Source organism: Mucilaginibacter sp. CAU 1740 (assembly GCF_039839285.1).
In the GTDB taxonomy this organism is placed as follows: domain Bacteria; phylum Bacteroidota; class Bacteroidia; order Sphingobacteriales; family Sphingobacteriaceae; genus Mucilaginibacter.
This window is the reverse complement of record NZ_JBDOQS010000003.1, coordinates 230686-288356: the sequence shown is the minus strand read 5'-3', so window position 1 is coordinate 288356 and position 57671 is coordinate 230686. Positions and strand designations below refer to the sequence as shown.

Sequence of the window (57671 nt, the reverse complement as noted above, 5' to 3'; positions counted from 1 at the left end):
AACACAGATCAGCATTAATGAGCACACCATTCCTATAGGTGCAACTTATGCTCAATGCATGCAAATGCTATAGTATTTTTCCTGCCCCATGTTTACGTATCATTATTGATATGTTACGATAATTAATTTCTTCCTAACATAAAATTTACTTGCTTGTAGGATATTCGCCGCGGATAAATATGGCAGCGGGATATGCCGGTTATCCTCAAATCTCCATGGTACAGAAGCATGGCTTACTCAGCCTTTGCCGTACCTAATTAAAAACATTAAGCAATTAAACAGAATTTGTAAGATGAATTCAAGAAGAGACTTTTTAAAAAAGGCAGCTTTATTATCCGGCAGCGCCGCGGCAATAAACATGTTGCCACCCGTAATACAAAAAGCCCTGGCTGTTAATCCCGAGCCGGGCAGTACTTTTTATGATGCCGAGCATATTGTGTTCCTGATGCAGGAAAACCGATCGTTCGATCACCAGTTAGGTACGCTTAAAGGTGTGCGTGGTTATAACGATCCACGCGCCATCAACCTTCCCGATAAAAATAAAGTCTGGCTGCAAACCAACGATAAAGGCGATACTTACGGCCCTTTCCATTTAGATGTAAAGGATACCAAAATTGCCTGGATGGGCTCATTGCCGCACGGCTGGAGCGACCAAACCGATGCCATGAACAATGGTAAATACGATAAATGGCTTGATGTAAAAAAAGCACGCAATAAAAATTTTGCCGATATGCCCCTAACCATGGGCTATTGCAATCGTGCCGATTTTCCGTTCTACTACTCCCTTGCCGATGCCTTTACGGTGTGCGACCAAAACTTTTGCTCGAGCATAACCGGTACCCATCCTAACCGTTATTACTGGATGACCGGCACCGTGCGTGAGGCCAACAAACCCGAAGGTGTTGCCCACCTATGGAACATCGACAACTATAATTACCCCGTACTGAACTGGACTACCTTTCCCGAGCGTTTGGAAGAACACGGCGTAAGCTGGAAAGTTTATCAAAACGAACTGACCATGGGCCTTGATTTTGGTAACGAGGAAGAAGCCTGGTTGGGTAACTTCGGTACCAACGTATTGGAGTATTTTGAGCAATACAACGTACGCATGCACGAGGGCGGCATTGCCGGTTTGCAATCGAAAAAAGAGAATACCCTGAAACAGATTGCCGAAATGGAAAAGCAGCCGCAAGAGGGCAGGGTAGTTACCCGCCTTGCTGCCGCCAAAAAACTGTTGGCTAATATTGAGCTGGCGCAAGCTAAATACACTAAAGAGAATTTTAATAACCTGCCTAAAACACAGCAGTCGTTAAATAACAAAGCGTTCACCACCAATATAAGTAATCCCGATTACCACAACCTGGAATCGCTGGAATATAATGACAATGGAACCAGCCGCAAGGTGAATGTACCTAAAGGCGATGTTTTCCACCAGTTTAGGGAAGATGTAAAAAATGGTACGTTGCCAACAGTATCATGGTTGATGCCGCCTGCTAATTTCTCAGACCATCCGGGCGAGCCATGGTTTGGTCCGTGGTATGTGAGCGAGGCGATGGAGATCCTGCTGCAAAACCCAGAGGTGTGGAAGAAAACCATTTTTGTGATCACCTATGATGAAAACGATGGTTATTTTGACCACGTTCCTCCATACATAGTTCCAAATCCTTATAAAGAACATACCGGTAAAGTATCTGCGGGGATCGATCCAAAACTTGATTTCGTTACTAAAGAACAGCAAACCAACCCATCTGCAACAGATACCAATATCCGCGAAGCTGCCATTGGTTTAGGTTACCGTGTGCCGATGATCATCGCCTCGCCGTGGACACGCGGTGGGTACGTATGTTCGGAAGTGTTTGACCATACTTCATCAATTCAATTTGTTGAAGACTTTTTGGCGAAGAAGCTCAATAAAAAAGTTCAGGAAGAAAATATCACCCAATGGCGTCGTACCATTTGCGGTAACCTTACATCGGCTTTCCGCCCTTACAATGGCGAAAAAATAGATGGTCCGGTATTTTTAGAAAAGAAACAGTTTATTGAAGATATCCACCAGGCGCAGTTTAAGGAGGCTCCCGCCAATTTTAAAAAGCTTTCGGTTGCCGAAATTGAGCAGATCAATACAGATCATACCCAATCGCCATATTTTCCTAAACAGGAAAAAGGTGTTAAGCCATCGTGCGCATTGCCTTACGAGTTGTACACCAACGGGCATTTTAATAAAGAAAGCAATACTTATGAGATAGCTTTTAAAGCCGGTAACACAGTACATGGCATCCGCTCGACAGGTTCTCCGTTTAGAGTGTATGCTGTTAATCAATACCAAAAAGAGCAATTACGTGCCTGGGATTACAGTGCCGCCGCAGGCGATACCTTAACTGATGAGTGGAAGATAGGCGATTTTGAAAACGAAGCATACCACCTGAAAGTTTACGGCCCTAACGGTTTTTACCGCGAATTTACCGGTAACAATAACAACCCACAGGTTAAAATTACTTGTGACTATGAAGCCAGTCGATTAAACGCCGCTAAGCTTACCGGTAATGTGGTTGTTAATATTGCCAATCACGATAAAAAAGCGCATACCGCGGTGATTAGCGATAAAAGTTATAAAGCGCAGGCTCAAACCCAGGTAATACCTGCCGGTGGCAGCACGAGGGTTGTTGTAAACCTTGCTAAAAACCACAATTGGTACGATTTGGGCGTAAAACTAAAAGGCTACGATGCTTTTGAAGAACGCTTTGCCGGTCGTGTGGAAACAGGCGCTCCAACCAAAACCGACCCGTTAATGGGTGGCGTTGTTTAATTATTTTGACGAAGGGCTAATTACTAATGTTCTCCGATCTGTTATATGATCAATCAGTCTGACAAAGAATTACTGCAGGATATCGCCCTCGGAAATGAACAGGCTTTCCAGATGCTGTTTAACCGGCACTGGAAAACCCTGTTTTCATTTGTTTACCGCCTAACCCGCGATGAAGACCATACCAAAGATATTTTGCAGGATGTTTTTTTATACCTCTGGAAAAACAGGGAAAACCTTTATGCCGAAGATTCTTTTCTCCCTTACCTGAATACGGTTGCCCGCAGCAATGTAATGTCGGCTTTCCGGAAAGATAAAGTACGGTTGCAGGGTGTAGAAATATTATCCGAAGCTGTTAAGCTATCTGATAGCAGCGACGAGCAATTGTTGTTGAAAGAGGTGACGCAAACTGTTGATGTTGAGCTTTCAAAAATGCCGTTCAATATGAGGCAATGTTTTAGGTTAAGCAGGTACGAGGATAAAACCATCCGGGAAATTGCCGCTGAACTGAAGCTTTCCGAGCAAACTGTGAAGAACAATATCTCTGAGGCTTTGCGCAGGTTGCGGATTTCTGTGGAGCAGGGTTCGTTGCTCTATTTGTCTGTTTTAGTGGTAAATGCAGTATTTTAATTATCAAAAAAAAGCGGGGGCAAGTGCGATTCCCTCCCCTGGGAGGGTGTAGGGAGGGGTTTCTTCGAAATGCTTCTTTAGCTCGTGGTCGGTGTTTTCACCGCACCACTTTCGGGGTATGGTGTTGTTGTTTCAATTAGTATAACGTCTTTAGATCATGTGGTACGGTGAAAACACCGACCACAGGCTTAAACTACTATCGCTAAACCCGCGGCAGATTATAAAGGGGCCTGCGCCGTTGTTGGTGTTGTCACCAACAACTCTACGACATGCTCTTGAAGCGGCATTCTGCTATCACAACAAAATGAAGGCAAGAAACTGTTGTTGGTGACAACACCAACAACGGCACGGACGCATGTGATGCGCCTATACGATTAAAATATACCAACTTCCTTTGTTGCAATTATTAATAAAAGCTTAACCATTTATTAAAGTACTTTTTGGCTTTTCAGGCGCTATGCTATCGAATGAACAGTAAAAAGTACGGGGCATTAAAAAGCCTTTTTGAGCAATACGAAGAAGGATCGATCCATCAATCGCAAAAAGAAATAATTGACGATTGGTTTGATCAGCACCAGGATGGGGAGATAGTTGACATGCTCAAAGATCCTGAACAGGAAGCACGAATTTATAAAGAACTCCAACAGCGCATTATACAGCCGGTAAAACCGGTAGGCATAATCCGCAAACTTAGCCAGGCAACATGGTTACGTGCCGCCTGTATCATTTTACTGGCAGGAATAGCCGCCGGCTTATATTACAAAAAACACAACACCACGACAGATAAACCCGCGCTGGTATTCCAAACATTCCAAACAGGCAACGGACAGGTTCGAAAAGTTGAACTTGAAGATGGTTCAATCATTTGGCTTAACGCGGCTACCTCCTTAAGAGTGCCAAAACCATTTAAACAACGTTCAATTTATTTAGACAAGGGCGAAGCTTTTTTTGAAGTAAAGCACGATGCCAATAACCCATTCACCGTTACAACCGGGAGCATCGTTACCCGCGATATCGGCACCTCTTTTAACATCAGGGCTTATCATCCCCAAACCGAATATCGGGTTGAAGTGGCTTCAGGTGAGGTTGCCGTTGAGCGCTTAAACAATTCAGGAAAACCTGAAATTTTAAATAAGTCAATCAGTAAAGGCCAAGGCTTGGTTTACAATGTAACCAATCAAAAAAGCCAGCTGATCGCAAAATCTCCTGAATTGATACAAGGCTGGAAAACAAACGGAACACTTTATTTAGATATGCTCACCCTACGACAAATAGCAGAAGAACTTTCACGCCATTTCAAGATCCGGGCAATCGTCAAATACCCGGAATTGGATGCGCGTCAATACACCATCAATCTTGGTACAATGGACCTCAATACATCCCTACTTGAGTTAACCCTGCGTACCGGGATGAGCTATGAACTTACCCCTAATAAGTTAACCATTAACCCTTCAGCAAACAGCATGAAATAAAAAAACAGTAAACAAAAAAGCCGGAGGTGATCCCGCACTTCCGGCTGCAAAAGCAGGCGCTGTAGCAGCACCGGCCTATTTAATTAACTCGTCAAAATTAATTATCGCAACTAAATATGCACCTTTTTATCCAATTAGGAAAAAAAATAATGGAAAGAAATTTCCTTATCCAGATTTCATTATCACTTATGGTGATACTATTTTTAACAACAGGTAACGCGGCTTTTGCCCAATCAACAGATGCATCCATTTCCGGTCAGGTAAAGGATGCCAAAGGCGAACCTATGCCTGGCGTAACCATCTTAATTCAAAATACTTCAAACGGTTTCCGCTCGTCGAGCGTAACCAATAATGAGGGTAAATACACTTTTCGCCAGTTGCCTTTAGGCAGGCAGTATGTAGTTAAAGCATCTTTTGTAGGCTACGATTCGCAGGTTAAAAACGAAATTTCAATTAACCAGGGCGATAGGGTTATTGTCGACTTTTTAATGTCGAACAATACCCTCGGCCTAAAAGAAGTTGTGGTTAAAGCCAACACCCTAAGCAGCCGTAATGATCGTTTGGGCGGGAGTACCTCTATCAACGCCCGTACCATTCAGCAGATCCCGGCGCTGAACCGTAATTTTACTAACCTGTTATCGCTTGCGCCAACCTCCAACGGTGGTTCGGTGAGCGGACAGTTGCCATCATCAACCAACTATGTGATTGACGGTACCAGCGCCCGCAGTAACTTAACATCAGGCGCGGTAGGTAGCGGTCCGTACTCGTTATCGTTAGAGGCTATCCGCGAGTTCGAGGTATCAACCAATATTTACGATGTATCTCAAGGTCGTGCAGGTGGCGGTACGGTGAGCGCGGTTACCAAATCGGGTACCAACACGCTTACCGGCTCGGCTTTTGATTATTACCGATCAGATGCTTTGGCCAGCCCTTATGATATCCGTGGTAACAAACGCGAGCAAAACTTTACTACCAACCAGTATGGTTTTAGTTTAGGTGGCGCTATTGTGAAAGATAAATTATTCTTCTTTACCGCGCTCGATCGCCAGGAGCAGTCGGCACCGTTTTATATTGCCGATATTAAGTCTGATGCTGATGCAATATCCCTGCGCATCAGTAAAGGCATGTTGGATAGTGTTATCAATATCGGTCGTGCAAAATATGGTTTAGGTAGCGGTCCGCAGGTGGGTGAGTTCCCGAGAAAAACTACGGCTAATACTTTTTTCGCCCGTATTGACTGGCAGATCAATGATAAAAACCGTTTAACCATCCGTAACAACTACAGCGATTGGAATAACCCAAATAGTACTGATGACAACTCAAACATTAACCTGTTTGAAACTTATGGCAACTTCAAATCGCGCGAGAATACTACGCTGGCATCATTACGTACCCAGTTCAGCTCGAGCTTTTTGAACGAGTTGAAATTACAATGGCAGAGCGCTAAACGTGATTATACGCCGAACAATCAGCTTCCGGCAGCAAACATCCCGCGTGCTATCGTTACTGTTCGTTCAACTTTGCCAAACGGAACTATCGGTAGTACTTCGGTACAATTGGGCGGTCAGCGTTTTACACCGGAGAGTGATCTGGAAAACCAGTTGCAATTGGTGAATACCAGTTATTTAACCAAAGGTAAATACAACTTTACCTTCGGTACCGATAACACGTTAACCTACTTAAACACCTATATCTCGAACGAGCAAAACGGCAGGTTCATTTTTAACAACATTAAAGAGTTTGACGACCTGAACCCAACCCGCTTTGTGCGTGAAGTACCTATCGATGGCATCCCGTCGGTACAGCAATATGTGTTAAACCTTTCGGCTTTTGGCCAGGTGCAGTTTGAGCCGGTAAAAAACGTTAGCGCCACTTTCGGTTTACGTTGGGATTTAACCAGCTATTTAACCAAAGGCGACTATAACCCGGTTGTTGATAAAGCTTTAGGTTTAAGAACTGATGCCAACCCTACCGACTGGAACAACTTCCAGCCAAGGATGCAGTTTTCGTGGGACGTGCAGGGTAAAAAGACTGATATTATCCGTTTAGGTGGCGGTATCTTCTCGGCTAACCCTATCAACTACGCGCAGGTAAATAATATTCAGAATAGCGGTACCAAAGTTGCCTCTATCGATATTACCAGGCCAAACACAGGTACTAACCTGGTGCCTAAGCCAAACTTCCCTGCTTACCGTAATGACCCATCAACTGCTCCCGGCTTAATTCCCGGCGCGCCAACGGTATCAACCATCAACCTTAACGATCCGCATTTGCAGATCCCAACTATCTACAAAGCCAACTTAAGCTATAACCACTTGTTTGGCGATTACCTGCGTTTAGGTGTGAACTTGCTGATAAGCCGTACTACTAACAACTACGTTTATTTGGATAGGAATTTGGTTGATCAGCCTTATTTCACCCTATCAAACGAGGCTAACCGTGGTGTATTTGTACCAGCCAATACCATTTCATCATCGGGTGTTACCGATAACGTTCAGGGCCGTAAAACCCAGTTGGTGGGCCGTACTCTTGAACTGACCAACGGTGCTAAGCTTAACCAACAGGCATTTGTATTTGATGGCGATTTCCGTTACTATAAAGATGGTTTCCTTTCGTTCAGCTATACCTGGAACAATACAAAGGATAATACATCATACAATGGTAACGTGGCCAACACCTCTACCTTCCGCCCGATCAAATCTGATCCGCGCGATTTGAGCGAGATGGATTATTCGGATAACCAATTCAGGAGCAAGATAGTAGTTTACGGTTCAACCCCAACCTGGAAAGGTTTCTCTTTCAGCGGCAGGTTTACCGGCAGCGGCGGTACCCGTTATTCATTAACAGTTGATTCGGACATTAACGGCGACTTTGTGGGCGGACCGGGCACCGATAACGACTTAGCCTTCGTATTCGACCCAAACAACCCGAATACCCCGGCAGCTGTAAAAGCCTCGATGGAAAAAGTACTGAACAACCCGGATAACCGTGCCAGGGATTTTATCAGGAAAAGCATTGGCAAAATATCGGCCAGGAACGGCGGAAGCAACCCTTTTTCGGGTACGTTTGATGTTAGGTTAGCTAAAAGTTTCCACACTTTTAAAACCCAGCAGCTTACACTTACTGCCGATGTTTTCAACTTTGCCAACTTGTTGAACAAAAACAAAGGCGTTAACTATAACCTTGGTCAGCAGACCTTGTACACCGTTACCGGCTTTAACCAGGCAACAAAACAATACAACTATCGTGTAAACGAAAACGTGGGCGTAACAACTGCCAATGGTACACCATACCAAATTCAGTTGGGCGCGCGCTATTCATTTTAATAATGTAGTGTAAACAAACAATTAACAATATCATCAAAAACGGGCGGGTTTTACCAGTCCGTTTTTGATGTTTAAAATTAGAGCTTATGATGCAAAATTTACTTAACATTTATCCTCATCAAAATACATCACTCCGTAACAACCTGTAATACCAAACAGTATGTTTAAGTTGAGGTGTTTTTTATTTTTGGCGATGTTACTGGTGCCTTACCTGCTTTTGGCGCAAACCACCAAAAGTAATTTATCGGGTATTGTTTACGACTCTAACAAAGTGGCGATTGAGGGGGCGATCGTACGGATAGTTTATCAACCGGCATCAACCCAATACGGCTGTTCGAGCAATAAAGCAGGCCGCTTTTACCTGCCCGATCTGAAGCCCGGCGGCCCGTATCAAATTGAAATCTCCTACACGGGCTATGAGCCGTTCATTCAGCAAAATGTTTACTTAGGGCTTGATGAGCCTGAAGTGCTGAATGTTGTTTTAAAAAATAAGCAAACGCAACTCCAGGAAGTGCGGGTGAGTGCATCGCCCATTAACAGGCCTGCTTTAACAACTGCGCAAACTGGTCCGTCAGTAAAAAATAACAGGCAAAACCTTAACAGCCTGCCTACCATAAAACGAAGTGTTAATGATTTTATCAGGCTCACCCCACAATCATTCGGGCCGGCAATAGCGGGGGGGAATTACCGCCAAAATTTCATCACTATTGATGGCTCAGAGTTTAATAACAATTTTGGTGTTGGCGATAATTTGCCCGGCAACGGCGCGCAGCCAGTATCGTTGGATGCCATCGACAGGCTTTCGGTAAACGTTGCACCTTTTAATGCCATTTGGGAATCCGGTTTTATCGGCAGTACCATCAATATCACCACCCGTACAGGCTCTAACCACACCGAAGCGTCTGTTTACCGTTTCTATCGAAACCAAAACAGTTACGGTTATCATGCAGGCAATGCCTCGTTCGATAAAAGAAATCTATCTTATCACCAGGATGGTATACGAATTGGCGGCCCGATAGTAGCCAACAAGCTTTTTTATTTTTTCAGCGCCGAGGGTGAAAATGAAAAGTATAACCCTCAACAACTGATCCCGGCTACTACTGATATGCCATACGGCAGCGGCCCCAACACCGCCCGTCCCACAGTTACCGAACTCAACCAGATAGGTAGTTACCTTCGCGATACTTATCGCTACGATCCGGGTAGTTATGGCAATTATGAGTTTGAAAACAAAAGCTATAAAATATTGGGCCGGATAGATTGGAATATAGGAGATAATAATACCTTCAGCATCCGGTATAACCAGTTGGTTAGTACCCGGCCAGAGTTGGTTAATGGCTCGCGCAGCCCCTTAACCGCTTTTCCGGCAGGGGCGGGGCGGCGGAGTATCAACGCCTTACCGTTTAGTAATTCAAACTTTAGCACCCAATCCAATTTTTATTCATTAGCTGCCGAATGGAATGCTAAACTCAATTCGGGCGTTTATAATACGTTTAGGGCATCGTATACCCGCCAGTACGAACCCCGGCAGTCGGACAGTAAACCATTCCCTTTTGTTGATATTTTGAAGGATGGGATCCCGTTCACATCATTTGGTTACGAGCCATTTACTTATGGTAACAGCCGAAACGTGACCCTGGCTTCGGTGATTGATTACGTTAACTGGAGCCATAATAAAAACAACTGGCTGGCCGGTGCACAGGTTGATTACAGCCGCACCAGTAATACTTATATCCCCTTTGGTACCGGCTACTATACCTTTGCTTCATGGGATGATTTTGTATCCGGCAAATCGCCGGTTGATTATGCCATTACTTATTCTACCACCCCCGGTACGGCACAGCCATCGTATAATTTCAAATATGCCAACCTTGCTTTGTTTGCACAAAATACCATTATACTCGGCAAGCGCTCGAGCATTACGGCAGGGTTTAGGTTTGATATTCCGTGGTTCCCGGAAGGTTTGGCCGAGAACGAGGATATTGCCAAACTAAGCTTTGCTAACGGGCTGCATCTACATACCTCGCAATTGCCCTTTGTATCGCTATTGTTATCGCCGCGCGTCGGTTTCTCTACTTATCTGGGCAGGGAAGAAAAACTGCGCCTGCGGGGCGGTACTGGTGTTTTCACCGGGCGTATCCCTTTTGTATGGATCATTAGCCAGGCCCGGTACTCGGGTTTGCAGCAGGTAACCCAAACATGGCAAGGTAAACAGAATACGCCTGGCCCATTCAGTCCCGATCCGCAAAAATATATCCCCGATATTTCTACCCAACAACCCGGTTTGCCCGCCATCACCAGTGTTTTATCAAAAGAGTTTAAAATGCCCCAAACCTGGAAAAGCAGCATAGCCCTTGATGTACGTTTACCGGCCGGGTTTACCGGAACGGCCGAGGTGCTTTACAATAAGGATATTAACGCCATTGTTTTTACGGATGCCAATTTGGTGATGCCAAAGCACCTCAATATTGCGGATTATCCGGATAACAGATTAGTTTATCCCGCTGCTAATAACCAGCGTTTCATTAATCCACTAAACGCCGTCGGGATGCCCGATGCTAAAGGTAACTCGCCGTTTAACGCGGTGGTGGTAAGCAATTCATCGAGGGGATATTATTGGTCGGCAACTTTTCAGTTAGAGCGGAAAATTTGGGGCGGTTTCTCCATGTCGGCAGCTTATATCAAAAGTATGGCGAAGAATTTGAATGATGGGGATGGTGATCAAACCTTATCGGCCTTGTACGCCAAGCCAACTGTTAACGGGATTAACACGCCCGAACTTGGCTACGCAGGCTATGTAAGCCCTAACCGGGTGGTGGCCTCGTTCATCTACCGTAAGCATTATCTTAAAAAATTCATCGTAAGCGCCGGTTTGGTTTACCAGGGTGCTGTAGATGGCCGTTTCTCCTATACCTACGCGCAGGATTTTAACCACGATGGCACCAACAAATCGCTCATCTACGTACCGCGCAACCCTTCAGAAATAACCTTTGTTCCCTTAGCGGTAAATCAGCCAGATAAAATTACTTATACCGCCGCTCAACAAAGTGATGCCTTTTTTAAATACATCGATCAGGATGCCTATCTGCGCAAACGCAAAGGCCAGTATGCCGAAAGAAACGGGGCCACCTTACCCTGGCGCAATCAGTGGGATTTTAAATTAACGCACGATTTTATATTGAGCGATAAAGTCGTTAAGCATACCCTCCAATTATCATGGGACGTTTTTAACGTTGGTAACCTGCTCAACAAGAATTGGGGACTGAAAAAACTGGTGAACGCCAACTCCATTTTAATGCCTGCAAACCTGCCCGATGTAAAAGCCGGAGGCAATATCAAACCAACATTTCAACTGGCTACCGTAGGCGGCAGGTTAATCACCGACACGTTTAAAAACGACGTGAGTTTAAACTCAACCTATTCTATGCAGATAGGGCTTCGGTATTTGTTTAATTAATTCAATTGAATAAAAATTGTGAAATATCAGCAGAAATTATACTTTTGCGCCACTCCAAACCGGACAAACACTCCTGAGTAGCTCAGCCGGTTAGAGCATCTGACTGTTAATCAGAGGGTCGCTGGTTCGAGCCCAGCCTCAGGAGCAGAAAGCCTCACAGCGATGTGAGGCTTTTTTATGTAAAGAATTTTCGAATGCTTGGCAGGTTAGCGCATCCCGACAATGTCGGGAGGGTGGCTGGTTCGAGTCCAGCCTCAGGAGCAGAAAAGCCTCACAGTGATGTGGGGCTTTTTTTATTTATGCCTGATCAGAACAATAGCTTCGAATCAGTGATCTCAGCGAACAGTTTTTTCCGACAGGGCGTTTAACTAACCACCGGTAAAGATCCTCCATCAATAGCATAGATAGTCCCGGTTAAATAAGCTGCGGACGGGGAAACGAGGAAGTGTACCAAGGAGGCTACTTCTTCAGGTTCGGCCATACGACCCATCGGGATCCCTCCGGTTTGCGCCATCAATTGTTTCATGCCCTCTTCAACAGTAACACCTACCGATGCGGCATAGTCGCTTATAAATTTTTCCATCGGTGGGGTTTTGGTAGCGCCGGGTGATACTGTTAATACACGTACTCCTTTGCCTGCCAGTTCGGTTGCCAGCGCCTTGCTGTAGCTGTTCAGGGCGGCTTTTGAAACTGCGTAGGCCATGTTAAGGTTCCATAAAGCCTGTTTGCCCGCAACCGACGAAATGTGAATTATAACACCGTTTTGCTGTTCGATCATCTGCGGTAGCAATGTTCTGTCCAAGCGGATGGCCGAGATGAGGTTGAGTTGCAGTTCCTGGTCCCAATGAGCATCGGTTAAAGTGCCGAAGCCGCCGCCGGGAGTGGTAAGGCCACCAACGTTATTGATCAGGATATCGATCCCGCCCAAGGTCTCTTTAATTTCCTGGGTAAGTGCAGCCACCTGATCGGCATCGGTCAGGTCGGCCGCGATAAAGTGGTGCGGGGTACTTTCCGGTTTTGTTCTTGCGCTAACAATTACCTGCGCGCCTGCTTTGGCTAACTCATCGGCAATAGCTTTGCCAATACCTTTTGTTCCGCCGGTTACTAATGCTCTTTTTCCTTTTAAATCTGTTGTTTCCATGTTGTCTTTGTTATTCTGAAACAAATGTTTCAGAATTGGGTAAAAAAATTATTTAGATAGTTGTTTGATAAAATATTCAGCCATACGTTTGATCTTGATTGGGTCTTTGTGTAAGATGTAAGACTCGTACCAGCCTGTCCAGGTACTGTTAAAATAGTCGGCTAATAGGGCTGGGTCTTCTTCGGTACTGATCTGGCCTTGCTCCATCGAGTTTTTGATCAGGTTGTACAGAAACTGGTAAGCCCGGTCGTTATCGGCTATCAGGATCTCTTTAATCCGCTGATCATTAGTTGCTACTTCGAAAGCGCTCTTTACGGCCATACAGCTGTCTTCGCCGTTTATGATCACGCCAACTGCTTCGTGGATATAATCTACCAAAATGGCAAATGGTGCTTTTTTGCTACCCAGTCGTTTCTCCCAGTCCTGTTTCCGCAAATCGGTATAGTGTTGCACGCAGCGTACAAACAGTTCCTGTTTATCGCCTATAGTGTTATAAAGGCTGCTGCTGTTTATTTGCATAGCATCGGTAAGGTCACGAAGGGAAGCGCCATTATAGCCCTTTTTCCAAAAAACTTCCATCGCTTTTTGGATCGCTACTTCTTCGTTAAACTCAACGTTTCTGGCCATGATGATGCAAAGGTAGTTTATTTTGAAACAAGTGTTTCAGATTTGTGTCATTTATAATTTCATTAGCCCGGGCAAATAAATAGCGCTTGTAAGTTTCATCCACCTACCTTTAATAAATTACCCTCCCATGATACCATTTCTCTCATTCAATTTTTTATATTTGCTTATATGGCGAAAGGCTTGAGGCTATTATTGGGTGTATTAACGTTGTTTATCCTTTCCGGATCAGCAAGTGTTTCTTATGCCGCGCCCGCCGCAAACCGTTATTCATCAACGCTTAAATCGGCTCCTTTAAAAAGTGCCGGACAAATAGCAACAGATCTTTCGGACGAGGAGGTACTTCAAACAGGATTTAACTTCCAGCAGCAGCCCAACCACTCGCCCGATTTACAGGCCGAGGCCGTATCCACACAACGCGCAGGCCTGCGGTATGCGGTTCTGATCCAAGCGCCCCAAATTTCATCTATATATAAGCTTCTGTATTACAGGTTTCTCCTGTATCCTTTTCACGCGTTCTGGTAGTAGCCGATAATTCTTTTGTATTGATAACGTTTGTTTTTCGTGAACAGGCGATAACTATTTAATGGGAGTTAATTGACCAATTCATTATCACATTAATGTGGCGTTATGAAAAAAAATGCAAAGAAAAAGTTTCATGCACAAGTAGCGGTTATGCTGGCTAAAGAGTTTCGGGAAGAAGCCGAAGTTCATTTCCAGGATATGATCATCAAAATAAAGATCCCATTGGTTGCTATCGAATCGGGATTAGGAGCGATCCTTTTACGCATCGAGCAACTGGTTGAAAAATACTTTCCCGAAAGGAAGGATGATATTGCTTTATTGATCAGGGATGGCGGTAGCCGCTACGAAAATGTATTCAAGATCTGGAGGCCAGTGGCCTGAAGCATCTGGCGTACGATCATTTTACTACCATAAAACAATATCCATGAATAAACAACATTTAGCGGTTGGAACACGGCTGCTTTACACCGGAAAACTATTTGAAGGCTTCGACCCGCAAACACCTCAGGCCGTATTTCTGGGTTACGATAGCAATGGCTGGACCGGTATCTGGGTTAATTATAAAGGTGCGGTGCGTTTCGTTTCTTTAGCCGATGTTGAAGTTGATCAACCCGTAACCGAGCAATAATGATCCAGGACAATTTGCTTGTTGTGCTGGCCATGCTGTTCACAACATCCATGCTGGCTTTGCTTAGCAATAAACTAAATGTATCGTACCCGATACTGCTGGTGCTATCCGGCCTGGTGATCAGCTTTATTCCCGGCGTGCCTGTTATAAAAATGGATCCGGATATCATATTTGTGGTGTTTTTACCACCTTTATTATATTCTGCTGCCTGGAATACTTCGTGGGCCGAGTTTTGGCATTTGCGCAGGCCAATATCATTATTGGCTTTCGGGTTGGTGATCTTTACGGCTACGGCAGTGGCGTTTTTCGCTCATTGGCTTATTCCTGATTGTTCACTGGCGCTTGGCTTTTTGCTGGGTGGTGTAATTTCACCTCCGGATGCGGTTGCCGCGGCCTCGGTTTTTAAAGACCTGAAAGTACCGGCCCGGATTGTTGCGATACTGGAGGGTGAAAGCCTGGTGAATGATGCATCCAGTCTTATCGTTTTCAGGTTTGCATTGCTTGCTATTTTTACCGGCCAGTTTACCTTTTGGCAGGCTACAAGTAGTTTTTTTTCGGTAGTGATCATGGGTGTGTTGATAGGCCTTGCCATTGCGCATGTGGTTTATGCCATTCATCGCTTTTTGCCAACTACGCCAAGCATTGATACCGCGCTTACGCTGATAGCACCGTACCTGATGTACCTTACGGCCGAGCATTTTCATTTTTCGGGCGTGTTGGCGGTTGTTAGTGGTGGTTTGTTTTTGTCGTTCCGGTCGTCGGATATTTTTTCGTACGATTCGCGACTGCAAACCATTACGGTATGGAACGTGGCCATTTTTTTATTGAACGGTATCGTGTTTATCATGATAGGATTGCAACTACCGGATATTATTCAGGGTATTGAGAATTACTCGCTATCTGATTGTATCCTGTTTGCTGTGGCTATAAGTTTATTGGCAATTATTGTGAGGTTGATCTGGGTTTTCCCGTCGGCTTACTTGCCGCGGATACTTAGCCGCAGGATAGCCGAAAGGGAAGGGCCACTTAGCTGGAAACCCGTGTTTGTAATAGGGTGGAGCGGTATGCGGGGTGTGGTTTCGCTGGCCTCGGCGCTTGCCATTCCGCTGACGCTTGCAGATGGAACCGCTTTCCCGCACCGCAACCTTATTCTGTTCATCACTTTTGCGGTGATCCTTTTTACGTTGGTACTGCAAGGTTTAAGTCTGCCGTTTTTACTGCGTTTGCTTAACCTTAAAGTTGTAGATAACGACAGGAGCCAGGAACAACAGATCAGGCACCGATTAGCCTCGGCAGTTATCACCTATTTGGATGCTAACTGCAGTTTGGAAATAGAAGATAAGCCCTTGTTTAAACGGGTGAAAGAGAAATACGAGCGCATGGCCGAGATTGCCGAGAAGCAAATGAGCGATGATGAGCAGATCCCGACTTTTATTCATGATTACCGGCAAATGTTGTTGGAGATCATCAGCGTACGCCGCGACGAGTTAAAGAAAATGCACCGGAACAAAGAATTTGCCGATCACCTGATCCGCGCCCGTGAGCGGGAACTGGATCTGGAGGAGGCAAGAACCCGGAGAAATTAATGTTTAAAGATGTTTTACAGATTAATTAAGCTTTTTGTAATATCCGGCCTGCTATGCCTCGCTTGCGCGGCAAAGGCCGATACCCATGCGCAAAAAACGCATGCGGCGGAGCTTGCTGTAAAACAACATTTGCATGCCGATCTTTTTGCGGAAGATACCTCTCTCGAATCTGTTTTAAACAGCCAGGTACCGTACAAGCCGGTGATCAGTCATCCGGCGTCCATATTACCGGAACCGACAGGTTTGCTCAAAGATCCCGACTGTACTTTGGCACGGGCCATAGCTTCGCGTAATGACCAAATACCTCGAAAGGTACTGCTTATCCTATTCCCCTTCCATGTTTTCTGGTGACCATAAATAAATTTCCCGTTTTAATTAATGAAGCATAGCAGCTTCCCTTAAACTTATTTAGAATTTTTTTTATGACACATATTGTAGAAAACTCCCTGGTTGCAGGCGGGTTAATAGCGCTTTTTAGCATCCCTTTTTATATCGTTATCAAACGTTCAAAACAGAAACAGCTTGATGCATTGAAGAATAAATTATTTGATAAGGCATCAGCGTTAAGCATTGATCTTACACGTTACGAGCCGCTTAGTGATAAAATTATAGGCTGGGCCAAACCAAGCAAGTTGTTGCTCCTTGCCGATGTTACCGAACCTGAAGCCACGGTTTATAACCTGGCAAAGGCCAACAAAACCTATGTGCGGAAAACAATGAACGGCACCGCGGTAGGTTCGATTGCCTTGCAGATAGCCGACGCGCAAAACAAGGTGCTTGATAGCATCCCCCTTTACCGCCAATTTCAGGATAACGAAATGAAACTGAAAGAAATTGAAAAGCAGGCAAAGGATTGGGAGATATTGCTCAATTCGTATTTGAGCGCCTAAGTTTAAAAGCCTTCCTACATACGGGAAGGCTTTTTCGCTTTCAAAAATGAAATTATTGCGATTAATTTAAAATGCAGTTGGCTAAATTTGGATGTAATACCTTACCTATTGCCCGTGTAATCAAAAAATGAAAAAGCCAATGTCAAACCTTACTTACATTTCACCTTTTTTCATGGTTGCAAACCTTGAAAATTCATTAGCTTTTTATGTAGATAAACTGGGCTTTAAAGTATTATTTACCGGACCGGATGATGATCCGTTTTTCGCCATTGTTGGAAGAGACAATATTTCGCTGATGTTGAAAGCCGCCGGAGAACCGGTGCCCAACCATACCCGACACGAATGGGCGCGCTGGGATGCTTTTATCCATACCGTAGATCCGGGTATCTTATTTGAAGAATATAGCAGGGTAGGGGCAACCTTCCATCAACCACTAAAAATAGATGGAGACGGTTTATTTGGATTTGAAATTGAGGACGCTGACGGTTACATTTTATTTTTCGGACGGCCGAATACATAAAAAATGGCACCCGCTAAGGCGCCATTTCAATTTACAAATAACCGAGGGTATTAAAAATCGGTTGATAGGGTTATCGCTTTATTGGCTTCGATCCCATCCTGCAGCATTTGTATTTTGTAATTTGCAAACTGCAACGAGTCCGAACCTAATAACAAACGAAGCGGAGGTTCTGGCAACTTAGCAGTATTGATAATTACCTGCGCTACTTTTTCAGGGTCGCCAATTTGCGTACCCGGCACTTCTTCCAAATGTTTACGTTTTTCTTCCTGGATAGCGGTGTAGGCAGCTATCGGATTTTTAGGATGTGCTATTGAGCCGCTTTTTAAAAAGTTGGTGCGCACGTAGCCTGGTTCGATAATGGTTACATTAATGCCGAATGGTTTTACTTCCTGTGCAAGGGCCTCAGATAAACCTTCTACCGCGAATTTGGTACCGCAGTAGTGGCCCCATGATGCACCGGCTATTAAACCAAAAACGGTTGAGATATTGAAAATGTGACCGGTTCCGGCTTCCCTCATGTGCGGCAACACCGCGCGGGTTACATTAAGCAAACCAAAAACGTTGATATCATAAATAGCCTGAACTTCGCTGGATGATGTTTCTTCAATGCCACCAATCAATCCGTATCCGGCATTATTCACCAAAAAATCGATAGTGCCAAAATGGGCTATAGTTTCGGCTACTGCTTTACCAACACTTGCTTCGTTAGGCAGATCAACCTGCAAAGGCAAAAATTGAGCAGACTGATTATTAACCGCGTTTTTTACCACATCGAGATTGCGCCCGGTTACCGCAACGTTGTTACCTTCGGCCAATAATTTTTTTACTAATATCAGGCCGATCCCTTGTGAACCACCTGTTACAAACCATGTTTTTCTTTGATTTTCCATTGCTGTTATTTTATGGTACAAAGAAACCTACATTGGCCGGGCCAATGCTTATTCTAAGCATAGGGATACTTGCGAGTTTCAAATATTGAGAGCGGCGGTGGCGCTTTCCCTGAATAAGGAAGGTGATTGTTTCTCTTTTTTATGGAAAAATGATGTAAAAGCCGCCTGTTCTGAAAAGCCTAATACATAGCTGATAGTTTTGATATCCCAATCGGTTTGCAGCAGCAGGGTTTTGGCTTCGTAAAGTAAACGCTCCTGGATATGCTCGCGCAACGTTTTGCCGGTTTGGTTTTTAACCAGCGAGTTGAGGTAATTGGGATGCACGTTTAGCTGATCGGCAAATTCCGAAGCGTTTTTGATGCTCACTACTGTATCCGGGCCTTTGGTTTGAAAGGATGACTCCAATAAGGTCAGGAAGCTGTGAATGTACCGATAGCTTTCGGGGACGGGCACATCGGCCAGACTTTTTCCGGCGCGCTGGGCATCTAATAAAATCATTTGAAGGTGTAGCAGGATAGCTTGTTTTTTATCTTCGCTATTGCCTTCGTCTTCCCGGGTAATGGTTTCAAAATGCTGGTTAATTTTTGCCGATTGCTCTTCACCCAATTGAACAACCGCCTTTGATGGCTTGAAATAAGGGAATTGTTTAAACAACTGTAATACATGCGGCGCATGCTCAAAGTAATGCGGATGAATAAGGCAAAAGTGCCCACCGGCGTTGCCAGACGTTGTTTGCCACGACATGATCTCGTCGGGATTCAAAAAGCCGATATCGCCAGGGTTCATTAGATAGCGGTGCAGGCCAACAGTAAGTATCCCTGTGCCTGATGTAATATGGAATATTTTAAAAAACTGCCGCCTGTTTGGTGAGATATAGTCTTTTACCGGGTAGTTGTTCCGGTTTTTAATAATGAAGTAATTAGCATCAAGGGGATAATGCTCCACATTAAGCAACGGAACTTTAAAGCCAACCTGCGCAAATGTGTCTAACTCTAAACGCGGGATAGTTAATTTTTCCATATTGCTAAATTACAGAATTTTGGATTTATTAAATGAGATGATAAGATCGAGAATGTTGGATGGCCTTTCGGAAATGCTTAATTGTTAATCTATACTGTAAAATACTTGTTACAAAAAATGCAATATCAGCACTATTTTCTCCGTTACAGCATAAAACTTATTTAATGCTGATCCGAAATTACTGGCCTTTAATGCTGATCGTAATATTTACAACAGCTTGTAAAAAGAATAACTCAGATATCGACACAACTAATCCTGTAGACACAACCAGCCTATCAAACGGAAAAACCACCTGGTGGCAGCCCAAAGCAGGGATCAGTTTTGATTGGGAGCTGGATGATATCACATCTGCCAATACTTTCGCGGGCAACGTGGTAGATGTGGATGCTTTCACTACCTCGGCCGAAACAGTTGCCGCCCTGCATGCCAGCGGTAAAAAGGTAATAGCGTATTTATCGGTTGGTACGTTTGAAGATGACAGGCCCGATGGCGCTTTACTTCCCAAAGAAATTGTTGGTGCTAAATACGATGAATGGCCTCACGAAAAATGGTTAGATATCAGGCAGGTAGATAAGCTAAAACCCTGGCTAACTTCAAGGTTTAACATGATCCTGAAAAAGGGTTTCGATGCCATTGAACCTGATAACCTGGATGCTTACGAAAACAAAACCGGATTTACCCTAACCATCGAAGACGAGAAAAAATACATCGATTACCTGATAACCACCGCGCACAACAACGGCCTTGGTATAGGCCAAAAAAACGTAAGCGCGCTCACCGAAAGCTACGCCGCTAAGTTTGATTGGGCTTTAATCGAAGATGCGTTTCAGCAAGGCTGGCAAAATGATATGGCGGCTTACATCAAACTAAACAAACCTGTTTTCGCAGTTGAATATACCGATGTTACCGCGCAAAAAAACTTTGAAGATAAGGTTTGCCCCGACGCTGCCAAGCTGGGTTTTACTGCCATACTGAAGAAGCGAGATTTGGATAAGTGGGTTGATAAATGCAAATAGTTTTTATTTGATTTGAGAAACTGTTTAAAAACATATTACCCCAATCATATATTCCCAACGTCATTGCGAGGAACGAAGCAATCGCACGGAAGCCGGGGAGGCATGCAAATCCGCCCTGTACAGTTCGCGATTGCTTCGTACCTCGCAATGACGTGGTGGGCACAGTAGCCTCTATTATTAAATTATCCGCCGACTAACCGCCACAGAAAACGCCTCGGTCATGTTGCTTACCTCAAGGCGTTCAAAAATTTGCCGCCGGTAGTATTTTACGGTATCGGGCACTACAAATAACTTTTCGGCTATCTGGTTAATGGTTAGGCCCTGGGCATGCAGGCGTAAAACTTCAGTTTCGCGTTTATTAAGTTTGGGCTTTTGCAGTTTTTGCCAGGTGTTTTTTGTTGTATCCAGCTGCCACATCTCGTCTGTGCGTTGCTTATGGATATACACATTGCCCGCGTTTTGATGGTTTGATATTGATACCACACACATCGCCTTCCACATTTTTTGTTCGGCAGTTAAAAACAGTGGAGTGAGTTTATGGTTGATCAGCACCCGCTTGCCATCGCTGTTAATCAAATGAAAATCATAAGTGATGCTGTATTGTTTTTTATCGTCGCCAGCCTGTTTTTCATAAAAATCAAAGCCCGCCTCGTTTATCTGGGTGAGCAGTTTCAGATCTTCTTCGGGTACGTTTTTAAAATAGAAATCATAGCCCATGGCCATTACTTCGTCAGGCGAATATCCGCTTAAAAACAAAGGGTTCTCGGATACATACTCAAACGACATATTGGTGTAATCGATAATGTAAACGCTCTCGTAAGTAAGGCGGGCAAAAGCTTTTACCGCTTCCAGGTAGTTGTTCTCCTGTAACTTTTCTTGTTCGGTTACCGGAGCTACTTTGTTGCGCGTAAGCAGACCGGAGTTGGTATTGTTTTTCATTTTTAAAGCCGAACAGCAAATCTACACTAAAGTGTAGCCTTTAAAAATTTTGTTGTTTTCACTTTTGCAGTAACTAATTCCTGCAATGAAAACATATCCGATCACTTTAACGCAACCTAAACCATGATAAATGCTACCATTAATTGTAAAAATTGCAACACTACCCTGGGCGGTAATTTTTGCAGTAGCTGTGGCCATCCGGCCAATATGAAACGGGTGGATGGCCACTATCTTTTACACGAAGTACAGCATGTACTCCATTTTGAAAAAGGTATTTTTTACACCATCCGCGAGCTTCTCGTCCGTCCGGGTCAAAACGTCCGTGAGTTTATTACCGATAACCGCAGTCGGTTAGTAAAACCGATACTGTTTATCGTTATCACTTCGCTCATTTACTCCACCATTAACCATATTTTTCATGTAGAGGAGCAGTATATCACTTATAGCTCAATGGGCAGCCCCTCAACCGATGCAATATTTGCCTGGGTACAGGGCCATTACGGTTATGCCAGTATTATTATGGGCGTGTTCATCGCGTTTTTTGTCAAGCTGTTTTTCAGGAAGTATGATTATAACTTTTTCGAAATTCTGATCCTGTTGTGCTTTGCAATGGGGATAGGTATGCTGATCTATGCCCTTTTCGCACTTGCTTATGGGATATTTAAACTCAACTTAATGGGAGCAGCCGGGGTTATCGGCATATGCTATTGCGTTTGGGCTATCGGCCAGTTTTTTGATGGCCGTAAATTGGGTAATTACTTTAAAGCCCTTGCGGCATATTTGCTGGGGATCATCACATCTTCGATAACTGCGATATTGTTGGGAGTAGCGGCTGATATTTTGATGAAGCATTGATGGCCAAAGTGTATTTCATAGCCGTTGATAAAATCAATGGCTATGAATATTTTAACCGACTTACCTATTCTCCAACCAACTCAAAAAACTCCCCGATTTTTCCTTACCTATCAGCAACTGTTCAGGGCTTGGAATTGTTAGCTTAACAAACAGCTTGCGCCCAAAGTAATGCTCTACCTCTTTTATGGCGCTGAAATTAACCAGGTACTGCCTGTTGAGCCTGAAAAACTGTTTGGCCGATAGCATGTTCTGGATCTGGTCCATGGATTGATCGAGGGCGTATTCCTGCTGTTGGAAAGTCATGATTGATGGCGAATCATTGCGGATGTAGATGAACGCGATTTGGTCGGTTTGTACGGTGGTGTATTTATTTTGCTTAAATACGAGGAAGCTTTTTTTGCCTTCATCCTGGCCAAGCTTGTTCAGCAAGGCATCCAGATCGGGGCGGGTACTTTGCTGGAAAAAGTTTTTAAAGCTTTCTACCTTTTCAATCGCCTTCTGTAAATCATCTTCCGAGAATGGTTTCAGCAGGTAATCAACGCCGTTTGCTTTGATAGCTTCCATCGAGTATTCGCCGTAGGCGGTGCAAAATATAACCGGTGCTTTTATTTCTACCTGTTTAAAGATCTCGAACGATAGTCCGTCCGAAAGCTGGATATCCATAAATATCAGTTCGGGTTGTTCGCTGTTGGCCAGAAAATCAACCGCGGCTTCAACGCTTTGTAACTGCGCTACAATTTTCGCTTCCGGTCTTAATTTATTGATGAGGTTTGCCAGTGATCTGGCGGCTTTTATCTCGTCTTCAATAATTACTATTTTCATGAATAATAGGTAGTTTAATAGTGAACAGGGTATCGGTAGGCAGTATCTCGATCTTTTTATTGGCGAGGTGACTATACCTGTCTATAATATTTTGCAGCCCGATACCGGTTGATGCCTCGGAGGTACGCTTTAACTGAAGTTGGTTTTCAACAATAAGATAATCGTTTTCTGAATAGATCCTGATGTGCAAAGGCTTATCTAACGATACCACGTTATGTTTAATACAGTTTTCAACCAGCAATTGCAGGGTAAAGGGTGGGATAGGGGTTTTGTTATACTTCGCATCAACATCTATCGAAAGTTCAATACCTTCCTCAAACCTTGCTTTCAGCAAAAATAGGTAGGAGTTTAAAATATTCAGTTCTTCGGCCAAGGTAATTACATCCAGCTTTCGGCTCTCGAGGGTGAAGCGGTAAAAGTCGGATAGTTTTAAAATGAAATCAACGCTGTGCTTGTCCTCGCTCTCCACCATATACTTTAAGGTGTTGAGGCTATTGAATAAAAAGTGGGGGTTAACCTGTTGTTTTAATAATTCGTATTGTGCGCCAAGGTTGTCGGCCTGGGTGCGTTGCAGTTCGATACCCACCTGTTGGTTATGATAGTTTTGGTACAAAAGATGAATGAACATGTAAAACATCACATTCACCAAAATACCCCTCACTTCAAACATCAGCATGGTGGGGCCAAAGTTAAGATGTGTCATCAAAAACTGTTGGATGCAGGCCAGCACAAACATCACTACAATACCTAAAAGCAGGTTTTTGATTAATATAGGGGTGGAGAAACCGTTGGCCACATGGCGCGACGAGTAAGCGGGCAGTGTTTTAATATTATAATACCAGGTAAAAAGAGCGAACAATGTAGTGATACCCGAATCTACCAATGCCTCATAGGGGTTAAAATGCATCTGGGCCATTTTAGGCAAGGCCATTAGCGCACCTAAAAACAGGGAGCTGATCCAGATAACCTTATTCGAGATTTTGAATGTTTGTTTTGTCATACGAGGTATGCAAATATAATGGCTTATTAACGGTATCATGGCTTCAATTAAGATAGCAGGGTATAAAAAACCGCACCGGCATTTATAGTGCCGGTGCGGTTTTTTTGAGATTACTTGGTAAACCCATCAGCCTCAACAATGGCATCAACAAATGCCTGCGGTGCCTCTTGCGGAACATCATGACCAATGCCATCTAAAATTTTATGATCGTATTTACCTGTGAATTTTTTAGCGTAGGCAGCGCCATTTTTAGCAGCTCCATCAAAATCACTGCTGATGGTAACGGTAGGGATATTGATTGTTGGTCCGGCGGCCAGTTTATTTTCGATCTCATCATATTTAGCATCACCTTTGGCTGCGCTTAACCGCCAGCGGTAGTTATGGATCACAATGGCTACATGATCAGGATTGTTAAATGCGGCAGCCGAACGGTTGTAAGTAGCATCGTCAAAATTCCATTTTGGTGAAGCCAGTGTCCAGATCAGTTTATTGAAATCGTTACGGTTGGCGCTGTAGCCGGCCTCGCCGCGGGCGGTGGCGAAGTAGTATTGGTACCACCAGCCTAATTCGGCTTTAGGGGCGAGGGGTTGCTGGTTCATTTCGCGGTTAACAATGAGGTAACCACTTACCGATACCAGGGCTTTAAAGCGCTCGGGCCATAATGCTGCCAGGATATCGGCGGTGCGTGCACCCCAGTCGTAACCGGCAACAATGGCTTTTTTAATTTTAAGGGCATCGAGCAGGGCAATCATATCGGTAGCGAAAACTGATTGCTGTCCGTTGCGGAAAGTGCTGTCAGACAGGAAGCGGGTTGAGCCGTAGCCCCTCAGGTAAGGTACAATCACCCTGTAGCCTTTGGCGGTGAGTAGCGGTACAACATCGGCATAGCTATAAATATCATAAGGCCAGCCATGCAGTAATAGTACTACAGGGCCTCTGGCCGGGCCTGCATCTACATAGCCAACATTCAGCTCGCCTGCATTTATTTGTTTAATGTTTTTAAAGGGATCGGTGGTGTTGGTATTAGCCTCAGCGGTTTGAGCATTAGCTGTAAAAAGTGAGCCTGCTATTAAAGCGATGGCTATAAAGAAACGGCGGATATATTGAGTGGTAGTTTTCATGATGTTTAGTTTTTAGATAGATTGTGAAATAAAGGGGCAACCCATTGGTCGCCCCATTTGAAGAATGCTGGATTAAGCTACATTAAGGGTGATATCAATATTGCCTTTCAAAGCTTTTGAGTACGGACAGGTTTGGTGAGCAGCTTCAACCAGTTCGCGGGCAAATTCATTATCCAAACCCGGAAGGCTTACATTAAGGCGGGCTTGTAAGGAGTAAGCGCCGTCGGTAAGTACAAGGTCTATTTCGGCATCAACCGCTACATCGGCAGGTACCCTTACTTTTCTTTCGGCGGCGGCTTTGCCCATGGCACCGATAAAACAAGCCGACCAGCCGGCTGCCAATAATTGCTCTGGGTTGGTACCTAAGCCCGATGTACCGGGGCTTGATAGTTTAATATCTAAACGGCCGTCGGTGCTTTTGGCGGCGCCGTCGCGGCCTCCGGTTACGTGGGTTTTACCTGTGTATAATACTTTTTTGTTGCTGATGGTGCTATTTGAAGTTTCCATGATGTTTTTAATTTTTATAGTTTTTGTTGTTATTTATTTGATTTGTTGATTCAAAATTACTGCGATACAGCCTCCGCTTCAATCACTTCCTGCCCGAAGCGGACAAACCTGTGGTTGAAATAGACAATCTTTACATTGCCCTGCCACGGCGCTTTATTTTTTGCCGGGTTGCTTTCGTTTTTTGTTTTCTTCACTGTCGATGATCAGCCCGCAGGCCTGTGGATTGCTCTCGAAAGGTGCGCTTGCCACGAACGACATCGAGAGCAGCGATACCAACCCAATAATGAGCCTGTTGCGGTTGTGCTTTAGTAAACTGTTCATGATGTAGCTTATTTACCAGCTATGCCGGTGTTTGGTGCTGCTTTAGCTGCACCCCAAATTTTACCGGTGCTTTCGTCCTGTATCAATCCGATCACTTCCCAGGCCTGGCCATTTATTTCTTTGGGTAAGGCTATTTTAACATCGCTTTCGGCCATGTTTAATGGTAGTGTTTGCAGCTTGCGTACAATTTGCACATGCGATAGCGTGTGCCCCGCGTTTTCGCCACGCTCAACTTTGGTTTGAGCATCTTTTTGTACAATGGCTATTTGCAGGTAGCTGCCCTTTGCAGGCTGATTGGCTTTGTAGTGTACCTGCACGGTTTCGCCGGTTTGGCTTACCTGCAGGCTGAGGTTTGGGTTGGGGGCAACAGATAGTTGTTTAGAGAGCGAGCTGTTGATCGCCCCCAAGTCTGATCCTACAAACTCCGTTTCTCCATTTACCACCAATTGGGGAGTGTAGACCTGGGCGTTGAGCAGGTCACCGTAGCGGCGTTGCCTTTTCGAAAAATCGGCGTTGCTGTACCTGTCTTTCCAGCCGAGGGTGTTCCAATAATCCACATGGAAGGCCAGGATGTAAACCGGTTTGCCTTCGGTAGCTTTTTGTACCGCGGCTAAGGCCTCATCGGCAGGGGGGCAGCTTGAGCAACCCTCGGAAGTAAACAGTTCCAGTACGGCAAAGCCATCGGGTTTGGCAATATTATCAGTTGCTTTGGGTTGTTGTCCGCAGGCGGTTAATGACATTGCACCGGTTATGCAGGCAAGTATTGATGTGGTTATAGCTTTCATGATGTTTTCTTGTTTTGTTGATTCAAAGGTATCCTGATATGGCGCTGAGGGGTAGCGGAAACAGGTTGAAGAGGGCATTGTGCCAGGCGAAACGGACAGTGCGGGCATTAAACAGGCAGGAAGATAACTTGGGTGTTCAATTTTTAAAAGGTTGAACACTTGTTGTTTTTGCTGTTTTTTAATTGATTGATAATTAAATATTTAGGTGTTTGTGAAAATTGGATATTTGCTGATATTGAACGAATTTATATTGATAATCAGTTTTTTATGTTTTTGCTCGGCAAAAAGTTGAACAGTAGTTTTTTAAAAATTGAACACTTGTGGATAAACCGCTGGGTATTTGTATGGGTTGCAAACTCCATACATAGCTAATTCGAAGTCAGAGACTTCGAACAGCGAATTGACTCGAACAAGAATTGAAACGATTCATAAAAATATTCCCCCAAAAAATCCCCTCTTTACGCGCAGCGTAGAGAGGGGTGACGAGCGTAGCGATGTCGGGGTGAGTAAAATAACACGCTGATTAATAGTGGTATCTGTATTAAACTATAAGATTTAGTTGTTAAACTATAATAAATAGTTGCAAAACTAAATCTTATAGTTTAAGTTTGTTTTATCAAACCAAAACCAATGACAAAACTCACCGCCAAAGAAGAGGAGATCATGGGCCATTTCTGGGAAAAAGGCCCCTTGTTTGTAAAACAGCTCCAGGAGTTATATGATGAACCTAAACCGCATTTCAACACCTTATCAACCATAGTGCGCACGCTGGAAGAAAAGGGCTATCTCGACCATACGGCCTATGGCACCACCTACATGTACCACGCCGTGATCACTGCCGAAAAATATAACCGCGGCACACTGAACGGGGTTATCAGCAAATATTTCAATAATTCGTACAAAAGGGTGGTTTCGGCACTCATCGAAGAAGAGAACATCAGTATTGATGAACTCCGGTCGCTGATAAAAGAAGTTGAAAACAAGCAAAAAAAATAAACCATGGGCCTATTCTTTATTCACATCATCAAGTCGTCACTTTGCCTGGTATTCTTTTACCTGGCTTATAAAGTACTGCTAAGTCGCGAAACGTTTTACAAGGTAAACCGCTTTGTGCTGTTGCTCATTATCATCGGTTCGGTGTTGTTACCTTTTGTTGAGCTTACCGTTAGCCAGCCTGCAGTTGCAACTTTACCAACGCGCTTAAAAAATATCGAGACCATCATTCTTCAAAAACAGCCGCGCATCAATCAGCCCGAAGCTAATAGCGGTGATAACTTTTATACCTGGCTGTTTTTTATTTACCTGATTGGAGCATCGGTACAGTTGTTTATAACCGTTGTTAATTTTATCAAGATCTACCGGCTTACGCACCAGGCAAAAAAACTGCGCTACGAAGGTTACCAGCTTGCCGTGGCCGATAGGGAACAATCGCCGTTTAGCTGGGGCAATTATATTGTACTATCCAAAGCCGATTATCAAAATCAGCCCGAAATTATTATCCAGCACGAGCTCATCCACCTAAAAAAATACCACTCTGTTGATCTGCTCATTGCCGAACTGGCCATCATTGTACTTTGGTTTAACCCAACCATTTGGTTGCTAAAAAACGAAATGAAAGATAACCATGAGTTTGAGGTAGATGATACGTTGATAAACCAGGGCGTTGACGCCAAAGAATACCAGCTATTGCTGATCCGTAAGGCAGTGGGCGAGAAGTTGTACTCGGTAGCCAATACTTTTAATCAAAGCAGCTTAACCAAACGGATCCGGATGATGCTGCGCCACCGCTCAAATCCTTGGGCAAGGCTTAAATACATTTGCATTGTGGTGCTTACTTCGTTTTCGGTATTGGCCTTTGCAAGGCCGGAAGTTACTACCAGGCTGAAAAGTGTATCTACCCTAAAACTGGGTAAGCTGATCCAAAAGCAGGTTGCTGTTATAGCCAATAATGTTGGTAAGCCAGGTTTGGAGACTCAATTAAATGAACCCAAACCAGAAAATAAACCAGTAGCTAAGCGGCAGGTTTTACGAGAGGATAAGGTAGTAACCGAGGCTGAGGATAAAACAGGAAACATAACCAACGGCCCAAATTCGCCTTTATGTATAGTAAACGGACGCGAAACCTCGCGTGCGCAATTTGAGGAGGTTGATCCCGACGATATAAAAACAGTGCAGGTACTTCAAAAAGATGAAGCGATTGATAAGTATGGTGTTAAAGGAAAAAACGGAGCCGTTATCATAACTCTCAATAGTGATAAGGCTTATCAATCGCAAATAGTTATAAACAAAATGTTTTCTGTTAATCAACCGATGATAGATGATACGGAACCGGTGGATACCGAGCCGCGGGTGATGTTTTTTAAGGGCGATAGAACGCTTACCGCTGCTGAGATGGAAACATTTAAAGGCCAACTGACCAAAATGAGGGTACGCCTTATAAACCTAATTCAGAAAGACACCACGCTTATTGAAAGCGTAATTATGATAAAAGGTAAAGTTGCCTTGTCAAAATACGGAAAAAGTGGGAAGAATGGTGTGTACGAAGTATATCTGAAAGAATAATAATCTAAACCTTATACCAAATGAAAAAATTAGTAATGTGTTTACTGCTTGCAGTGATCGCGCTGAGCGCGTATGCCCAGGAAAGTCATAAAGTACGTGATTATGCCTGGTATGATTTGAATGGACGCTGGAGTTTCAGTTTAGGCGATAATGCCAAATGGGCTAAACCTAACTTTGACGACCGTAACTGGGCCGAGGCATTAGTACCCAGCTGGGATTGGGCCGGAGGCACAGGGTATGGCTGGTACCGCAGGTCGTTTTTAATGCAGATCCCTAATAAGGAGGCTATGTGCCTTACCCTTGGCCAGGTGGATGATAATTGTGAGGTGTATTTTAACGGTGAAAAGCTTGCTTTATACAATAACCCACGCCCAAGTGCCGAAAAAGCTGATACCTCAGTTTACAGCCAATGGAAAAAGTACCGCGTTTACTATGTTCCGCAAAAGCTCATCAATTCGGGTAAAGACAATACTATAGCAATACGTGTATGGAACACCGGCGGAGGCGAGGGGGGCATTCGCTATGGTAATCCTCAATTAACAACAACAGTTTTTTATAACAGTTTGCCCATACAAATGGCCGGCGACTGGCTAAAAACAGATGGCAGCAACGAGTGGGCCATCGGTTTTTATGATAATTGTGTGGTATACAAAAACAAGGTTTGGAAATATGCCGGTATTACAGAGAAAGATGGATTGTACGAACTGAATTTGTTTAATGCTGGTTTTAGTCGCTTATACTTGTTGCAGCAGGCTGGCGAAAATGGTGAAATGAATCTTGCCATCGGTCCGGATGTGAACCATATGGAGGTTTGTAGTTTAAAAGAAACCTATCGTACCCCAAAGCCTAACGAAGCCCCCTATTTAAAAGCGGTGAGTAATACAGGAAAGGCTACCCTTAAAGGTTTTATAAAAAACTATAATATCCGTTTAGGTAATACAGCTATTATGCAGCTACTTGACACCAAAACTAATACGCTCATTGATAGGCGGGTGGAAGTAGATAGGTTTGGCGCGTTTGATGAAACTATTGATTTACCGGGTACCAATTTGGCTTACCTGCATTTGCCTGGTGTTGCTTTTACTGTTCCGGTTTATTTGGTTTCGGGCGAAACTACCTTTCTCTCGGCGGATCTGGCCGAGTTTAAGATCTACGTTACTGATGAATATTACACCAGGGAGCGCTTAAGTTTTGTAATGGGGGCAGGTGCCCCCGAAAACCGGCTGCTCATGTATGAAGATTGGTTAAACGGGATGCCTGATGTGCGCAAAGATGTTTGGGACAGGTTTGTACAAAATGCCACCTGGTACGAAGCCAGCGGCAAAGCAACCGATGTAGAGATGGATAAATTAGCACAGTGCATCGCCCATAATTATGTGAGATACCAGGATATGGACGCGTTGAAGAAAGCTAAGATCTGGTCTGCCCGCACATTGCTATCGGCTCCAGAAAACCACGCGTTTTATAATACGTTAAATGCAGTTATGCAAACCTTAGGCGAGCAATTGGAAGGATTGAAATATTTAGGTAAAGCACTTGACCTGGCCGAGAAAAGTAAGGATGAACAATCACTTATCAATTACAGAAAAAATGTTAAGCTATATGTTGGGGAGATGCTGAAATAGATAAGGGTGAGTAAATAAAAGAGCCTGATCCCTGCCGGTTTGCGGCAGGGATTTTTTTTATTATAATTTTTTTGCCAAATCATTTATGGAATCTCATCGCTCGCTGCATCTGATAAGAAACGAGCGATTATGAAAAGATTGATTTCCCTTTCCCTTTTTGCGATGATAGCGGCTGTGTTATTGGCACAGCCTGCTAAGGCCCAAAGCCCGCAGCTTACTGTTGATGGCAAAAGCAATAACGGCGTAAAGCTGCAACAGCTAAAAATTGATGTGGCCATTTATGGTAATGTAAGCCGTACCACATGGCAAATGACCTTTGTAAACACTACCCCGCGTATTTTAGAAGGTACGCTAACTTTTCCCCTAAAGAATGGAGTTAGTGTAAGCCGCTACGCGCTTGATATAAACGGAAAAATGCGCGAAGCCGTACCTGTAGACAGGGGCAAGGGCACCGCAACCTTCGAAGCTATTGAACGCCGCCGGGTTGATCCGGGTTTGCTGGAGAAGGTAGAAGGTAATGCTTTCCGTACCCGGATCTATCCCATCAATCCTAATAGTACCCGCACCGTAATTATTGGTTACGAGGAGGAGATCCCCTTAGGAGATAAGGGAAACCTGAAATTTAGTTTGCCGCTGAATGTAAAGGATACGGTAGAAAAATTTTCGCTTAATGCATCAGTAATTCAAACTGCCGATGCGCCCGTAGCCGAGGGCGGGGAGGATGCTTTACATTTCGATAATCACCATAATACCTATTCGGCATCATTAGCTAAAAGTAACTACGTACCCAACCGCCCCTTATCGTTCCTCATCCCTAAACCAGCCGATGCAAGCGAGGTGATGATCCAGGCGCAGGGCAATAAATACTACTATTTTATTAATACTCATTTACAGGCGCAGCCTGTTGCTAAACCTATGCCACGCCGTATAGGGCTGTTGTGGGATGCCTCATTAAGCGGAGCCAACCGGGATATTAAAAAAGATCTGGCCCTGCTTGATGCTTATTTAAAAAAGGTAAATAACGCCGATGTAGTACTAACAACTTTCAGCAATACAATATTAAATACCAAAACATACACGGTGAATAATGGCAACTGGGCCGAATTAAGGGCCGCGCTTGAGCATGTTACTTACGATGGGGCCACCAACCTGGGCAATATCAACCTAACCCAATACAATGCCGATGAGTTTTTACTGATGAGCGATGGCCACCAAACCTTTGGGGAAAAAACATTAAAACTCATCAATAAACCTGTTTACTGTATCAATTCATCGGCCGTGGCCGATTACAGCAACCTGAAGCTCATCGCCCTGAAAACCCATAGCGAACTGATAGATTTGAGTGCCGATGATACCGATAAAGCATTAATTAAGCTCACCACCCGGTCGCTGCATTTTATGGGGATCAAAGCCGAAGCAGGCGTTGAGGAAAATTATCCTTCGTTACCGGTGGCTGTGGGCAATACCTTTTCGGTGGCAGGTATCACCCGTAACCCTAATCAAACCCTTACCCTGCAGTACGGCTACGATAACAAGGTAAGCCTTGAAAAGGAGGTGACGCTTGATCTGAATGCCAATGCTGTTGAGGGCGTAGATGTTGCCAAACTTTGGGGGCAGAAAAAGATCAGCGAGCTGGATATTAATTACGATGCCAACCGCCAGGAGATCGAATCATTAGGCAAACGTTTTGGTATTGTTACCCGCAACACATCACTTATTGTACTGGAAAACATCAGCGATTATATTCAATACGGCATCGAACCGCCTGCCGAGTTACAGGAACAGTATAATGCCTTTATGAAACAACGCGGCCCGGTTGAAAGGCCACAGCGCGAAAATTTGAGTACCGCTATAGCTATGCAAACGCAGCTGGGGCAATGGTGGGATAAGGAAACTGAAGTTAAAGAACAGCCTAAGCCACAACCCGAGGTTCAACCCGTCCCCAACAAAACTGTTCGAAGCCACAGAAAGAAAACCAAAAGTCAGGATCCGCCCGCAATGGCCGAAACCCAGGTAAGGGCCAGTGCCAATGCGACCCAGTTTAAAGCTACTGAACCAGCTCCGACAGGAAACCAACTTGCCGAAGTTGTAATAGTAGGTTATGGAACGCAGCGAAAAGTATCTGTTACCGGCGCGGTTACTACCATTAATCCAGGCCCGGTTAACAATGCGCTTGCCGGGCGGGTAGGGGGTGTTACAGTTACTCCTGCACAGGGCACTCTGGGAGCTAACTCCCAGGTAAATGTTCGTGGTATTGGTACTGTGCAAGGCACACCTCCATTGTATATTGTTGATGGTGTTGCAGTAAACAACATCAATGGCATTAACCCTAATGATGTAGCTTCAATAAATATTTTGAAAGATGCAAACGCTACGGCGTTGTACGGCGCGAGGGCATCAAACGGAGTGGTGATAATTAATACCAATGGCAACGGACGTGTTATGGCAGATACAGTTGCCAATAGTAACCCTGCGCAAAATGGCGGCATTAACGTAGCCTATAACCCTGTTGCTGCCGATTATCTGAAAATCATTCAAAAAACAGCTAAAGCCGCGCAATATCAAAAGTATATTGAACTGCGCGCATCATTTAGCAGCAACCCGGTGTACTATTTTGATGTGGCCGATTACTTTATTAAAACCGGTAATACCGAACTGGGCAGGCGCATACTCAGCAACCTTGCCGAACTTGATCTGGGTAGCTATGAGCTATACAAAATGCTGGGCTATAAACTAAAACAATTGGGCGATGTAGAAGGCGAAGTGTTTGCATTTAAAAAAGTAACCGAACTACGCCCGCTCGATCCGCAAAGTTTTCGCGATTATGGCCTGGCCCTGGAGGATGCGGGCGAGCATCAAAAAGCCCTCGATGTGCTGTACTCGGCCATGACCAAAAGTTACACACCCGATGCAGATGGTTTATACAACGGTATCCAGGAGGTATTTTTGCCTGAGATAAACCGCATCATAGCACTGAATAAAGGTAAACTGAAACTATCTGGTATTGATAAAAAACTGATCAAAGCTATGCCGGTTGATGTGCGCATTGTGATGGACTGGAATATGAACAACACCGATATCGATTTGTGGGTAACCGACCCCAACAACGAAAAATGTTTTTACAGCAATAACCGCACTCAGATAGGAGGTCGCATCTCTCACGATATGACGCAGGGCCTTGGTCCGGAGCAATTTTTATTGAAGAAAGCAATTCCAGGTACATACAAAATTGAGATCAATTATTACGGCGACAGGCAGGCCACCATTGCCGGCCCAACTACCATCATGGCCGAAATGTTTACCCACTATGGCACCCCGCAAGAGAAGAAAGAGATCATTGTGTTGCAAATGAAAAAAAGTGCCAGCGGCGCGGTTTACATCGGCGATCTGGATTTTAGGCAGGAGGGGAAAGAAGTGGCCGCAAGGTAGGTGTGAGTGTAGCCTGATTTCTTCATCCTTCACCCCGGCGGTCGTGTCCTCACGACCGCTTTTTTGCGTCATACGAATCCGGGCGTGGAGACACGCCCGGTAGGGAGATTGACAGACTTACGAAGTTTTTAAAACTTCGTAAGTCTTGACAGGCATATCTGCCACTCGCCATAACATGGTTCAATGACCGTATCCGGATAATTTTACAAATCTCATTACCAAAGTAACATCACACTATTAAGCTTGCTAATAAAAACCTATATTTGGTTTAACAGATTTAAACTAAACATTAAGCCACCATGATGTTTGTATAAGTTATTGTACAGTATCAAAAGGTATAAAAACACCATGGCCCCCGAACAACTACACATCGCTAACGATGCCGAATTGCTGTCGCTTTTAAGCGGGGGTGATAGGAGTGCGTTTGATGCTTTGTATAACAAATATTGGAAACAGGTTTATAACGCGGCTTACAAGCGGCTTAATGATACAGAACGCGCGCAGGATATAGCGCAGGACGTATTTGTACAGCTTTGGACAAGAGGCTCAAAATCACCTATTGAAAACCTTCCCGCATACCTGTTGGTTGCTGCCCGCAATGGTGTGTTTAAATACATGGAGAAGGAATCGAGGTATGCCGAACTGCCCGATGCCGCGCATGAAATTGAAAGCCCGCTTGGCCGCGCCGATGCCAATGTACTGCACGACGAGTTTTTGAAGGCTTTTAATGATCTGATAGAAACCCTGCCCCCACAGCAGCGAATTATATTCAACCTGCGCTTTAATGAAGGCCTCTCGAGCCAGGAAATTGCCGATCAACTCCAGATCTCGCCCAAAACGGTGCGTAACCAGATGGGGAAAGCGCTCGCTACCCTTCGCAAATCACTTTTCTTACTTCACGTATTGCTGTATTTTTATCAAAAAGGTTGATAAAACGATTTTGCAATCCATTTTGATAGGATATTTTTATTCTAATGCCTGTTACGTTGCCGAATTTTTAGCGTATCTGCGCTAAGAATATCTTTTTATTAAAAAAATGTAAAAATATTTTTAAATGATGTGGGCTATTTTCATTTTGCCTACTCATGTATATATAAAGGAACTAAATGGACGAGGCGAATAAAGAATATTTTAAGGTACTGTTAACAAAATACAGGTTAGGGGAGGCCACAAATGAAGAAATTAAGTTTCTTGAGGCATACTACAACCTGTTTGAACTTACAGACAACCTTATTACTGATGAGAATGAGGCTGATTATTTGCCCCTGAAAAACACGATGAAAGCTAACATCGACCAAAAAATAGCGCAATACGAAAAAAAGCCACTTACTATGCCATCAAAACATGGCTGGACAAAGTACGCCGTGGCGGCCTCAATTCTCTTGTTTATTTGGGTTGGTGCTTACTTTTTTACGCGGAGCGGCCATAAGGCCGATCATGTTGCAGCCAACAACTACAGTAACATAAAACCGGGCGGCAACAAGGCTACATTAACCCTGGGCAACGGCAAAACCATTACGCTTGATGATACCACCAACGGGCAAATTGCCCAACAGGCCGGTGTGCTGATCTCAAAAAATGCCAACGGAGAAATTGTTTATACAGCAGCGCAATCAACAGATGAGGTACTGGAAAATACCATTGCTACGCCAAAAGGCGGCCAGTATAAAGTGATCCTGCCCGATGGCACAAACGTTTGGCTTAACGCGGCATCATCATTAACCTATCCAACTGCCTTTAAAGGTACCGAGCGTTTGGTTACACTTAATGGCGAAGGTTATTTTGAGGTAACAAAAAATAAACAAATGCCTTTCAGGGTACACTCGGCCGGACAAACGGTTGAGGTGTTGGGTACACATTTCGATATTAATGCTTATGCAGATGAGGCTGTTGTTAAAACTACGCTGTTGGAAGGATCGGTAAAAGTTAGCGTGCAGGCTAATTCGGCAACGATAGTTCCGGGGCAGCAGGCCCAGTTTGCCAAAGGTGGGGCAGGCATTATCCGCCTGGAAAAGGTAGATACTGATAAGGAAGTAGCCTGGAAAAACGGTGTGTTCTCATTTGCAGATGAGGATATCCGCACGGTAATGCGCCAGGTAAGCCGCTGGTATGATATTGATGTAGTTTACAACGGGAAAATTCCCGACGAGAAATTTTATGGCGAAATCTCGCGGAGCAGCAACCTTGCCGACGTTTTCAAAATCCTCGAACTAAACAATATGAAGTTTGATGTTGACGGAAAAACGGTAACTGTATCCTACGGTAAATAATTCCCTTCCTAAAACTATTGAACCCTAAACTTTAATAAAAACAACAAAACAAAAATTAATTAACTAAATGCGGGCACTTAAAGAAAACTACATGGCAAAACAAATACACTAAATCTCAGACATCCCCTAAAAACTAAAAGACAAAAAAATAACCGGAAGCCTCTCACCGCTTCCGGTTAAAAAAAGGTCGCGCAGCACAAGAAGTTCAAGGCCTGGGCTGCATTTATTAACCCAATCTTATTCAAAAATATGAAATTAACTTTTCTTTACAACGCCGTATGCGCAATACGGAGGGTAAAGTACAAATGCTTATTAGTATTGAAACTCACCACTATTTTGCTGCTTATTGGCACACTGCACTTATCGGCAGCGAGTTACTCTCAAACGGTTACAATTTCGAGAAGGAATGCTACCCTCGAAACTATTTTCAAGGATATTAAGCAGCAAACCGGTTTTTTGTTTTTTTATAGCGAAAAAATAAATGTAGCCGGCAAAACGCAGGATATCGATCTGAAAAATGCAACCCTTAATGATGCCCTTACCGCATGCCTTAAAAACTACCAGCTTACCTATACCATAGTAAACAAAACCATAGTAATAAGGAACAAAGTGCCTGATGAGGAGCCAGCACAACACGCCGTAAAAAAGATTGAAATAAGCGGAACGGTGACCGACTCGGTAAACGTTAAAAATAGCCTTCCCGCTGTAAGTATCTCATTAAAGCGAACCAAACAGTTTTTGGGGCAAACCAATGTCGATGGCTCTTTTAAAATTACGGTTGATGAAGGTGAAATTATCATATTCAGCTACATTGGCTACAATAGCAAAGAGGTAAAAATTACCGATGACAAGCCGCTATTTATAAGGCTTGGCCAAAAAGTGAATAACATTAACGATGTGGTAGTTACCGGTTACCAGGTTATTAAAAAGGATAATTATACCGGTAGCGCCATCACTGTAAGCGGTGCCGATTTAAAACGTAACAATCCGCAAAATTTAATTAAAAGTATTGCTTCGTTTGATCCATCGTTTAAGGTACTTGATAACACCTTCGCAGGTTCTGATCCTAATAAGTTACCTAAAATAAATGTGAGGGGAGCAACAGCTATTCCATCAATAAACGATGATATACTCGACCGTAACAACCTGTCGAGCAATTATAACCTCCCGGCATTTATACTTGATGGTTTCGAAGTATCGCTTCAAAAGGTAGTTGATATGGATATTAACCGTATCGAATCGGTTACGTTATTAAAAGATGGCGCTGCAACGGCGGTTTATGGTTCGAGGGCTGCTAATGGTGTAATGGTTATTACCACCAAAGCACCCGTTGCCGGAAAACTACAGCTATCATACAACTATGAACTTACCTTTAATGGTCCGGATTTGTCTGATTATCATGTGCTTAACGCTAAGCAAAAGGTTGATTACGAGCGGCTTGTAGGGCTGTATAGTACTCAAACATCCACCAGTGGCGATACTAAACAGGATGATCTTGACGCCCAACTGTTTACACGCTTAAAAAATGTTGCAAGCGGCGTTAACACATATTGGCTATCGCAGCCGTTAAGAAATGCTTACCAGCAAAAGCATTCGGTTTACGCGCAGGGCGGCGACCAATCGTTCAGGTACGGTCTCGATCTGCGTTATCAAACACAGCCGGGTGTTATGAAAGGATCAGACAATACACGGTATAGCGGCGGGGTTAATTTTACCTATAACCCAAATTCAAAGCTTATTATCAGAAACGATCTAACCATTACACAGGTTAACCAGGCCAATTCTCCCTATGGCAATTTTGCAACTTATGTAAATGCCAATCCTTATTTCCCGATCAGGGATAGTACAGGTAGATTGGTACAGGAACTTGCCAACTGGCGTGTAAACACCGGTCGCCAGGGAACAGATCAATACATAACCGAAAATATTTTTAACCCGCTGTATGAAGCCAGTCTCAGCAGCTTTAATAAATCTGCCTATACAGAAATATTGGAGTCATTATCCGCTGATTATAAACTATCAAAAAGTTTAAGACTAAGGGCGTTAATGAGTGTAAACAAAACAAACACTACCTCAGATAACTATGTATCGCCATTAAGCAGTGTTTTTTACAATACCGCAGCTGATAAGTTAAATAACAGGGGTAGTTATGATTATGGAACTAATGGCAGCCTTCGTCTTGATGGAAACGTAACCATCAATTATAACAAGATGCTGGGCGATCATTATTTTAACCTTGTTTTGGGTGCCAATATTTTGGCTTCAAAAGCCGATGTTAAATCGTTTTCGGCGCAGGGTTTTGCAAACGACAGGTTCACCAATATAGGCTTTGCCCGTATTTATAAAGAAAACTCGGGGCCTTATGGTGATATTACCAAGTCGAGAACTGCCGGTGCCTTCTTTTCAGGTAACTACGCGTTCCAAAATAAATATCTTTTGGATGCATCTGTAAGGGTTGACGGTTCATCAGCTTTCGGTGCCGACAGGCGTTATGCTCCTTTTGGTTCGTTAGGTATTGGATGGAACATTCACAAAGAAAACTTTTTACAAGGCTCAAAAGTGATAAGCCAATTGCGCCTTAAAGGGAGCATGGCTACCCTCGGATCTATCGGCTTTCCTGCATACCAATCGCGCTCAATTTACTTGTATGATACCCAGCACTGGTATTCAACAGGTATTGGCGCTACCATATTAGGCTATGGAAACAGCAACCTGGAGTGGCAAAAAACCCGCACATCCGACGTTGGTATGGATATCGGATTATTTAAAGACAGGATAGTTATTTCCCCACGATACTATTACAAACTTACCAAAGGGCTTATTACTGATATCAACCTTGCCCCATCAACAGGTTTTAACACCTATAAAGATAACCTTGGCGATATGTCAAACAGAGGATATGAGCTTTACCTTGTAGCCCAGGTTTTCCACACAACCGACTGGAACATAAACGTGACAGGTAACCTTGCCCATAACGAAAACAAAATAATCAGTATATCTAATTCGCTGAAAGCCTTTAATAATAATATAGACAACTTTCAAACCAATGTAGATAATAACGCTTTTTCAACGCCGCTAACCAGGTATGTTGAAGGGAAATCGCTTACTACCATTTATGCCGTGAAATCATTAGGTATCGATCCTGAAAACGGTAAAGAGATATTAGTGAAAAAAGACGGTACCCTAACTTACGACTGGAATGTTAAGGATGTACAGGATGTGGGTAACACCGCGCCAAAGGCCGAAGGTTTTTTTGGTAGCTCGGTATCATACAAAAGGTTTTTACTAAGCTTTAGCTTTCATTATCGTTTTGGTGGCCAAGCCTTCAATCAAACACTTATCGACAGGGTTGAAAATGCCGACCCTCGTTATAATGTTGACAGTCGGGTACTGGAGCAAAGGTGGAAAAAACCAGGCGATCATACATTTTTCAAAAACATTACCGACCTCACCGATACTTACGTTTCATCGAGGTTTGTACAAAAGGATAACCTGATTGAGCTGCAGTCTCTGTACCTGTCGTACGATTTTAAACCAGCGGCTATCCGCCGTTTAGGGCTTCAAAACCTGAGGCTTGCAACTACGGCAAATGATATTTTCAGGGCTTCAACTATTCAGGCAGAGCGGGGTATTAATTATCCTTTCGCCCGCAGCCTAACGTTTTCATTATTGGGTTCATTTTAACACATAACCATGAAAAAATATTTAATTTTTATAATTCCATTACTTGTATTTACATCGTGTAAAAAGTTTTTGGATGTGCAGCCAGAGTCTGATGTAGACAAGGAACAACTGTTTAAAACTGAAGATGGATTTGAGGAGGCACTAAACGGGGTTTACGCCCGCTGCACTAAAGCGGATTTGTATGCAGGAAACCTTACGTTCAGTAACCTTGATATTATGGCGCAAAACTATTCGTTTTCCAATATCAATTTTCAAAAAATAGCTTCGTTTCAATATAAAGAAAGCATTTTAAAAGATAAGAATAGCCAGATCTGGTCGTCTGTTTATAATGCTATCGGCAACTGTAATCAAATACTACAGGTAATAGATAAGCAAAAGGCTGTATTTTCAGGAAATAACTATGCCATTATCAAAGGTGAGGCGCTCGCTTTGCGCGCGTATCTTCATTTCGATCTGTTACGCATGTTTGCCGCTTCATATAAATATAGCCCCAATAGCAAAGGCATTCCTTATGTAACTAATGTTAGTATTAAAAGCACGCCGTTTTCGTCGGTGAGCGATGTAGTTAACTATGCTATTGTTGATTTACGCAATGCGCGTACCTTGCTAAGCAACACAGATCCCATTATTTCGGGAGCCTATGTTGTTGGCTATCCCAATAAAAAATATCCTGATGGTTATACAGGTATAAAGCAAACGGAAACTACAGGGAACACCCTGTTTTTGCAAAACCGCAGGCACAGGCTAAACTATTACGCTGTTTGCGGTGAACTTGCAAGGGTTTACCTGTACAAAAATGATTATCAGAATGCGCTTTCCAACGCAAATGATGTAATAAATGCCAACAAGTTTCCATGGACACAAAAAGAAGATGCTTTTAACAATGACGTTACGCAAAAAGACAGGATATTTTACAATGAGTTGGTATTTGGCTGGTATACACCTTTTGCCAATGATAATGATGCGCTCGTAAGCTTATTTAGCAGGGCAAACACGGCAGATTATCAGCCAACGCCGGCACAGTTAGATAACATATATGAAAAAAGTACCGTTGGTGCGGAAGACTGGCGCTACAGGCAATGGTTTTTTACAGCTACCGATGTAACGCCAAACCGTAGCTACTTGATCAAATACCTGGTTAACAGTTCGCCGCAGGTAAATCTGCACCCCCTTATGGCACCTGCTTTTCGTTTAACCGAAGCATATTACATTGCCGCCGAAGCAAGTTACGATGGTAACCCAACAAAAGCTATTGAGTATTTAAATACCGTGCGTATGCAACGCGGCATTATTGATCCGTTGCCTGCAACTTTAGGTAAAACAGCTTTTATGAATGAATTGGTTAAAGAAGCCCGTAAAGAGTTTTACGGTGAGAGTCAGATATTTTACATGTATAAACGGTTGAACCTTGATATAGTGGCAGGCAATGGCCAGGTTTATCCTGCGTCTAACAGTATTTACGTGTTCCCTGTTCCTGATGATGAAACAGCTTATAATAATTGATCTTATACCATTTATAACAATGAAAAGAAATATATTTTATGTTTTAATGGTCGTTGCAGTTCTTTTTGGCTGCAAAAAAGACCAATTACTTACCTATGGCTCAAGGGATAATATTTATCTGAACTATAAGGATAAAGATAAAAATCAAGATACCTCGGTACTCACTTATTCTTTTGCTTATAATCCTACCCTGGCCCAGGATACCATTTGGGTTCCGGTAATAATTTCGGGCCAAAGATCAAAAAACGAACGGAAGTTTGCGATAACAGTGGTTGATACGGCCACCACAGCTAAGGCAGGGTTGCATTATGAAGCGCTTAAACCATCTTATAGCATGCCTGCCGATTCGGGCACTGTAAAAATACCGGTGATCATAAAAAACAGCGATCCTGAACTTGCAAATAAATCAGTAAAACTCACTATCCTGGTTTCGGGCGGGCAAGATTTTGATTCTTCATTGCCGGTATTGTTAAGAAAAAGGACTATCGTCTACTCTGCCCGGTTAGAGCAGCCTGCCTGGTGGATTTATTGGATGGGCAACCTTGGTACCTACAGCAGGATAAAGCACCAGTTATTCCTGATCTCTTCAGGTACTGTTGATCTTGTTGATATGTCAAAACCGAATGCTTACCTCCAAATTCCGCGTACGTTGTATTATATAGACAATGTCAGAACTTTTGTGAACGATCCGTTTGCCTGGGTAGCGCGATATCCGGAAAAGGGTTATGTGCTTACCAAGAGGGCCAACGGAAGCAATGATTACGATTTTTATAACTCTTCATCGGCCGATAAGAAGTTTTATCTCAAGTATTACGATCAGGCAGGTAAGTATTTCTTTGTTGATGAAAATGGTCAGCAGGTTATTATCAATTAAACATATACGTCATGAAATTTAAATCGATAGCTATTTTGGCGTTCATAATAACGGTACTTTATACGTCATGTAAAAAAGACCTTGGCAATTATGTATACTCGCCACCTTCAGAGCCGGTGGTTTCCGGACTCAATAACGCTACATTTGCAGCCCTCCTGGGCGATACCCTTACCATACAGCCAAAAATTACCCTGGCAAGTGCCGATCCACTTAAGGATTTGGATTTTGAGTGGCATATAACCGTTCAGGAAGAACTTCGGGAAGCCGTTTACAAGGGCTACCCGCTTAAAATAGTTTACAATTTGGGCCCTGGTGCCCGCACCTGTAAGTTAACCATTACTGATAAACGAAACGGGTTATTTTATAATATTCCTTTCAAAATAACAGGCACAACCCAGTTTTCGGCAGGTAGCATAGTATTAAGCAACGATAACGGAGTTACCAAACTATCATTTGTAAAGCCCGATAAAACGGTATTGAGTGATATTTATAAATCGCTTAATAAGGAAGATCTGGCTATAAACCCTGTTGAACTATATTACTCAAAGCCACTGCCTTATCAGCCAAACACCAAAGAAGAATATTGGGTATTAAGTAATGATCCTAATAAAAGCGGAGCGATACTTGATGCCAGTACATTATTGAAGCGATCAGATTTTTCCGCGCAGTTTTTCTCGCCGCCGGCCGTTATCAACACCGGGTATCTTGAACCGTTTTTAGGACCCATACAAATGGGTACGGTACCAACCGGCGTAATTAACGGCAAGTTGTACGTTGGCGTTTCATCAACAGCCCCTTTTGCTGATGATTATGGCAAGTTTGCCAATGCACAGGCCGGCGATTACAACATGTCGAGGTATTTTACGCATGGCAGCTCGTTTTTTATTGGATACGATCTTAATAAAAAGGCGTTTATCACATTCGGTGCCGATGGAACATATTCAGGAACCAACTACAAAATTGATACCGCGAGCACCGGCTTTGATCCTAAAAATGTTACTTATGATAATTTGTTATTTATGAAGCCGGTAGAAGGCGGCACGTCTTACGCTTTCTTTAAAACCGCTACGGGTACCATAACCGAATTGGGTTTCAACTACCCCTTGGGTGACGACAGAACTTTTAGAGGCCTGGGTAAACGCACATTTAAAGGCAGCGCATTAATTGATGATGACACTAAGTGGGTGGTTAACAGTTTAAACGTATTCTATTTTTCATCAAAAGGGAAAATATACCGATATAATCCTATTAATGAAGATATAAGGCAGCTTGACGCAGATTTTGGCGGTAAAAAAATATCAATGATCAAGGTTAGTCTGGATGATAATACCCTTACTGTTGGCGTAAGCGGGGCTGTTTATACACTTGATGTAAGTGTTTCCAAAACAGGCAACATTATCAAAACAATAAGTGGTATACCAGGCGAACCAATTGATATAGTTATTAAATAAATCTGTCAAATTTTATGAAAAGAGTGAATAATAGCATTAAAGTTTTTATGCTAATGGCTACAGCCATTGCTTTAACAACCGCGTGTTACAAAGATAAACTGGCTGATAGCCAGGATGAACAACAGGTTAAGCCGGTTTTTCATGATTACCTATCGCAGGATTCGATAACCAAGGGACCGTATACGTTGATCTTTACCAACTACTCGCCCGATTTTGCAACAGATGCAGGCAACAAAATAAAACAAGGGATGATCGATGCTTTTTTTAAGGTTTATCCCGAGGAAGCGTCGATTTATAATCCTAAAACGGCGGTAAAGGTTCATTTCAATATCGATCCGTCCTATACACATGTGGCCGAAACCGGAAATGCCATTGTTCTTGTTAACCCAAAATGGATGCTTACTAATCCCGAAGATCTGGATGTGGTTACTCATGAGGTAATGCACATTGTGCAGGGCTATAAAGGAAATAATCCAGGATGGCTGACCGAGGGAATTGCCGACTATGCCCGGTACACCCTTGGCGTAAATAACGCCGCGGCCGGCTGGCAGTTGCCCAACTATAGTGCAGATCAAAGTTATACCGGCAGTTACGGCACCACTGCCCGTTTTTTGGTTTGGCTTGATAAACATGTTAAAGCTGGCATAGTAAAAAATCTGGATGCCGCTTGCCGCGATAATACTTATTCCGATCAAGCATGGAAAACATTAACCGGTAAAACGGTTGATGAGCTTTGGGAAGCTTATAGTAATAACCCGGCACTGTAAAATCAATAGCCGGATTAGTTCTCTGTTCTGGCTGTAATTAAGATGATGAATATTTATAGAAGCCTAAAAAACAAGAAAATGAAGGCGCTTTACCGGCATACAATTAACCATTCTTAATAATTACAGACAAAAGATGTGGGGCCGGCAGCATCCTTTTGCGAGTAGGGGTGCTGCCAACGGTTCCACAAAAGATACACAGGAAAAAATATATAAAAACCTGATACCATTAAAAATAGCATATTAATGAAATTAAAATTAGCAGTACTGGCCGCTTTATTGCCCATAGCGGCATCGGCACAGAAAACCAACTTCAGCATTACCGGCCATATCGGCAAGCTGGATAAACCCGCCAAGGTTTATATCGATTATATGGACAACGGCACCAGCCATGAAGATTCGAGCCTGGTAGTGAACGGCGAATTTAAAATTACAGGTACGGTAGCCGGTATAACAACGAGCCGCATGGCATTTGACCATACCGGCCAGGGCAAACCGCACGCCATTTACGCCCCCAATGCCGATGTTGTTTATATCTATTTTGGCAAAGAGAACATGTTATATACATCGGCCGATTCGTTGGTGAATGCCAAAGTTACCGGATCAAAAGTGTACGACGAGTTTGAGGCCTATAACAAGCAAATTGGCGGTACCATTATGGCGCTTACAAAGGCCGTTAACGCGGAGTTTAACGCGGCCACGCCCGAGCAGCAAAAAGACACCGCTTTTGTAAAAGCTGTTGATGCCCGGTACCGTAAAAACATAGCTGCCCGTAACGAGAAGCAGATGTTGTTCGCCAAAAACAACCCTAACTCGTATTTCGGTTTGGTGGCCTTGTCCGAGTCGGCAGGTACCCACGTTGATGCAGATAAGGTTAACCCGATATTTAAAGCTTTAAACCCGGCTTTGCGCGCAACCGATATGGGTAAAGAACTGGAGCAGCGTATAGCGGCCGGAGGCATCACCGCTATTGGCAAACAGGCACCCGCGTTTACCCAAAATGATGTAAGCGGCAAACCCGTTTCATTGGCCGATTTAAAAGGCAAATACGTATTGGTTGAGTTTTGGGCCAGCTGGTGCGCTCCATGTCGCGCGGGCAACCCAAACCTGGTGAAACAGTATAAATTGTACAAAGACAAAGGTTTCGAGATCATCTCGGTATCGTTGGATAATGTGAAGGATAAATGGGTTGATGCTATCGCGAAGGATGGCCTGCCGTGGATCCAGGTATCTGACCTTAAAGGCTGGAACAACGCTGTTGGCCGGTTATACGGTGTAAGGGCAGTGCCGCAAAGCTTTTTGTTAGATAAAGATGGCAAGATCATCGGTAACACCCTGCGCGATGAAACCCTGAACGCCAAACTGGCCGAACTTTTTAACTAAGCAGATATGAAAAAGATAGTTTCGGTATTGTTGCTTTGCCTTGCCTTTAGCGTGGCGGTATCAGCTACGGCGATAAAACCCGGCACGGGCAAAATCGCCCTGAAGGTTTTGTATGTGGGCTATGATCCGGCAAAACCCAAACCCGAAAAAATTACCTATTACAGCACGGCGGCAGGCGCGATAGATGAAGCCTGGAAAACCCGAATGGCTGATTTTAAGGCTTTCCTGGAAACAAGGTTTGATAAGGTAGAGGTAGTAGACGTAAGGGATTACAACGTGGCAATGTCTGATAAGGTAGATGTAACCATTGCCGATGCCGGGCCGATAAATTTGCCCGCCAATTTTAACCGCCCCATTGTTTTATTGCACCAATTGGCACCGGATGTGGGTTTGCCTATCGGTTTAAAGTTTGATTGGTATTGCCAGTGTTTGGAAGATGACGCCCTGAACATCAAAACCAGTCACCCGATATTTAATACGCCTATAAAAGTTAACCTTACGTTGGTGAACAGGCCAACGCCGGGATCGTTCTTTAACGGTTTCCAGGCGGCAACTACGCCAAAAGAAATGCCGATGTGGAAGGTGATCAAAGAAGATCCATCTGCAAAAAATAAATACATTATCGGTATGGTGGCCCATGGCGAAGGTTTTAACGATTCGCCGGATGCTGAGGCTATAAGCGGTGGCGTTTGTTTAAAAAATGCCGAAGCGGTTGCACTTGGCAGGCATGGCAACTATTTTATGTGGGGATTTTCGGGCTCACCGAACCACATGACGGATGAAGCCAAAGATGTTTTTGTGAACACGGTTTGCTACATCAAAAAGTTCGACCGCCAGCAACCTATCATGAAAAAGGTACAGATCGAGAACCGCGAATGGGTGAACGAGATGATCTATCGCAGCGATAAAGCCCTGTACGAAAAAACGTTGATCTCCCGCAAGGAAGGTAACGCCCGCCTGCTAAAAATGCAGCAGGAACTAAAAGACCGTAAAGCTAAAGGTGAAGACATTGGCAAAGGCAATGAAGCCTTTTTAAAAATGCCCGTAACCGACGAAGTGCAAAGCTTTGACGACTACCTGAAAAGCTGGACGGGCAGCGGCATGTACGATATGTTTGGAACCAACGTAGATGCCTACCACAAATACTACCAGGATAACCTCGAATATTTTTACCCTATCGATGGTTATTCCTTGCAGGTTGATGAGGACGCCAAAAAGTTAGGCATCTCCAACCGTAAGGTTGAACTGCTTGAAAAATGTATAAGTATGCTTGAGAAAGGGGAGGATACCGCTGTGGCTCAAAAGCTATTGGAAAGGTACACTACCGAAAAATTCAGCTCGGCTAAAGAATGGCGTGATTGGTTAACCAAAAACAAGCCGAACCTTTATTATACCGAAGCCGGTGGTTTTAAATTTATGGTGAATACTTACAAAACTGAAACCGCGGCGGTAGTATCGCCCGTATCTGGTGATATTAAAACAGCAGCTACTACCACCGTACCTACCCGTGCCGATCCTGTAGTGGTCACTGCCACATTGGTTGATGCAGGCGCTGGTAAAAAGCAGGTGGTTGTTAATGCTGATATTTTGCAAGGCTGGCATATTTATGCCTACGTACCTAAGGATAGCCCTTTTATTGTTACCGAACCCGTTATCGAACTGCCGAAAGGAATAAAGAATACTGAATGGAAAAGTTCGGCCGGTGTTCCCTTTACCGGTGGTGAGGGCATGTTTGTATGGGAGAACAAAGCCACGTTTACAACCGAGATCAGCGCGAAAACATTAAAGCCCGGCACTACCATTAAATGCGGACTTTACTACCAGGTATGCGATAACAATAAATGCTATCCGCCAAAACGTAAACTGGTTGAGGTAAAGGTTTTATAGATCATCAGCATGAAAAAAATACATTTAATAATGCTGGTGCTGATACTGGCAATATCCGTAAAACATGCAGGTGCGCATGCTTTAAAGCCTATTGATACGGTAGCAGCCAATCCCAATTTAACAGTTGGGAAAACACTGCCTGTTTTCAATCTGCAAAACAGTGGTGGAAAATTGATCAAAACATCATCGATAAAAGGTAAGGTGGTGCTTATTGATTTTTGGGCATCGTGGTGCATGCCCTGCCGGGCTGCTATTCCGCATTTAAAGGAACTCTACAAAAAATATCATCAGAGTGGTTTTGAGATATTGAGTGTATCAATAGATCAAAACAGCAAAGCCTGGAAAAACGCCATGCTAAAAGAAGCTATGCCCTGGCAACAAGCCATTGATAAGTATGAAGCGGGAAAGGATGCATCGGTTGTGATGAATACGCTGGGCATTCAATCGGTACCGTTTGCTATTTTATTGGATGGCGAGGGTAAGGTGGTTTTGATAAATCCGGAAGCAAGCGGAATAGATGATTATGTGAATAGGATTTTTAAAAAGTAAGATAGGGCGATGAAAAAGCAATCCGCATAATCGACTCACCCGGGCGACGCTTCGCTGGGCCACCCTCTCTATCCTTCGGATAAAGAGGGGAAAAAAGTAAACCAAAAATCCCCTCTTTACGCGTAGCGTAGAGAGGGGTGACAAGCGAAGCGATGTCGGGGTGAGTAGATACACGTTTAATTATCCATCGCGGCAGCAAATGTTTTTAAATGCATCACATGTGCCTTCCGCATGCAAATTGAGGGGTCAGTTAATGCATAACGGCTTGCCCGGTGGGAGGCGCATGTGATGATAAAATAAATATTAACTCAAATGGCCTTAGCCATTATATCAAAGAAGCTCTGTTGGGCATTTCATCAGTTTTTAGTTTAATTTTCAGAAGGGCCGGTTTAATACCGGCTCTTTTTTAAATTAGCAGAATCCTAATCCGATAAACAAAAAAATGAAAAACATAAAAAGTACTATTTTACTGGCCAGCGTAGGTCTTGCGCTGAGCTGGTCGTTTACTGCTGCGCCAACATGGGCACAGGTAGCCAAGTCTAAAGTTGTAAAAACTACTGTCGAGAAAAATTTACCGCTTGATCCGGCTGTTCGCACCGGTAAATTGCCAAACGGTTTTACCTACTACATCAGGCATAACGAAGAGCCTAAAAAGCGCGTTACTTTTTACCTGGCCAATAAGGTTGGTTCGGTATTAGAGGATGATACCCAACGCGGCCTTGCCCACTTTACGGAGCACATGAGCTTTAACGGTACCAAAAACTTCCCGAAAAACGAGCTGGTAAGCTACCTGCAAAAATCGGGTGTACGTTTTGGGGCCGATCTGAACGCTTATACTTCGTTTGACGAAACGGTGTACCAACTGCCTTTACCATCAGATAACGCGGATATCCTGAAAAACGGCATCCAGATCATGCGCGATTGGGCGCAGGATGCTACACTGGATGTTACCGAGATCAACAAAGAGCGTGGTGTGGTGTTGGAAGAAAAACGTTTAGGCAAAGGCGCGCAGGAGCGTATGCAACGCCAATACCTGCCAACCATATTGAACCATTCCCGTTATTCGCTGCGTTTACCAATTGGTACGGACGAAGTGCTGAACAACTTCAAGCCCGAAACCATTAAAAAGTTTTACCACGACTGGTACCGTCCGGACCTGCAGGCTTTAATTGTTGTGGGTGATATCGACGTGAACCAGATGGAAAAAACCATCAAAGCAAAATTCAGCGACCTGAAAAATCCGGCAGGCGAAAAACCGCGCACAAAATACACCGTGCCTTTGTTAGGCCAGAACCAGTTTTTAGCCGTTACCGATAAGGAGATGACGGTAACCGTAGCACAGGTAATGATCAAACAACCTGCTGCTAAACTACATACTGCTACCGATTATCGTGATAATATTGTTCGCGGTTTATTTAACAGGATGACGGGCGCCCGTTACGCCGAAATTATGCGCCAGGCCAACCCGCCATACTTACAAGGCGGTGCCGATGTTAGCGACTTTTTAGGCGGATTGGATAACTATAGCCTATACGCTGTAGCTAAACCCGGCGAACTGGAAAACGGCTTCAAAGCAGCATGGCGTGAAACTGAAAGGATCAGGCGTTTTGGCTTTACCCAAACCGAACTTGATCGTGCCAAGCAAGCTTATTTAAGCGATATGGAAGCCTCATTGAAAGAGAAAAACAAAACCAACTCGGATAGCTATGTGAACGAATACCTGCAATACTTTTTAAAAGGAACAGCAGCGCCGGGCATTAGCTACGAGTACGATCTGGTTAAAAACGATCTGCCGGGAGTGACTTTAGCTGAAGTAAACGAGGTAAGCAAATCATCTATCAAAACCACCAACCGCGATCTGTTGCTGCTTGCTCCTGAAAAAGACAAAGCAACCCTACCAACAGAAGCCACTGTTAACAGCTGGATCAAAGCCGTTGAAGGTGAAGACCTGAAACCATACAACGATGAGGTAAGCAAGCAACCATTATTGGCCAATGCACCGGTTGCAGGTAAAATAACTGCCGAAACTAAGGACGCGGCTTTAGGCACAACAACGCTTACATTAAGCAATGGCGTTAAAGTAGTATTGAAACCAACCGATTTTAAAGATAACGAGATCCTGTTCAGCGCGTCGTCGGCGGGTGGCACTTCCCTTTATAGTGATGCCGATTACCAATCTGCCTCTAATGCAGCAGGCATGATCGAATCATTTGGTTTAGGTAATTATAACCCTACCCAGCTCGAAAAATATCTATCGGGCAAGCAATTAAGCGTAAGCCCTTTCATCAGTGAACGTGCACAAGGTATCAGCGGAAGTTCAACCCCTAAAGATCTGGAAAGCGCTTTCGAATTGATCTATGGTTATGTGACCGAACCACGTAAAGATGCTGATCTGTTCCAGGGTATCATCACCCGTTCAAAAGCAGGTTTAGCCAATAGGGGAAATGATCCTAACGCCGTGTTCCAGGATACTTTAAGCGCAACGCTAAGCAACTATAATGTACGCCGTACTGGTCCAAGCATCGCTAAAATTGATCAGATCAATTTGGATAGGGAATACACTATCTATCAAGAGCGTTTTGCCGATGCATCTGGCATGACCTTCACCTTTGTAGGTAATATCGATGTTGAAAAAATCAAACCGCTTATCGAAAAATACATCGCTTCGTTACCATCAAAAAATCTTGGCCAACAGGCTAAAGACTTGGGTATCCGCATCCCTGAAGGAAAGATCGCTAAAAACGTTTACAAAGGCTCGGAACCAAAAGCTACCGTGGATATGGTTTGGTCGGGCCTGTTTGAGTACAGTGCAGCCGAAAAGGTCCAGCTGGATGCTTTGAAAGAGTGTTTAGAGATCAGGTTAATTGAGCGTTTAAGGGAAGATGAAAGCGGTGTTTACTCGCCGGGCGCATTTGCCAATAACACTAAATTTCCGGTACAGCGCTACTCGATGTTTGTGTACTTCGGTTGTGATCCTAAAAATGCCGATAAACTGGTAGCCTCAACCCTTGATGAGATCAGCAAGCTAAAAGCCAATGGCCCAACCCAGGTAAACATTGATAAATGGCGCGCTGAAAGCATCCGCACCCGCGAAACCGCTGTACGTACCAACGGCTTCTGGTTAGGCTACATCAGCGGACAGATCAACGATAAAGAAGATCTGCACCAGATGGACACCTACCTTAAAGATTTGAACAGCGTAACCATTGAAAGCGTGAAAGCCACTGCACAAAAATACCTGAGCGGAAAGAATTTTATCCGCATGCAGTTATTGCCTGAGGCTAAGTAATTTATACTACGCATCAAATACCATCGTCATTGCGAGGTACGAAGCAATCGCACGCAAGCAGGTCCGCCCTGTATAGCTCGCGATTGCTTTGTACCTCGCAATGACGATTTTTTTTGCGTTCTTTAGCCTCTCTCCCCTAAATGTTAAAATAATTTTTTCATCAAAATTATATTGCATATTTGTATCCGGTTCAGAAGCTTTCCTGTTGCCACTGGCCACGATAACCAATTATTGATTAAATCCGGAATGAAAGTGTGTTTGCAAAACGATGGATCTTGTTCAAAAAGAATCTGTTTAAGCGATAATATGCTTTGTTCGTAATCAATAACCCATAGCCAATTTGCAAACCATTAGCTAAGATCCCGAAGAGCGGGGCCGATGTCAAAATACAGTATACATACAGATCATGAATTGACCAGCCTGCTGCAAAGCGGCGATCATGACGCCTTTACCGAAATTTACCAGCGGTACTGGCGCAGGATGCTTGCCGTGGCCTGGAACCACAGTAAGGATAAAACTGTAGCTAAAGATATTGTGCACGAGGTTTTCCTTTCGCTTTGGGAAAGGAGGGAAGATGTTGAGATCAAAAGTATTTCGGCCTTCCTCTCCACAGCTGTAAAATTTGGTGTATTCAAACACTACCAACGCGAAAAAAACCGCGCCGATCTGGCCAAAGCCAACTACGAGTTTACCGATATCACCCACGATGAAGCCAAACTCGATGCCCTCTTTCTGCAAGAGTACATCAACGGCATAGTTGAAGAAATGCCCGAAAAATGCAAGCTGGTATTCCGCTACAGCCGCGACCTCGGTTTAAAAAATGCGGAGATAGCCGAGAAAATAGAGATCAGCGAGAAAGGAGTGGAGGCTAACCTTACCCGTGCCCTAAAAATTATCCGGGGCGAGTTGAAGAATTATGGGTGGAGTATTGTGGTGGTGGTGCATACGGTTATTTCGCTTTTGAAGTAAAGCAATCCCTCCTTTTATCATCTATAACTATTTTGATTGAAAATTAGTAAATTTGGTTATGGTAAGAACAATCTTGAAACCAGAAAGAAACAGCCTGACTATAAAGTTGCCTGATAACTTTGTAGGAAAGGTTATTGAGGTTATCGCTTTTGAGATAGAGCAAAACGCTGACGAGCAAGTTGCTACTGAGGAAAAGAAAAAGCGTATTGAAGACCTTAATAAAGTCCTGAATAAACATCGTGTTGATCTCACCAACTTTAAATTTGACAGGGACGAAGCGAATGATTATGAGTAAAATCGCCCTTGATACCAATGTTCTTATTTATCTCCACGATATTAACGATTCCTCTAAAAGACAAATAGCTGCTGAACTAATAATTGAAACGACCCCGGTGATCTCTTCTCAGGTTGTGAGCGAGTAATTAAATGTGTGCAATAAGCGCTTAAAGATGAGTAAAGAAACAAGTCTGGAATCATTGACGGGCTGGTTACCATTTTGTGAACTGTTTTCTGCTGATCTTAATGTTTTTGGTGAGGCATTACGATTAATTAAGAGATATGATTTCCAAATGTTTGACGCTGTAGTTGTTGCCTCTGCTCTGGAGGCTGATTGCAATATTTTGTACTCTGAAGATATGCAACACAACCTTATGATTGATAAGAAGCTAACAATTATAAATCCGTTTATCTGATCCACACAAAAATTTTTTTCCTCCCCATATAGGGTAACCAGCTTTTCAATGTACCCACATGTAAAAGCACCCAAACCAATTGGACCAGGAACAAATTTACAGCCTACTAAAAAAGTATAAAGACGGTACCGCCTCGGCTACTGAGCGCGAGCAATTGCTGCAATGGTACCGCGAAACCGCATACCAGGATGCCGAATTTCCTGACGATGAGGAAGCGGTAGGAGAGGCTATGCTTGTGCGCCTTAATCAGGAAACCAAACCTGCTAAAACGAAACCGATTTTCAGGTGGGTGGCAGCGGCTTCGGCCGTGTTAATATTAGGTGTTGCTGGTTTATTCATTACCCGGATGCTCACTAATGATCGTGAAAAATTCGCTCCGCGTGTTGTTCAATCCAATATCCATCCCGGAGGCAATAAAGCCATCTTGACTTTAGCTAACGGTAACAAAATCTCCCTAACCGATGCTGGCAACGGACAAATAGCCAATCAAAACGGCATCAAAGTAACCAAAGCCGCCAATGGCCAATTAGTTTACACCATTACCGACCGGGTAGATCTTTCCGGCGCGGCCTCAAGTACCAATTTGGATGCTTCCAATACCATCGAAACGCCCAAGGGCGGCCAGTACCAGGTTGTTTTGCCCGATGGATCGAAGGTTTGGCTTAATGCTTATTCATCCTTAAAATTTCCGGTAAGTTTTGCTAACCGTAATGAGCGCCGGGTTGAACTATCGGGCGAGGCTTATTTTGAGGTGAGCCATAATAAAGAAATGCCTTTCAGGGTGGTAACCAACCGCCAAACGGTTGAGGTTTTGGGCACGCATTTTAACGTGAATGCTTATGCCGGTGATGCCACTACTAAAACCACCCTGTTGCAGGGCATGGTGAGGGTAACAGCCGCCAATAAAAGCGCAATTTTAAATCCCGGCCAACAAGCTAAGTTAAGCAGTACCCTTGATGTAAGTGAGGCCAACACCGAAGAAGCTGTAGCCTGGAAAAACGGCTATTTCAATTTTGATGATGAAAAACTGGAGAACATTATGCGTAGCGTATCGCGCTGGTATAATGTGGATGTTGTTTTTGCCGATCAAAGCCTCCGTAACGAAACTTTTGGCGCGGTGACAACCCGCTTTGCAAGCATCAATACCTTGTTAAAAATGATAGAGCAAACCGGCGACGCGCGGTTTAACATCCAAGGCTCAACAATAACCATAACCAAGAGAAAATAATAACCTGATAAACCAATTTAACCCCGATTAAACCATATGAGAAAAACTTACCAATCCCCATAGCCTGAAGCAGATCAGTGGTTTATAAAAAGCAGAACAGAGGCACTTCCGATGCCCCTGCTCAATCAGCTTTTTAAAATCCGAATGTAATTGTCGTCACATTTCAACTTAAAACAGCCTTTAACAAATGTATAAAATTTTTACTACAAACATTTGTACGCCTTCGTGCTACCCTAAGAAATTTCTGCTCATCATGAAGCTAACCACGTTTATACTCTTCCTCGCTTTTATGCAGGCAAGTGCGGCGGTCTTTTCGCAAAAGATCACCTATAAACAAAATGATGTAACGCTAAAACAAGTATTCAATGAAATAAACAAGCAAACGGGCTACAATCTGTTCTGGTCGGCAAAGAGTATAAAAAATACGCCCAAGATAGATGCCAACTTTCAAAATACCCCTATTGAAGAAGCCCTGAAAACCAGTCTCAAAAACACGGGTTTAACTTATACTATCGATGGTAAATCGGTGATCATTAAAGAAGCTCCCGGCGCGAAAAAAGACGCCCCGGCCGAAGAGATCGCCGATATTACTGTAACCGGTACGGTGAAAGATGCCAAAGGCGTAACCATTCCGGGCGTAAGCATCACCGTAGTTGACGACGCCAAACGCGGTACAGTTACCGATAACAACGGTAAGTTTATCCTCGATGTAAAAAGCGGCTCGGTTATCCGGGTTTCCTTTATCGGTTTTGTATCTCAAACTTTTACTGTATCGGCCGATAATAAGCTGTTTAATGTGGTGCTGGTTGAGGATATGAAGCAGGCAGATGAGGTTGTTGTTACCGCTTACGGTAAAAAAGAACGTAAGGAAGCGATTGTAGGTTCGGTAACCACCATTAAACCTGCCGAGTTAAAGATCCCGGCAAGTAACTTAACTACCGCGCTTGCAGGGCAGGCAGCGGGTATCATCGCCTTCCAGGGTACAGGTCAGCCTGGGCAGGATAATGCCCAGTTCTTTATCAGGGGGGTAACCACTTTCGGTTACAAGGTTGATCCTTTGATCCTGATCGATAACATTGAGCTTACCACTAATGATCTGGCCCGTTTGCAGGTAGATGATATCGCCAGCTTCTCTATCCTGAAAGATGCCAGCGCGACTGCCCTTTACGGTGCCCGTGGTGCCAACGGCGTAATTCTGGTTGCTACCAAGCAAGGTAAAATAGGCAAACCACAGATCAGTTTCCGGGTAGAAAACTCGGTATCGCAAAATACCCAATCGCTTAAAATTGCCGACCCTATCACCTACATGAAGCTTTTTAATGAAGCTACCCTATCGCGCGATCCGTATCAGCCTACACCCTTCGATCCGGATAAGATCATCAATACTGAAAATACAATAGCCAAAGGTCCGGGAAATAACCCATATGTATATCCTGCTGTTGATTGGCTCAACCTGTTGCTTAAAAAACGCACCTCAACCCAGCGTGGTAACCTGAGCGTAAGTGGCGGTACACCTTTCGCCCGTTACTATGTTGGTGGCTCGTACAATGTTGACCACGGTAACCTGGCCGAAGATGCGGCCAATAACAACAGCGATAACATCAAGTTCACCAACTATCAGTTACGATCGAACGTAAACCTCAACCTTACCAAAACCACGGAGGCAATCCTGCGTTTTTCGGGCACATTCAGTGATTATAACGGACCGCTTACTACCGATGGTTCATTTAATTCGGATGTTTATAAGATCGCGCTGCATACCAGCCCGGTGTTGTTCCCGGCTTATTTCCCTGCCGATTCGGCCAACGTTAACACCAAGCATATTTTGTTCGGTGCCCCGGCAGATCAGGGCGTGCCTTACAACAACCCGTATGCGTTGTTGCTACGAGGCCACAAAAGCTCAACCGAATCGAGAGTATTGGCGCAGATCGAGTTAAACCAGGGACTTGAATTTATCACCAAAGGCTTAAACTTCCACGGTATTTTCAGCACCAACAGGTATTCGTACTTCGATGCCAACTATGGTTATAACCCGTTCTACTACAACATTGGCAGTTATAATAAAACCAATAACACTTATACGCTAACCTGGCTCAACCAAAAACCGGGTGATGCTATCGAGTATCTGCAATATTTTCCGGGTACACCTATTATTAGCAACCAGATCTATCTGCAGGGTAACTTTGATTATGCAAGGCAGTTTGGGAAACATAATATTTCTGCAACCGCGGTATTTACCCGCCAGCAAACAGTTTATTCAAACGCCGGGCAGCTTATTGACGCCTTACCACACCGCAACTTTGGCATTGCGGGCCGGGCTGGGTACAATTACGGGGGGAAATACTTTTTGGAGTTTAACTTTGGTTACAATGGTTCTGAAAGGTTTTCGGCAGAGCATCGTTACGGCTTTTTCCCAACTATTGGTGGTGGCTGGCTGGTATCGGGCGAGAAGTTTTTCGAACCATTGCTGGATGTAGTATCTCGTTTAAAGATCCGCAGCAGTTACGGTTTGGTAGGTAACGATGCCATCAGCGACAGGCGTTTCTTCTATGCATCAAACGTAAACCTTAACGGCGGCGCTTACGCGGCGTTTGGTACAAATGCGGGTTACTCGCACAATGGTGCCACCATCTC

46 protein-coding genes and 1 tRNA gene (2 of these 47 only partly in view) are annotated in these 57671 nt (G+C 43.9%); 36 read left to right on the top strand and 11 right to left on the bottom strand.

All coding sequences use genetic code 11. The features are described 5' to 3' along the window. The 7 genes from AAFN85_RS08730 to AAFN85_RS08700 all read left to right on the top strand — a co-directional run. On the top strand, nucleotides 1–73 hold the end of the coding sequence (locus tag AAFN85_RS08730) for a LytTR family DNA-binding domain-containing protein (protein ID WP_347526766.1). The gene continues 611 nt to the left of window position 1, outside the view; 73 of the gene's 684 nt are visible here — the last part of the coding sequence; the start codon falls outside the window, past its left edge; the stop codon is at nucleotides 71–73. Nucleotides 74–292: 219 nt separating this feature from the next. Continuing rightward, the gene (locus tag AAFN85_RS08725) at nucleotides 293–2806 is read left to right on the top strand and encodes a phospholipase C, phosphocholine-specific (protein WP_347526765.1); all 2514 of its coding nucleotides are present in this window, start codon (nucleotides 293–295) and stop codon (nucleotides 2804–2806) included. A 45-nt stretch (nucleotides 2807–2851) separates the two neighbouring features. Next, nucleotides 2852–3433, top strand: a complete 582-nt coding sequence (locus AAFN85_RS08720; RefSeq protein ID WP_347526764.1) for a sigma-70 family RNA polymerase sigma factor — start codon at nucleotides 2852–2854, stop codon at nucleotides 3431–3433. 467 nt (nucleotides 3434–3900) lie between these two features. Further along, a complete protein-coding gene (locus AAFN85_RS08715) occupies nucleotides 3901–4905 on the top strand; it encodes a FecR domain-containing protein (protein WP_347526763.1) in 1005 nt (334 codons plus the stop codon). Between the two features lie 149 nt (nucleotides 4906–5054). After that, on the top strand, nucleotides 5055–8231 hold the full coding sequence (locus AAFN85_RS08710; RefSeq protein ID WP_347526762.1) for a carboxypeptidase regulatory-like domain-containing protein: 3177 nt from the start codon (nucleotides 5055–5057) through the stop codon (nucleotides 8229–8231). Between the two features lie 160 nt (nucleotides 8232–8391). Continuing rightward, nucleotides 8392–11688 (top strand): carboxypeptidase regulatory-like domain-containing protein, encoded by a 3297-nt coding sequence (locus tag AAFN85_RS08705; RefSeq protein WP_347526761.1) that lies wholly within the window; start codon nucleotides 8392–8394, stop codon nucleotides 11686–11688. 71 nt (nucleotides 11689–11759) lie between these two features. Continuing rightward, nucleotides 11760–11833: transfer RNA gene (locus AAFN85_RS08700), tRNA-Asn, on the top strand. 219 nt (nucleotides 11834–12052) lie between these two features. On the opposite strand, the gene AAFN85_RS08695 is transcribed toward AAFN85_RS08700, so the two are convergent. Both AAFN85_RS08695 and AAFN85_RS08690 read right to left on the bottom strand, forming a co-directional pair. After that, on the bottom strand, nucleotides 12053–12829 hold the full coding sequence (locus tag AAFN85_RS08695; RefSeq protein ID WP_347526759.1) for an SDR family oxidoreductase: 777 nt from the start codon (nucleotides 12827–12829) through the stop codon (nucleotides 12053–12055). Nucleotides 12830–12877: 48 nt separating this feature from the next. Continuing rightward, nucleotides 12878–13456, bottom strand: a complete 579-nt coding sequence (locus AAFN85_RS08690) for a TetR/AcrR family transcriptional regulator (RefSeq protein ID WP_347526758.1) — start codon at nucleotides 13454–13456, stop codon at nucleotides 12878–12880. Between the two features lie 168 nt (nucleotides 13457–13624). Between AAFN85_RS08690 and AAFN85_RS08685 the strand changes: the two genes are divergently transcribed. The 7 genes from AAFN85_RS08685 (at nucleotide 13625) to AAFN85_RS08655 (ending at nucleotide 17602) form a co-directional block, all read left to right on the top strand. Beyond that, the gene (locus AAFN85_RS08685) at nucleotides 13625–13978 is read left to right on the top strand and encodes a hypothetical protein (RefSeq protein ID WP_347526757.1); all 354 of its coding nucleotides are present in this window, start codon (nucleotides 13625–13627) and stop codon (nucleotides 13976–13978) included. 105 nt (nucleotides 13979–14083) lie between these two features. Continuing rightward, complete coding sequence (locus AAFN85_RS08680; protein ID WP_347526756.1) at nucleotides 14084–14359, top strand: hypothetical protein; 276 nt, start codon at nucleotides 14084–14086, stop codon at nucleotides 14357–14359. A gap of 43 nt (nucleotides 14360–14402) precedes the next feature. After that, nucleotides 14403–14606, top strand: coding sequence for a hypothetical protein (locus tag AAFN85_RS08675; protein WP_347526755.1), 204 nt, complete (start codon nucleotides 14403–14405; stop codon nucleotides 14604–14606). Beyond that, nucleotides 14606–16192 carry a Na+/H+ antiporter gene (locus AAFN85_RS08670; protein WP_347526754.1) on the top strand — a complete coding sequence of 529 codons (1587 nt, stop codon included), beginning with the start codon at nucleotides 14606–14608 and terminating at the stop codon, nucleotides 16190–16192. Before AAFN85_RS08675 ends, AAFN85_RS08670 begins: the two co-directional genes overlap by 1 nt. A gap of 9 nt (nucleotides 16193–16201) precedes the next feature. Next, nucleotides 16202–16543, top strand: a complete 342-nt coding sequence (locus tag AAFN85_RS08665; RefSeq protein WP_347526753.1) for a hypothetical protein — start codon at nucleotides 16202–16204, stop codon at nucleotides 16541–16543. Between the two features lie 71 nt (nucleotides 16544–16614). Continuing rightward, nucleotides 16615–17082 carry a hypothetical protein gene (locus tag AAFN85_RS08660; protein ID WP_347526752.1) on the top strand — a complete coding sequence of 156 codons (468 nt, stop codon included), beginning with the start codon at nucleotides 16615–16617 and terminating at the stop codon, nucleotides 17080–17082. Nucleotides 17083–17209: 127 nt separating this feature from the next. Further along, nucleotides 17210–17602 carry a VOC family protein gene (locus tag AAFN85_RS08655; protein ID WP_347526750.1) on the top strand — a complete coding sequence of 131 codons (393 nt, stop codon included), beginning with the start codon at nucleotides 17210–17212 and terminating at the stop codon, nucleotides 17600–17602. A gap of 50 nt (nucleotides 17603–17652) precedes the next feature. On the opposite strand, the gene AAFN85_RS08650 is transcribed toward AAFN85_RS08655, so the two are convergent. Both AAFN85_RS08650 and AAFN85_RS08645 read right to left on the bottom strand, forming a co-directional pair. Continuing rightward, nucleotides 17653–18492, bottom strand: a complete 840-nt coding sequence (locus AAFN85_RS08650; RefSeq protein ID WP_347526748.1) for an SDR family oxidoreductase — start codon at nucleotides 18490–18492, stop codon at nucleotides 17653–17655. 78 nt (nucleotides 18493–18570) lie between these two features. Then, the gene (locus AAFN85_RS08645; protein ID WP_347526747.1) at nucleotides 18571–19512 is read right to left on the bottom strand and encodes an AraC family transcriptional regulator; all 942 of its coding nucleotides are present in this window, start codon (nucleotides 19510–19512) and stop codon (nucleotides 18571–18573) included. Nucleotides 19513–19676: 164 nt separating this feature from the next. On the opposite strand from AAFN85_RS08645, the gene AAFN85_RS08640 reads away from it, so the two are divergent. Continuing rightward, nucleotides 19677–20528: an endo alpha-1,4 polygalactosaminidase gene (locus AAFN85_RS08640; RefSeq protein WP_347526746.1), complete on the top strand. Its 852-nt coding sequence runs from the start codon at nucleotides 19677–19679 to the stop codon at nucleotides 20526–20528. 177 nt (nucleotides 20529–20705) lie between these two features. Here AAFN85_RS08640 and AAFN85_RS08635 read toward each other — a convergent pair whose 3' ends face one another. After that, entirely contained in the window at nucleotides 20706–21467 is a 762-nt protein-coding gene (locus tag AAFN85_RS08635) for a LuxR C-terminal-related transcriptional regulator (protein ID WP_347526745.1), read from the bottom strand. A gap of 123 nt (nucleotides 21468–21590) precedes the next feature. On the opposite strand from AAFN85_RS08635, the gene AAFN85_RS08630 reads away from it, so the two are divergent. Next, nucleotides 21591–22322, top strand: coding sequence for a DUF3667 domain-containing protein (locus AAFN85_RS08630; protein WP_347526744.1), 732 nt, complete (start codon nucleotides 21591–21593; stop codon nucleotides 22320–22322). A 60-nt stretch (nucleotides 22323–22382) separates the two neighbouring features. Here the strand turns inward: AAFN85_RS08630 and AAFN85_RS08625 are convergent, their stop codons facing one another. The 6 genes from AAFN85_RS08625 to AAFN85_RS08600 form a co-directional block, all read right to left on the bottom strand. Further along, entirely contained in the window at nucleotides 22383–23144 is a 762-nt protein-coding gene (locus tag AAFN85_RS08625) for a LytTR family DNA-binding domain-containing protein (protein WP_347526743.1), read from the bottom strand. Continuing rightward, nucleotides 23125–24144 (bottom strand): histidine kinase, encoded by a 1020-nt coding sequence (locus AAFN85_RS08620; protein ID WP_347526742.1) that lies wholly within the window; start codon nucleotides 24142–24144, stop codon nucleotides 23125–23127. Before AAFN85_RS08620 ends, AAFN85_RS08625 begins: the two co-directional genes overlap by 20 nt. Before the next feature lie 110 nt (nucleotides 24145–24254). Next, nucleotides 24255–25265, bottom strand: a complete 1011-nt coding sequence (locus AAFN85_RS08615) for an alpha/beta hydrolase (protein WP_347526741.1) — start codon at nucleotides 25263–25265, stop codon at nucleotides 24255–24257. Between the two features lie 72 nt (nucleotides 25266–25337). Then, entirely contained in the window at nucleotides 25338–25772 is a 435-nt protein-coding gene (locus AAFN85_RS08610; protein WP_347526740.1) for an organic hydroperoxide resistance protein, read from the bottom strand. Nucleotides 25773–25925: 153 nt separating this feature from the next. Further along, nucleotides 25926–26093: a hypothetical protein gene (locus AAFN85_RS08605; RefSeq protein WP_347526739.1), complete on the bottom strand. Its 168-nt coding sequence runs from the start codon at nucleotides 26091–26093 to the stop codon at nucleotides 25926–25928. An 8-nt stretch (nucleotides 26094–26101) separates the two neighbouring features. Next, a complete protein-coding gene (locus AAFN85_RS08600) occupies nucleotides 26102–26878 on the bottom strand; it encodes a DUF1223 domain-containing protein (protein ID WP_347526738.1) in 777 nt (258 codons plus the stop codon). A gap of 630 nt (nucleotides 26879–27508) precedes the next feature. Here AAFN85_RS08600 and AAFN85_RS08595 point away from each other — a divergent pair. The 20 genes from AAFN85_RS08595 to AAFN85_RS08500 form a co-directional block, all read left to right on the top strand. Next, nucleotides 27509–27874, top strand: coding sequence for a BlaI/MecI/CopY family transcriptional regulator (locus AAFN85_RS08595; RefSeq protein ID WP_347526737.1), 366 nt, complete (start codon nucleotides 27509–27511; stop codon nucleotides 27872–27874). Between the two features lie 3 nt (nucleotides 27875–27877). Then, nucleotides 27878–29440 (top strand): M56 family metallopeptidase, encoded by a 1563-nt coding sequence (locus tag AAFN85_RS08590; protein WP_347526735.1) that lies wholly within the window; start codon nucleotides 27878–27880, stop codon nucleotides 29438–29440. Between the two features lie 20 nt (nucleotides 29441–29460). Continuing rightward, nucleotides 29461–31065 carry a beta galactosidase jelly roll domain-containing protein gene (locus tag AAFN85_RS08585; protein WP_347526734.1) on the top strand — a complete coding sequence of 535 codons (1605 nt, stop codon included), beginning with the start codon at nucleotides 29461–29463 and terminating at the stop codon, nucleotides 31063–31065. A 129-nt stretch (nucleotides 31066–31194) separates the two neighbouring features. Next, nucleotides 31195–34494 carry a VIT domain-containing protein gene (locus tag AAFN85_RS08580; protein ID WP_347526732.1) on the top strand — a complete coding sequence of 1100 codons (3300 nt, stop codon included), beginning with the start codon at nucleotides 31195–31197 and terminating at the stop codon, nucleotides 34492–34494. Nucleotides 34495–34842: 348 nt separating this feature from the next. Then, the gene (locus tag AAFN85_RS08575) at nucleotides 34843–35424 is read left to right on the top strand and encodes an RNA polymerase sigma-70 factor (RefSeq protein ID WP_347526731.1); all 582 of its coding nucleotides are present in this window, start codon (nucleotides 34843–34845) and stop codon (nucleotides 35422–35424) included. Nucleotides 35425–35600: 176 nt separating this feature from the next. Further along, nucleotides 35601–36764: a FecR domain-containing protein gene (locus tag AAFN85_RS08570; RefSeq protein WP_347526730.1), complete on the top strand. Its 1164-nt coding sequence runs from the start codon at nucleotides 35601–35603 to the stop codon at nucleotides 36762–36764. 249 nt (nucleotides 36765–37013) lie between these two features. Then, a complete protein-coding gene (locus tag AAFN85_RS08565) occupies nucleotides 37014–40448 on the top strand; it encodes a SusC/RagA family TonB-linked outer membrane protein (RefSeq protein WP_347526729.1) in 3435 nt (1144 codons plus the stop codon). Between the two features lie 9 nt (nucleotides 40449–40457). Further along, on the top strand, nucleotides 40458–41951 hold the full coding sequence (locus AAFN85_RS08560) for a RagB/SusD family nutrient uptake outer membrane protein (RefSeq protein ID WP_347526728.1): 1494 nt from the start codon (nucleotides 40458–40460) through the stop codon (nucleotides 41949–41951). A gap of 19 nt (nucleotides 41952–41970) precedes the next feature. Continuing rightward, nucleotides 41971–42825, top strand: coding sequence for a DUF4843 domain-containing protein (locus AAFN85_RS08555; RefSeq protein ID WP_347526727.1), 855 nt, complete (start codon nucleotides 41971–41973; stop codon nucleotides 42823–42825). 11 nt (nucleotides 42826–42836) lie between these two features. Then, nucleotides 42837–44276: a PKD-like family lipoprotein gene (locus tag AAFN85_RS08550; RefSeq protein WP_347526725.1), complete on the top strand. Its 1440-nt coding sequence runs from the start codon at nucleotides 42837–42839 to the stop codon at nucleotides 44274–44276. 14 nt (nucleotides 44277–44290) lie between these two features. Next, nucleotides 44291–45043: a basic secretory protein-like protein gene (locus tag AAFN85_RS08545; protein ID WP_347526724.1), complete on the top strand. Its 753-nt coding sequence runs from the start codon at nucleotides 44291–44293 to the stop codon at nucleotides 45041–45043. A gap of 243 nt (nucleotides 45044–45286) precedes the next feature. Continuing rightward, nucleotides 45287–46423 (top strand): TlpA disulfide reductase family protein, encoded by a 1137-nt coding sequence (locus AAFN85_RS08540; protein WP_347526723.1) that lies wholly within the window; start codon nucleotides 45287–45289, stop codon nucleotides 46421–46423. A 6-nt stretch (nucleotides 46424–46429) separates the two neighbouring features. After that, a complete protein-coding gene (locus AAFN85_RS08535; RefSeq protein ID WP_347526722.1) occupies nucleotides 46430–48310 on the top strand; it encodes a protein-disulfide reductase DsbD domain-containing protein in 1881 nt (626 codons plus the stop codon). 9 nt (nucleotides 48311–48319) lie between these two features. Continuing rightward, nucleotides 48320–48859: a TlpA disulfide reductase family protein gene (locus tag AAFN85_RS08530; RefSeq protein WP_347526721.1), complete on the top strand. Its 540-nt coding sequence runs from the start codon at nucleotides 48320–48322 to the stop codon at nucleotides 48857–48859. A gap of 442 nt (nucleotides 48860–49301) precedes the next feature. Further along, the gene (locus AAFN85_RS08525) at nucleotides 49302–52148 is read left to right on the top strand and encodes an insulinase family protein (RefSeq protein ID WP_347526720.1); all 2847 of its coding nucleotides are present in this window, start codon (nucleotides 49302–49304) and stop codon (nucleotides 52146–52148) included. A 378-nt stretch (nucleotides 52149–52526) separates the two neighbouring features. Continuing rightward, nucleotides 52527–53117, top strand: a complete 591-nt coding sequence (locus AAFN85_RS08520; RefSeq protein WP_347526719.1) for an RNA polymerase sigma-70 factor — start codon at nucleotides 52527–52529, stop codon at nucleotides 53115–53117. Nucleotides 53118–53175: 58 nt separating this feature from the next. Further along, nucleotides 53176–53412: a hypothetical protein gene (locus AAFN85_RS08515; RefSeq protein ID WP_347526718.1), complete on the top strand. Its 237-nt coding sequence runs from the start codon at nucleotides 53176–53178 to the stop codon at nucleotides 53410–53412. A 154-nt stretch (nucleotides 53413–53566) separates the two neighbouring features. Continuing rightward, nucleotides 53567–53809 carry a hypothetical protein gene (locus tag AAFN85_RS08510; protein ID WP_347526716.1) on the top strand — a complete coding sequence of 81 codons (243 nt, stop codon included), beginning with the start codon at nucleotides 53567–53569 and terminating at the stop codon, nucleotides 53807–53809. 79 nt (nucleotides 53810–53888) lie between these two features. Next, the gene (locus AAFN85_RS08505) at nucleotides 53889–55037 is read left to right on the top strand and encodes a FecR domain-containing protein (RefSeq protein WP_347526715.1); all 1149 of its coding nucleotides are present in this window, start codon (nucleotides 53889–53891) and stop codon (nucleotides 55035–55037) included. 187 nt (nucleotides 55038–55224) lie between these two features. After that, nucleotides 55225–57671, top strand: partial view of a TonB-dependent receptor gene (locus AAFN85_RS08500; protein WP_347526713.1) — the 5' portion only. The gene runs 1051 nt beyond the window's last position; the window shows 2447 of its 3498 coding nt (coding positions 1–2447); it begins with the start codon at nucleotides 55225–55227; its stop codon lies off the right edge, out of view.

What these genes read in the sequence shown, in the direction of transcription:
- AAFN85_RS08555 (WP_347526727.1), top strand. Translation starts at nt 41,971, where the DNA reads ATGAAAAGAAATATATTTTATGTTTTAATGGTCGTTGCAGTTCTTTTT.
- AAFN85_RS08580 (WP_347526732.1), top strand. Translation starts at nt 31,195, where the DNA reads ATGAAAAGATTGATTTCCCTTTCCCTTTTTGCGATGATAGCGGCTGTG.
- AAFN85_RS08630 (WP_347526744.1), top strand. Translation starts at nt 21,591, where the DNA reads ATGATAAATGCTACCATTAATTGTAAAAATTGCAACACTACCCTGGGC.
- AAFN85_RS08545 (WP_347526724.1), top strand. Translation starts at nt 44,291, where the DNA reads ATGAAAAGAGTGAATAATAGCATTAAAGTTTTTATGCTAATGGCTACA.
- AAFN85_RS08565 (WP_347526729.1), top strand. Translation starts at nt 37,014, where the DNA reads ATGAAATTAACTTTTCTTTACAACGCCGTATGCGCAATACGGAGGGTA.
- AAFN85_RS08690 (WP_347526758.1), bottom strand. Translation starts at nt 13,456, where the DNA reads ATGGCCAGAAACGTTGAGTTTAACGAAGAAGTAGCGATCCAAAAAGCG.
- AAFN85_RS08645 (WP_347526747.1), bottom strand. Translation starts at nt 19,512, where the DNA reads ATGGAAAAATTAACTATCCCGCGTTTAGAGTTAGACACATTTGCGCAG.
- AAFN85_RS08705 (WP_347526761.1), top strand. Translation starts at nt 8,392, where the DNA reads ATGTTTAAGTTGAGGTGTTTTTTATTTTTGGCGATGTTACTGGTGCCT.
- AAFN85_RS08665 (WP_347526753.1), top strand. Translation starts at nt 16,202, where the DNA reads ATGTTTTACAGATTAATTAAGCTTTTTGTAATATCCGGCCTGCTATGC.
- AAFN85_RS08600 (WP_347526738.1), bottom strand. Translation starts at nt 26,878, where the DNA reads ATGAAAGCTATAACCACATCAATACTTGCCTGCATAACCGGTGCAATG.
- AAFN85_RS08675 (WP_347526755.1), top strand. Translation starts at nt 14,403, where the DNA reads ATGAATAAACAACATTTAGCGGTTGGAACACGGCTGCTTTACACCGGA.
- AAFN85_RS08625 (WP_347526743.1), bottom strand. Translation starts at nt 23,144, where the DNA reads ATGAAAATAGTAATTATTGAAGACGAGATAAAAGCCGCCAGATCACTG.
- AAFN85_RS08605 (WP_347526739.1), bottom strand. Translation starts at nt 26,093, where the DNA reads ATGAACAGTTTACTAAAGCACAACCGCAACAGGCTCATTATTGGGTTG.
- AAFN85_RS08520 (WP_347526719.1), top strand. Translation starts at nt 52,527, where the DNA reads ATGTCAAAATACAGTATACATACAGATCATGAATTGACCAGCCTGCTG.
- AAFN85_RS08525 (WP_347526720.1), top strand. Translation starts at nt 49,302, where the DNA reads ATGAAAAACATAAAAAGTACTATTTTACTGGCCAGCGTAGGTCTTGCG.
- AAFN85_RS08515 (WP_347526718.1), top strand. Translation starts at nt 53,176, where the DNA reads ATGGTAAGAACAATCTTGAAACCAGAAAGAAACAGCCTGACTATAAAG.
- AAFN85_RS08650 (WP_347526748.1), bottom strand. Translation starts at nt 18,492, where the DNA reads ATGGAAAATCAAAGAAAAACATGGTTTGTAACAGGTGGTTCACAAGGG.
- AAFN85_RS08635 (WP_347526745.1), bottom strand. Translation starts at nt 21,467, where the DNA reads ATGAAAAACAATACCAACTCCGGTCTGCTTACGCGCAACAAAGTAGCT.
- AAFN85_RS08540 (WP_347526723.1), top strand. Translation starts at nt 45,287, where the DNA reads ATGAAATTAAAATTAGCAGTACTGGCCGCTTTATTGCCCATAGCGGCA.
- AAFN85_RS08680 (WP_347526756.1), top strand. Translation starts at nt 14,084, where the DNA reads ATGAAAAAAAATGCAAAGAAAAAGTTTCATGCACAAGTAGCGGTTATG.
- AAFN85_RS08685 (WP_347526757.1), top strand. Translation starts at nt 13,625, where the DNA reads ATGGCGAAAGGCTTGAGGCTATTATTGGGTGTATTAACGTTGTTTATC.
- AAFN85_RS08550 (WP_347526725.1), top strand. Translation starts at nt 42,837, where the DNA reads ATGAAATTTAAATCGATAGCTATTTTGGCGTTCATAATAACGGTACTT.
- AAFN85_RS08720 (WP_347526764.1), top strand. Translation starts at nt 2,852, where the DNA reads ATGATCAATCAGTCTGACAAAGAATTACTGCAGGATATCGCCCTCGGA.
- AAFN85_RS08660 (WP_347526752.1), top strand. Translation starts at nt 16,615, where the DNA reads ATGACACATATTGTAGAAAACTCCCTGGTTGCAGGCGGGTTAATAGCG.
- AAFN85_RS08610 (WP_347526740.1), bottom strand. Translation starts at nt 25,772, where the DNA reads ATGGAAACTTCAAATAGCACCATCAGCAACAAAAAAGTATTATACACA.
- AAFN85_RS08615 (WP_347526741.1), bottom strand. Translation starts at nt 25,265, where the DNA reads ATGAAAACTACCACTCAATATATCCGCCGTTTCTTTATAGCCATCGCT.
- AAFN85_RS08575 (WP_347526731.1), top strand. Translation starts at nt 34,843, where the DNA reads ATGGCCCCCGAACAACTACACATCGCTAACGATGCCGAATTGCTGTCG.
- AAFN85_RS08510 (WP_347526716.1), top strand. Translation starts at nt 53,567, where the DNA reads ATGAGTAAAGAAACAAGTCTGGAATCATTGACGGGCTGGTTACCATTT.
- AAFN85_RS08710 (WP_347526762.1), top strand. Translation starts at nt 5,055, where the DNA reads ATGGAAAGAAATTTCCTTATCCAGATTTCATTATCACTTATGGTGATA.
- AAFN85_RS08620 (WP_347526742.1), bottom strand. Translation starts at nt 24,144, where the DNA reads ATGACAAAACAAACATTCAAAATCTCGAATAAGGTTATCTGGATCAGC.
- AAFN85_RS08535 (WP_347526722.1), top strand. Translation starts at nt 46,430, where the DNA reads ATGAAAAAGATAGTTTCGGTATTGTTGCTTTGCCTTGCCTTTAGCGTG.
- AAFN85_RS08595 (WP_347526737.1), top strand. Translation starts at nt 27,509, where the DNA reads ATGACAAAACTCACCGCCAAAGAAGAGGAGATCATGGGCCATTTCTGG.
- AAFN85_RS08725 (WP_347526765.1), top strand. Translation starts at nt 293, where the DNA reads ATGAATTCAAGAAGAGACTTTTTAAAAAAGGCAGCTTTATTATCCGGC.
- AAFN85_RS08590 (WP_347526735.1), top strand. Translation starts at nt 27,878, where the DNA reads ATGGGCCTATTCTTTATTCACATCATCAAGTCGTCACTTTGCCTGGTA.
- AAFN85_RS08530 (WP_347526721.1), top strand. Translation starts at nt 48,320, where the DNA reads ATGAAAAAAATACATTTAATAATGCTGGTGCTGATACTGGCAATATCC.
- AAFN85_RS08715 (WP_347526763.1), top strand. Translation starts at nt 3,901, where the DNA reads ATGAACAGTAAAAAGTACGGGGCATTAAAAAGCCTTTTTGAGCAATAC.
- AAFN85_RS08570 (WP_347526730.1), top strand. Translation starts at nt 35,601, where the DNA reads ATGGACGAGGCGAATAAAGAATATTTTAAGGTACTGTTAACAAAATAC.
- AAFN85_RS08655 (WP_347526750.1), top strand. Translation starts at nt 17,210, where the DNA reads ATGAAAAAGCCAATGTCAAACCTTACTTACATTTCACCTTTTTTCATG.
- AAFN85_RS08695 (WP_347526759.1), bottom strand. Translation starts at nt 12,829, where the DNA reads ATGGAAACAACAGATTTAAAAGGAAAAAGAGCATTAGTAACCGGCGGA.
- AAFN85_RS08640 (WP_347526746.1), top strand. Translation starts at nt 19,677, where the DNA reads ATGCTGATCCGAAATTACTGGCCTTTAATGCTGATCGTAATATTTACA.
- AAFN85_RS08560 (WP_347526728.1), top strand. Translation starts at nt 40,458, where the DNA reads ATGAAAAAATATTTAATTTTTATAATTCCATTACTTGTATTTACATCG.
- AAFN85_RS08585 (WP_347526734.1), top strand. Translation starts at nt 29,461, where the DNA reads ATGAAAAAATTAGTAATGTGTTTACTGCTTGCAGTGATCGCGCTGAGC.
- AAFN85_RS08670 (WP_347526754.1), top strand. Translation starts at nt 14,606, where the DNA reads ATGATCCAGGACAATTTGCTTGTTGTGCTGGCCATGCTGTTCACAACA.